Annotated in this window: 65 protein-coding genes; 18 read left to right on the top strand and 47 right to left on the bottom strand. The window is 50.8% G+C overall.

From position 1 onward, the window contains the following. Positions 1-187 precede the first annotated feature (187 nt). Positions 188-1,285: a tyrosine-type recombinase/integrase gene (locus AC3RPL_RS15730; protein WP_490738814.1), complete on the top strand. Its 1,098-nt coding sequence runs from the start codon at positions 188-190 to the stop codon at positions 1,283-1,285. A gap of 6 nt (positions 1,286-1,291) precedes the next feature. On the opposite strand, the gene AC3RPL_RS15725 is transcribed toward AC3RPL_RS15730, so the two are convergent. From AC3RPL_RS15725 to AC3RPL_RS15700, 6 genes are all read right to left on the bottom strand, one after another. Then, a complete protein-coding gene (locus AC3RPL_RS15725; protein WP_490738815.1) occupies positions 1,292-1,735 on the bottom strand; it encodes a tail fiber assembly protein in 444 nt (147 codons plus the stop codon). Position 1,736: 1 nt separating this feature from the next. Next, positions 1,737-2,579, bottom strand: a complete 843-nt coding sequence (locus tag AC3RPL_RS15720; RefSeq protein WP_490740775.1) for a hypothetical protein — start codon at positions 2,577-2,579, stop codon at positions 1,737-1,739. A 62-nt stretch (positions 2,580-2,641) separates the two neighbouring features. Next, positions 2,642-2,923, bottom strand: a complete 282-nt coding sequence (locus tag AC3RPL_RS15715; RefSeq protein ID WP_490740774.1) for a TonB family protein — start codon at positions 2,921-2,923, stop codon at positions 2,642-2,644. An 89-nt stretch (positions 2,924-3,012) separates the two neighbouring features. Beyond that, entirely contained in the window at positions 3,013-3,690 is a 678-nt protein-coding gene (locus AC3RPL_RS15710) for a hypothetical protein (RefSeq protein WP_490740773.1), read from the bottom strand. Further along, positions 3,687-3,998, bottom strand: coding sequence for a hypothetical protein (locus tag AC3RPL_RS15705; RefSeq protein WP_490740772.1), 312 nt, complete (start codon positions 3,996-3,998; stop codon positions 3,687-3,689). Before AC3RPL_RS15705 ends, AC3RPL_RS15710 begins: the two co-directional genes overlap by 4 nt. Then, positions 3,998-7,222, bottom strand: a complete 3,225-nt coding sequence (locus AC3RPL_RS15700) for a TipJ family phage tail tip protein (RefSeq protein ID WP_490740771.1) — start codon at positions 7,220-7,222, stop codon at positions 3,998-4,000. Before AC3RPL_RS15700 ends, AC3RPL_RS15705 begins: the two co-directional genes overlap by 1 nt. Positions 7,223-7,394: 172 nt before the next feature. Between AC3RPL_RS15700 and AC3RPL_RS15695 the strand changes: the two genes are divergently transcribed. Next, positions 7,395-8,027 carry a hypothetical protein gene (locus tag AC3RPL_RS15695; RefSeq protein WP_490740770.1) on the top strand — a complete coding sequence of 211 codons (633 nt, stop codon included), beginning with the start codon at positions 7,395-7,397 and terminating at the stop codon, positions 8,025-8,027. 108 nt (positions 8,028-8,135) lie between these two features. Here the strand turns inward: AC3RPL_RS15695 and AC3RPL_RS15690 are convergent, their stop codons facing one another. The 27 genes from AC3RPL_RS15690 to AC3RPL_RS15560 all read right to left on the bottom strand — a co-directional run bounded on the left by AC3RPL_RS15690 (position 8,136) and on the right by AC3RPL_RS15560 (position 28,293). Further along, on the bottom strand, positions 8,136-8,753 hold the full coding sequence (locus AC3RPL_RS15690; protein WP_490740769.1) for a tail assembly protein: 618 nt from the start codon (positions 8,751-8,753) through the stop codon (positions 8,136-8,138). Then, complete coding sequence (locus AC3RPL_RS15685) at positions 8,746-9,465, bottom strand: C40 family peptidase (RefSeq protein ID WP_490738926.1); 720 nt, start codon at positions 9,463-9,465, stop codon at positions 8,746-8,748. Before AC3RPL_RS15685 ends, AC3RPL_RS15690 begins: the two co-directional genes overlap by 8 nt. Then, the gene (locus AC3RPL_RS15680; RefSeq protein ID WP_490740768.1) at positions 9,458-10,099 is read right to left on the bottom strand and encodes a hypothetical protein; all 642 of its coding nucleotides are present in this window, start codon (positions 10,097-10,099) and stop codon (positions 9,458-9,460) included. Before AC3RPL_RS15680 ends, AC3RPL_RS15685 begins: the two co-directional genes overlap by 8 nt. 9 nt (positions 10,100-10,108) lie before the next feature. Further along, positions 10,109-10,846: a phage minor tail protein L gene (locus AC3RPL_RS15675; RefSeq protein ID WP_490740767.1), complete on the bottom strand. Its 738-nt coding sequence runs from the start codon at positions 10,844-10,846 to the stop codon at positions 10,109-10,111. Positions 10,847-10,900: 54 nt separating this feature from the next. After that, complete coding sequence (locus tag AC3RPL_RS15670; protein ID WP_490740766.1) at positions 10,901-11,242, bottom strand: phage tail protein; 342 nt, start codon at positions 11,240-11,242, stop codon at positions 10,901-10,903. A gap of 2 nt (positions 11,243-11,244) precedes the next feature. Continuing rightward, entirely contained in the window at positions 11,245-14,523 is a 3,279-nt protein-coding gene (locus AC3RPL_RS15665; protein WP_490740765.1) for a phage tail tape measure protein, read from the bottom strand. A gap of 33 nt (positions 14,524-14,556) precedes the next feature. After that, the gene (locus AC3RPL_RS15660; protein ID WP_490738922.1) at positions 14,557-14,820 is read right to left on the bottom strand and encodes a phage tail assembly protein T; all 264 of its coding nucleotides are present in this window, start codon (positions 14,818-14,820) and stop codon (positions 14,557-14,559) included. A 23-nt stretch (positions 14,821-14,843) separates the two neighbouring features. Next, a complete protein-coding gene (locus AC3RPL_RS15655) occupies positions 14,844-15,242 on the bottom strand; it encodes a phage tail assembly chaperone (protein WP_490740764.1) in 399 nt (132 codons plus the stop codon). A gap of 51 nt (positions 15,243-15,293) precedes the next feature. After that, positions 15,294-15,749 (bottom strand): phage tail tube protein, encoded by a 456-nt coding sequence (locus AC3RPL_RS15650; protein WP_490740763.1) that lies wholly within the window; start codon positions 15,747-15,749, stop codon positions 15,294-15,296. A 57-nt stretch (positions 15,750-15,806) separates the two neighbouring features. Then, positions 15,807-16,154, bottom strand: coding sequence for a tail completion protein gp17 (gp17, locus tag AC3RPL_RS15645; protein WP_490738919.1), 348 nt, complete (start codon positions 16,152-16,154; stop codon positions 15,807-15,809). Then, on the bottom strand, positions 16,151-16,597 hold the full coding sequence (locus tag AC3RPL_RS15640) for an HK97-gp10 family putative phage morphogenesis protein (protein ID WP_490740762.1): 447 nt from the start codon (positions 16,595-16,597) through the stop codon (positions 16,151-16,153). Before AC3RPL_RS15640 ends, gp17 begins: the two co-directional genes overlap by 4 nt. Further along, positions 16,594-16,932 carry a phage head closure protein gene (locus tag AC3RPL_RS15635; RefSeq protein WP_490740761.1) on the bottom strand — a complete coding sequence of 113 codons (339 nt, stop codon included), beginning with the start codon at positions 16,930-16,932 and terminating at the stop codon, positions 16,594-16,596. Before AC3RPL_RS15635 ends, AC3RPL_RS15640 begins: the two co-directional genes overlap by 4 nt. Before the next feature lie 8 nt (positions 16,933-16,940). Further along, positions 16,941-17,270: a head-tail connector protein gene (locus tag AC3RPL_RS15630; protein ID WP_490740760.1), complete on the bottom strand. Its 330-nt coding sequence runs from the start codon at positions 17,268-17,270 to the stop codon at positions 16,941-16,943. Between the two features lie 45 nt (positions 17,271-17,315). Beyond that, positions 17,316-18,527, bottom strand: coding sequence for a phage major capsid protein (locus AC3RPL_RS15625; protein WP_490740759.1), 1,212 nt, complete (start codon positions 18,525-18,527; stop codon positions 17,316-17,318). Positions 18,528-18,536: 9 nt separating this feature from the next. Then, positions 18,537-19,385 carry a head maturation protease, ClpP-related gene (locus AC3RPL_RS15620; protein WP_490740758.1) on the bottom strand — a complete coding sequence of 283 codons (849 nt, stop codon included), beginning with the start codon at positions 19,383-19,385 and terminating at the stop codon, positions 18,537-18,539. Positions 19,386-19,395: 10 nt separating this feature from the next. Then, positions 19,396-20,700 (bottom strand): phage portal protein, encoded by a 1,305-nt coding sequence (locus AC3RPL_RS15615; RefSeq protein WP_490740757.1) that lies wholly within the window; start codon positions 20,698-20,700, stop codon positions 19,396-19,398. After that, positions 20,700-22,430 (bottom strand): terminase large subunit, encoded by a 1,731-nt coding sequence (locus AC3RPL_RS15610; RefSeq protein WP_490740756.1) that lies wholly within the window; start codon positions 22,428-22,430, stop codon positions 20,700-20,702. Before AC3RPL_RS15610 ends, AC3RPL_RS15615 begins: the two co-directional genes overlap by 1 nt. Next, positions 22,430-22,903 carry a phage terminase small subunit P27 family gene (locus AC3RPL_RS15605; RefSeq protein WP_490740755.1) on the bottom strand — a complete coding sequence of 158 codons (474 nt, stop codon included), beginning with the start codon at positions 22,901-22,903 and terminating at the stop codon, positions 22,430-22,432. Before AC3RPL_RS15605 ends, AC3RPL_RS15610 begins: the two co-directional genes overlap by 1 nt. A 199-nt stretch (positions 22,904-23,102) precedes the next feature. Next, positions 23,103-23,453 carry an HNH endonuclease gene (locus AC3RPL_RS15600; RefSeq protein WP_490740754.1) on the bottom strand — a complete coding sequence of 117 codons (351 nt, stop codon included), beginning with the start codon at positions 23,451-23,453 and terminating at the stop codon, positions 23,103-23,105. After that, entirely contained in the window at positions 23,395-24,039 is a 645-nt protein-coding gene (locus AC3RPL_RS15595) for a hypothetical protein (RefSeq protein ID WP_490740753.1), read from the bottom strand. Before AC3RPL_RS15595 ends, AC3RPL_RS15600 begins: the two co-directional genes overlap by 59 nt. After that, positions 24,021-25,478, bottom strand: coding sequence for a glycosyltransferase family 2 protein (locus AC3RPL_RS15590; protein WP_490740752.1), 1,458 nt, complete (start codon positions 25,476-25,478; stop codon positions 24,021-24,023). Before AC3RPL_RS15590 ends, AC3RPL_RS15595 begins: the two co-directional genes overlap by 19 nt. A 38-nt stretch (positions 25,479-25,516) precedes the next feature. Beyond that, complete coding sequence (locus tag AC3RPL_RS15585; protein ID WP_490740751.1) at positions 25,517-25,807, bottom strand: hypothetical protein; 291 nt, start codon at positions 25,805-25,807, stop codon at positions 25,517-25,519. Positions 25,808-25,917: 110 nt separating this feature from the next. Then, complete coding sequence (locus AC3RPL_RS15580; RefSeq protein WP_490740750.1) at positions 25,918-26,484, bottom strand: phage antirepressor N-terminal domain-containing protein; 567 nt, start codon at positions 26,482-26,484, stop codon at positions 25,918-25,920. A gap of 192 nt (positions 26,485-26,676) precedes the next feature. Then, positions 26,677-26,946, bottom strand: a complete 270-nt coding sequence (locus AC3RPL_RS15575) for a hypothetical protein (protein WP_490740749.1) — start codon at positions 26,944-26,946, stop codon at positions 26,677-26,679. After that, positions 26,943-27,233, bottom strand: a complete 291-nt coding sequence (gene lysC, locus AC3RPL_RS15570; protein WP_490740748.1) for an Rz1-like lysis system protein LysC — start codon at positions 27,231-27,233, stop codon at positions 26,943-26,945. Before lysC ends, AC3RPL_RS15575 begins: the two co-directional genes overlap by 4 nt. Before the next feature lie 306 nt (positions 27,234-27,539). Next, positions 27,540-27,956 carry a structural protein gene (locus AC3RPL_RS15565; RefSeq protein WP_490740747.1) on the bottom strand — a complete coding sequence of 139 codons (417 nt, stop codon included), beginning with the start codon at positions 27,954-27,956 and terminating at the stop codon, positions 27,540-27,542. Then, the gene (locus AC3RPL_RS15560) at positions 27,943-28,293 is read right to left on the bottom strand and encodes a phage holin, lambda family (protein ID WP_261666908.1); all 351 of its coding nucleotides are present in this window, start codon (positions 28,291-28,293) and stop codon (positions 27,943-27,945) included. The genes AC3RPL_RS15565 and AC3RPL_RS15560 overlap by 14 nt, the downstream gene beginning before the upstream one ends. 194 nt (positions 28,294-28,487) lie before the next feature. On the opposite strand from AC3RPL_RS15560, the gene AC3RPL_RS15555 reads away from it, so the two are divergent. The 4 genes from AC3RPL_RS15555 to AC3RPL_RS15540 all read left to right on the top strand — a co-directional run bounded on the left by AC3RPL_RS15555 (position 28,488) and on the right by AC3RPL_RS15540 (position 31,079). Then, the gene (locus tag AC3RPL_RS15555; protein WP_490740746.1) at positions 28,488-28,940 is read left to right on the top strand and encodes an AcrIF11 family anti-CRISPR ADP-ribosyltransferase; all 453 of its coding nucleotides are present in this window, start codon (positions 28,488-28,490) and stop codon (positions 28,938-28,940) included. 4 nt (positions 28,941-28,944) lie between these two features. Next, a complete protein-coding gene (locus AC3RPL_RS15550; protein WP_490740745.1) occupies positions 28,945-29,103 on the top strand; it encodes a hypothetical protein in 159 nt (52 codons plus the stop codon). A gap of 586 nt (positions 29,104-29,689) precedes the next feature. Continuing rightward, on the top strand, positions 29,690-30,700 hold the full coding sequence (locus tag AC3RPL_RS15545) for a hypothetical protein (protein ID WP_490740744.1): 1,011 nt from the start codon (positions 29,690-29,692) through the stop codon (positions 30,698-30,700). Further along, positions 30,690-31,079 (top strand): hypothetical protein, encoded by a 390-nt coding sequence (locus tag AC3RPL_RS15540; RefSeq protein WP_490740743.1) that lies wholly within the window; start codon positions 30,690-30,692, stop codon positions 31,077-31,079. Before AC3RPL_RS15545 ends, AC3RPL_RS15540 begins: the two co-directional genes overlap by 11 nt. A 32-nt stretch (positions 31,080-31,111) precedes the next feature. Here AC3RPL_RS15540 and AC3RPL_RS15535 read toward each other — a convergent pair whose 3' ends face one another. From AC3RPL_RS15535 to AC3RPL_RS15470, 14 genes are all read right to left on the bottom strand, one after another. After that, a complete protein-coding gene (locus tag AC3RPL_RS15535; protein ID WP_490740742.1) occupies positions 31,112-31,483 on the bottom strand; it encodes an antiterminator Q family protein in 372 nt (123 codons plus the stop codon). Further along, complete coding sequence (locus tag AC3RPL_RS15530) at positions 31,476-32,501, bottom strand: DUF968 domain-containing protein (protein ID WP_490740741.1); 1,026 nt, start codon at positions 32,499-32,501, stop codon at positions 31,476-31,478. The genes AC3RPL_RS15535 and AC3RPL_RS15530 overlap by 8 nt, the downstream gene beginning before the upstream one ends. Positions 32,502-32,510: 9 nt before the next feature. Then, positions 32,511-33,314, bottom strand: a complete 804-nt coding sequence (locus AC3RPL_RS15525) for a KilA-N domain-containing protein (RefSeq protein WP_490740740.1) — start codon at positions 33,312-33,314, stop codon at positions 32,511-32,513. Between the two features lie 80 nt (positions 33,315-33,394). After that, the gene (locus AC3RPL_RS15520; RefSeq protein WP_490740739.1) at positions 33,395-33,775 is read right to left on the bottom strand and encodes a RusA family crossover junction endodeoxyribonuclease; all 381 of its coding nucleotides are present in this window, start codon (positions 33,773-33,775) and stop codon (positions 33,395-33,397) included. After that, positions 33,772-34,398: an MT-A70 family methyltransferase gene (locus tag AC3RPL_RS15515; RefSeq protein WP_490740738.1), complete on the bottom strand. Its 627-nt coding sequence runs from the start codon at positions 34,396-34,398 to the stop codon at positions 33,772-33,774. The genes AC3RPL_RS15520 and AC3RPL_RS15515 overlap by 4 nt, the downstream gene beginning before the upstream one ends. After that, complete coding sequence (locus AC3RPL_RS15510; RefSeq protein ID WP_490740737.1) at positions 34,395-35,222, bottom strand: ParB/RepB/Spo0J family partition protein; 828 nt, start codon at positions 35,220-35,222, stop codon at positions 34,395-34,397. The genes AC3RPL_RS15515 and AC3RPL_RS15510 overlap by 4 nt, the downstream gene beginning before the upstream one ends. Beyond that, a complete protein-coding gene (locus AC3RPL_RS15505; protein WP_490740736.1) occupies positions 35,219-35,341 on the bottom strand; it encodes a hypothetical protein in 123 nt (40 codons plus the stop codon). The genes AC3RPL_RS15510 and AC3RPL_RS15505 overlap by 4 nt, the downstream gene beginning before the upstream one ends. Further along, positions 35,341-35,784 carry a PerC family transcriptional regulator gene (locus AC3RPL_RS15500; RefSeq protein WP_490740735.1) on the bottom strand — a complete coding sequence of 148 codons (444 nt, stop codon included), beginning with the start codon at positions 35,782-35,784 and terminating at the stop codon, positions 35,341-35,343. Before AC3RPL_RS15500 ends, AC3RPL_RS15505 begins: the two co-directional genes overlap by 1 nt. Next, positions 35,781-36,842, bottom strand: coding sequence for a conserved phage C-terminal domain-containing protein (locus AC3RPL_RS15495; RefSeq protein ID WP_490740734.1), 1,062 nt, complete (start codon positions 36,840-36,842; stop codon positions 35,781-35,783). Before AC3RPL_RS15495 ends, AC3RPL_RS15500 begins: the two co-directional genes overlap by 4 nt. After that, positions 36,839-37,021, bottom strand: coding sequence for a DUF4222 domain-containing protein (locus AC3RPL_RS15490; protein ID WP_490740733.1), 183 nt, complete (start codon positions 37,019-37,021; stop codon positions 36,839-36,841). The genes AC3RPL_RS15495 and AC3RPL_RS15490 overlap by 4 nt, the downstream gene beginning before the upstream one ends. Continuing rightward, positions 37,014-37,283 carry a hypothetical protein gene (locus AC3RPL_RS15485; protein ID WP_490740732.1) on the bottom strand — a complete coding sequence of 90 codons (270 nt, stop codon included), beginning with the start codon at positions 37,281-37,283 and terminating at the stop codon, positions 37,014-37,016. The genes AC3RPL_RS15490 and AC3RPL_RS15485 overlap by 8 nt, the downstream gene beginning before the upstream one ends. Next, positions 37,280-37,465, bottom strand: a complete 186-nt coding sequence (locus tag AC3RPL_RS15480) for a hypothetical protein (RefSeq protein WP_490740731.1) — start codon at positions 37,463-37,465, stop codon at positions 37,280-37,282. The genes AC3RPL_RS15485 and AC3RPL_RS15480 overlap by 4 nt, the downstream gene beginning before the upstream one ends. A 23-nt stretch (positions 37,466-37,488) precedes the next feature. Next, complete coding sequence (locus tag AC3RPL_RS15475; RefSeq protein ID WP_490740730.1) at positions 37,489-38,013, bottom strand: YmfL family putative regulatory protein; 525 nt, start codon at positions 38,011-38,013, stop codon at positions 37,489-37,491. Between the two features lie 22 nt (positions 38,014-38,035). Next, on the bottom strand, positions 38,036-38,239 hold the full coding sequence (locus tag AC3RPL_RS15470) for a Cro/CI family transcriptional regulator (RefSeq protein WP_490740729.1): 204 nt from the start codon (positions 38,237-38,239) through the stop codon (positions 38,036-38,038). Between the two features lie 92 nt (positions 38,240-38,331). Between AC3RPL_RS15470 and AC3RPL_RS15465 the strand changes: the two genes are divergently transcribed. From AC3RPL_RS15465 to AC3RPL_RS15410, 12 genes are all read left to right on the top strand, one after another. Then, positions 38,332-38,991 carry a LexA family protein gene (locus AC3RPL_RS15465; RefSeq protein ID WP_490740776.1) on the top strand — a complete coding sequence of 220 codons (660 nt, stop codon included), beginning with the start codon at positions 38,332-38,334 and terminating at the stop codon, positions 38,989-38,991. 479 nt (positions 38,992-39,470) lie between these two features. Next, positions 39,471-40,058 (top strand): 3'-5' exonuclease, encoded by a 588-nt coding sequence (locus tag AC3RPL_RS15460; RefSeq protein ID WP_490740728.1) that lies wholly within the window; start codon positions 39,471-39,473, stop codon positions 40,056-40,058. Next, entirely contained in the window at positions 40,055-40,486 is a 432-nt protein-coding gene (locus AC3RPL_RS15455; protein ID WP_490740727.1) for a LysR family transcriptional regulator, read from the top strand. The genes AC3RPL_RS15460 and AC3RPL_RS15455 overlap by 4 nt, the downstream gene beginning before the upstream one ends. Positions 40,487-40,746: 260 nt before the next feature. Continuing rightward, positions 40,747-41,184, top strand: coding sequence for a hypothetical protein (locus AC3RPL_RS15450; protein ID WP_490740726.1), 438 nt, complete (start codon positions 40,747-40,749; stop codon positions 41,182-41,184). After that, the gene (locus tag AC3RPL_RS15445; RefSeq protein ID WP_490740725.1) at positions 41,177-41,833 is read left to right on the top strand and encodes a hypothetical protein; all 657 of its coding nucleotides are present in this window, start codon (positions 41,177-41,179) and stop codon (positions 41,831-41,833) included. Before AC3RPL_RS15450 ends, AC3RPL_RS15445 begins: the two co-directional genes overlap by 8 nt. Beyond that, entirely contained in the window at positions 41,830-42,021 is a 192-nt protein-coding gene (locus AC3RPL_RS15440; RefSeq protein WP_490740724.1) for a diguanylate phosphodiesterase, read from the top strand. The genes AC3RPL_RS15445 and AC3RPL_RS15440 overlap by 4 nt, the downstream gene beginning before the upstream one ends. Further along, positions 42,018-42,500 carry a class I SAM-dependent methyltransferase gene (locus tag AC3RPL_RS15435; RefSeq protein WP_490740723.1) on the top strand — a complete coding sequence of 161 codons (483 nt, stop codon included), beginning with the start codon at positions 42,018-42,020 and terminating at the stop codon, positions 42,498-42,500. The genes AC3RPL_RS15440 and AC3RPL_RS15435 overlap by 4 nt, the downstream gene beginning before the upstream one ends. Before the next feature lie 76 nt (positions 42,501-42,576). Next, entirely contained in the window at positions 42,577-43,125 is a 549-nt protein-coding gene (locus AC3RPL_RS15430) for a YfdS family phage-associated protein (RefSeq protein ID WP_490740722.1), read from the top strand. Further along, complete coding sequence (locus AC3RPL_RS15425; protein ID WP_490740721.1) at positions 43,115-43,525, top strand: hypothetical protein; 411 nt, start codon at positions 43,115-43,117, stop codon at positions 43,523-43,525. Before AC3RPL_RS15430 ends, AC3RPL_RS15425 begins: the two co-directional genes overlap by 11 nt. Beyond that, on the top strand, positions 43,518-43,934 hold the full coding sequence (locus AC3RPL_RS15420) for a hypothetical protein (RefSeq protein ID WP_490740720.1): 417 nt from the start codon (positions 43,518-43,520) through the stop codon (positions 43,932-43,934). Before AC3RPL_RS15425 ends, AC3RPL_RS15420 begins: the two co-directional genes overlap by 8 nt. Further along, positions 43,927-44,265, top strand: coding sequence for a hypothetical protein (locus AC3RPL_RS15415; RefSeq protein WP_490740719.1), 339 nt, complete (start codon positions 43,927-43,929; stop codon positions 44,263-44,265). The genes AC3RPL_RS15420 and AC3RPL_RS15415 overlap by 8 nt, the downstream gene beginning before the upstream one ends. A gap of 50 nt (positions 44,266-44,315) precedes the next feature. Beyond that, on the top strand, positions 44,316-44,567 hold the full coding sequence (locus AC3RPL_RS15410; RefSeq protein WP_490740718.1) for a pyocin activator PrtN family protein: 252 nt from the start codon (positions 44,316-44,318) through the stop codon (positions 44,565-44,567). Positions 44,568-44,647 lie beyond the last annotated feature (80 nt).

Below are 44,647 nucleotides of genomic sequence, written 5' to 3'. Positions count from 1 at the left end.
ATCGGGGCGACGCTGAAGCGGTGAGGGCCGTATTTTGGCGCTAAGCCGCTATTTACACTGGATTGGTGGGGATTACGATACTCTTTATTTTCGTGCATTTTTTATCTTTATGTCGTATTTTTTCTTTATCAGCACCCCCAGCAGCACCCCTTATTTATGGGGTGCTGAATGAAGGTAAAGGAAAATCATGGCCTACTATAGCATAGAAAAACGGCAACGCGCCGATGGTACTTTACGCTACCGCTGTACGGTGGGAGTTAAAGAAGGTGGGAAATACATCTGGAGGGAAAACCGGACATTCAGTAAACAGGCACATGCAAAAACGTGGGGTGCTGGCAGGGTTGCTGAACTGGAAACAAATGGGGTGCCGACTGCCAATGACATAAATAAAATGACTGTTGGTGACCTGTTAAAACGCTACATCAATGATCCCAATCTGGGTGGCAAAGCCGGACGCACAAAACGCTATGTACTGGATATGTTGCTGGACTGTGACATATCCGAAATGCCCCTTGCAGACCTGTCAACAAGCCACGTTATTGAGCACTGTCGCCAGCGTAACGGTGCTGGTGCCGGCCCTTCCACCATAAACCACGATGTGAGTTATCTGTCTTCCGTTCTTGCGTCCGCTAAACCTGTCTGGGGTATCGAATACACAACTAATCCTGCAACCGATGCAAGACCGCTACTGCTCCAGATGGGGCTGATCGGCAAATCCAGACGCCGCAGCCGCCGCCCGGTTAGCAACGAATTAGACAGATTGCTTGCAGGGCTGGAGGCCAGAAGCGATCACGTCGCGGCAAAAATACCCTTCGTTGATATTCTTAACTTTTCAATCCTGAGCTGTATGAGGGTAGGCGAAGTATGCAAAATTCGCTGGGATGATGTGGAAGAAAAACAAAAGGCGGTGCTGGTCAGAGACAGAAAAGATCCACGCAAAAAGTCTGGCAACCATATGCTGGTTCCGCTGCTCGGAGAAGCCTGGAATATCGTGCAGCGACAACCCAGAAACAGCGAATTGATTTTTCCCTATAATTCCCGCTCTGTCACCGCTGGTTTTCAGCGCGTCAGAAAAGCGCTGGGTATAGAAGACTTGCGATATCATGACCTGCGCCGCGAAGGAGCCAGCCGACTTTTCGAAGCAGGGTTCAGCATAGAAGAAGTGGCCCAGGTAACCGGTCATAGATCGCTTAACGTACTGTGGCAGGTTTACACAGAGCTGTATCCGAAGTCACTTCATGAAAAATTCAACATCCTGAGCACAAATGGAATTAAACAGACTTGAAGTCGTTTATGATCCTTCCTCAATCGGCGCTGTTGGTAATTCCTTCGTTCCATCCCCCGCAGCAATGTAAGCACGTAGCGCTTTGCGGTAAGTCGTCCAGGTTGCTTTTTCGGCTTTCACATATTCTTCAGTGTTCGTGTCGTTGTAATCGTCATCATCAATGCGTTGTTGCAGTGCTGTGATGTGCTCAGACGCGGAATCGTACTCTGTCTGAGCCTTCTGTAAATTTTCAATCGCGGGATCAGGCTCTGGGTTTTTCTCAAGGTGCGGGCCTGTCTCATCAAACAAGCCATAGTAGCCATCAGGGGGATTGAAGAAGGCTGTGTAATCTTCATCGCTGATGGGTTTTAGGTCGTCAGGCAGCGATCCCGCTTCAACGTATGGCTTCTGCCCTTCCTCATCTGCCGGATAAAATCCCAGAGTTTTTAAGCTGTACATATTTTTCGACATGTCAGAATCCTATTGCGATGTAGTTGATGCGCACTGTGCTGTTTGTCTGCCTGTTAGTCCCGTTAAAAACGGCATAATCAAATCCCGTTATTCGGTTGCTGTTATAGTTGATTACCATAATGCTGATGCCTGATTGATAGGCTATAACGGGAATACAGGCAATGCAGACGTTTGCGAATGTGTTCGGGTAATTGACAGTACCTTCACCTGACGCATTTGTTGTGGTAACAACAGAATCAACGACCACACGCATGTTCCTGTCGGTAAAAGGCAGTGTGAAACTGTTGTAGGTACTGATCATTCCGGCGTTAGTCAGAAATGCCTGGGCGCTTTTTTGTCCCGTGCCGCCCTGCGCTACAGACAACGCTGTAGTCAGACCGGATAGAGATGTGATGTCGCTGTTAGCGCCGCTGGCCGCTTTGCCGTTGATGCCATTGTTGATTGTTTGCTGCATTGCAGGCCAGCTGGGGCCGGTCACATTCGTGTTATCCGGCAAATTAACGGTTATGTTGCCTGATGCAGTGTAGAACTGCTGCCAGTTGGCCTTATCCAGAATCATTCCCCGCGTCATCCGGGCAACGTCATCCAGCACTTTTTGAGTGATGGCAACCTGAAGCGTAGCGGGAACAGCGTACCAGGCTACGCCGCTGGCATCCGGGCCGGTGTACGCCGTGCCAATGGTGAGAGATGTATCTGACGCGATTGCGGAAACCACCAGAGTATAAGGAGCGCCACCGATGATAACGCCGATGAAATCACCGGTTTTCAGATCAGTGGTAAACGCTGTTCCGGTTCCGTTAACCGCTGCTGAATTATTAGTTACTGCGAGTGTGCCTGCTGACATGCATTTCTCCGGGCAATAAAAAACCCGGCACGGTGGCCGGGTTGCAATAAGTTCTCAGTATTTCACCGTTTAAATTCGACGGTCGTCTCTCTGTTTATTTCAGGTCTGTTAATTTCGAAATGCATTTCTTTAACAGCCTCAATAGCGCTTCTTTCGAAAAAGCCTTCAGGCTCAGACTTTATAATTTTAAAGTTCTCTGCCCTGCCGTATTTATTAACGTCATAGCGTACAGTAACTGCTCCAGACTTATTCAAGCCCCAGGCTTTTTGAGGATATGAGGCAGCATGAGAAAAACCCGTCACAAACATTATGCAGATAAAAGCTGAAATGATAATAGTTTTCATTACAACCACCATTTAATGTAATTAGTTCTATTATCGGCCAGATATAAAAATATCTTTATTCAATAATTCGATCATAACGATCTTTTTATTTAATCGTACAAATTACAGTCTATGTAAGGTGGGGCATAACCGCTGCCTTTTGTCGAGCTTACAGCTATGGAAGCAGAACTTCGCCCCATCTGATTGGATTTAATGATGGTGTTGGTGCCATCATAGTAACAGCCGGTAGAGCGCGTAATGATTTGAGTGACCATATTGCCGCCGATTGTTTGAGAGTAAACAACGGCACCGCACCGCGCCGGAATAATGGCTTTCTTACCCGCCACAGTCTCATTCAGGTAATCTGCCGTACCTGCACTGCCAGTCGGGTTGACGATATTGATCCCCCTAAGCACCCGCGTTTCATTGGTCAGAATGCATTTACCGGTACTGTCATTTATCTGAATACCCCATGAGGGCACAGTTTGCACTACTGCGCCAAAAACATAGATGGTCCCGCTCACCGTTCCGCTACTGAATGCCCCGACTACCAGACCATGTGTTCCTGATACGGCCTGCTGATAGGCCCAGCCATCAGACTGGTCGAACCTGACAAAGTACAGGTAAGGTGTTCCGGTTGACGCATCAAGAGATATTCTCTGACCGTTGCCTGAATTCACCGTTGCATCGACTGAGAATGTTTGTTTGCGGACCAGCGCTATCGGTATCGTGTCCTGAATATAAAACGGCGTTCCATCCTCCCGCGTCAACATCGCACCAAAACTCATGCTGCATACCCCAATATATACATCGCGTTGAGTGGAAACCGATCAGTACCGGAGACATTATTAGCCGCAGGCTCGACAATAACATTGCTACCTGAGACATAAATCCGTCTCCGGTTATCGCCAGTTCCGTCCGTGGAACTGTCAGGCATAACCAGAAAATGAAGGGTATACCCAGCCGGAACGGTAAAACCGTAATTTGCATTCAGGGTGTTTTCATCAATGCGATAGTAGCCAAGAATATTAACCACCAGCAATCCGGTATTATTATAATTACCGCCTGAGTCCCAAGTACCAAATCCAAATGCCATCAGCTGAGTTTCCCCATTCGCACACGCAATACGCCGTTTGCATCGTAAACACTTATTGTCGTGTTGGTCATTGTCATTCGCCCGGTGCTGTCAGAGCCATTATTTTCAAAGTTGCCCGCCTTGTCCCAGCGCCAGCCCACGGAACCGGCAACATAGTTATTGGACTGGATATAACTCCCGATCATCGCATTTGTGATCCAGCCATCCCCGATAAAGCCCTGGCTGATAAATACCTGTCCGTCCTTTACGGTGAACGGAGAATAAATATTGCCGCCCGTCCCGCTGACGATAACAAACTGGTTAGCGTTGATCGCCACGCGGGTATCGACTGACGAACCGTTGATAGTGACCGCCACTGACAGACCGGCATCGTAGTTCGTGCCTGCGTATTTAATCCCCGCTTTCAGGGTATAAATCGCTGAGCCGCCAGAGGCGTCAGCATAGGCGGTCATTTTCTGCTGTATTGCCGCCTCGTTTGCCGATACGGCGGCATTGGTGGCAGTAAAACTTGCGGTGACATCCGTCTCCAGCTGTGCGACAGAACTTTCTGCATCAGCGGCCACCTTTTGCGCCTGGATAATCCCCGCCCGATTCTCTCCGTACTGCGACCATGTCTGTGTAACGCTGTCATAGTTTGCCATCACGTTTTGCAGAATGGATTCCGGGTTGGTTTCCAGCGTGGCCACCAGCGCTTTACCATCCTCTGCGGTGAGGAATTTTTCGGTAATATCGCCCAGCAGCGCGGTTGCATCGGCTGATGACATGCCCGCGACAAACGCCGTCCAGTCACCGGTATTGCCAATTTTGTCAACCAGCCGGGCGCGATACCAGCGGCGAACGCCAGCTGGCATCGGCCCGTGCTGATAGCTGACACCGGGGTAAGGCACATAGGCCAGAAACTGAGGGCTTTGACCGTCCGCCGTTGTCGCTACCTGAATTTCTGTGTACGCGGTATCACCGGAGCCGTCAGGGAATGCCCAGGTCAGGTCGATATTCCACACCACATTATCGGTGGCGCTCAGGCTGACCGGTGTTCCAGGCTTGCCAGCTTTGCCCGTCAGCGTTGTGGATTCCGCATAACCCCACGGCGATGACACCTCCGCCGCATTCTCAGCACGTACCCGAACGTCATAAACACCGGTATAAATTCCCTGAATGCTGAAACCCTGGGCGCTGGTCTGGCTGACGTTTATCCAGTCGCCGCTGTCCTTGCGCCACTGTGCCACATAGCGAATTGCTCCTTCCACCCTATCCCACGTAACCTGCATGGACGCGACTGACAGCCCCTGCTCAACAAAGCTGACCTCACTAATCACGATATTGGTCGGTGCTTTCAGAACGCTGACAGGCGTCACAGTGATCGGCGCTGCTTCAATCCGCACCCCGTCATCGATATAACGGTATTTGTTCGGATCGTGCTGCACTCCGGCCACGGTGAATGTGCCATCGTCGTTCTGGCTGATTGACGTCACACGGAAATACTGAATCGCCAGATTGTCACTGTCGATGGCCCATACCGCACCAGTTACCGGCGTCTGACTGAATGCGGTATTCACCGTCACCGTTTTTTTATCGTCGCTGATGCTGGCAATAGTGCGGGTTTGTGCGGTGCCGTCCGGCAGGTTCAGCACCAGGCGATCTCCTGCGGCATAGTCAACGGCACGGTCCAGCGTGATATTCAGGTTATTTACCGCGCTGATGCGCCCGCCGTTGGTTTTGCCAGCCCTGAACGGATCGGCAACACCAATGATTTCAGCAGGTAACGGGATATAACCATCAAGGCCCACGCCAAAGGATATCGTGCCGTCTTTTGCATTCGAAAGTATGGCCCAGCGCCCGCGCCGGTGTGCTTCACTCTGCGACGTACAGCCAATAGCGGTCAGGGATGTTTCGTTAACGCCGTAGCGGTTAACCAGTTCAGAATCGTAAACGCTCTCAATCGTGTCACTGTAATTGTTTTGCGGGTCGGACCAGCTGACCTGGCACGAGGTGTAACGGTTTTTGTAACTTCCCCCGGCATAAGTCGGAAATCCATCGATCATGTTGGATGAGTGATAAACGAAATCCACGGACACATTGCCGTTACTGTCCACCTGCGGAACATCGGCCTTCACATAAATCTGGTCGTTGCCCCAGAAAGTGATCCCCCTGAATACGGCGGCTAAATCTTTCAGTACGGTATACGCATCCTGCTGTGACTGAATATAAACGTTGCAGGTGAAGCGCGGTTCTGTTCCTCCAGCCCCGTCAGACACCATTTCATCGCAGTACTGCGCGATACTGTACAGCTCCCATTTATCAATCATCGTCGCATCGACGCGGTTGCCCATGCCGAAAATTTTATCCAGCACCATATCGTAAAAAATCCACGCCGGATTGTTCGTATAGGCCCACTTAAAATCCCCCTGCCAGGTGCCGCTGTAGGTGCGGGTGTTGGGGTCATAGGTGGTCGGTACGCGAATAATTTTCCCCTTGGGCTTACAGGTAATTTTCGGTGCGCTGCCGTTGAACTGGCTGGCGTCCACTTCGATGTACAGCAGTGCAGTAAGCGGGTAGCGTAATTTGCTGTCGATTACCTCAGCGTAAGAGAACACTTTGAAAGCGTTGACCAGCTTTGAGGATGTGGAATCGGCTGTAATGCGGCGCACACGAATGGCCCAGCCGGTTGTGGCCGTGGGTAAATCAATACGGTGATCACGCTGGTATTCCGATGTAGTTTTACCGTTAAAAGTCGCATCGACCACCGTCTGCCATGCGCCGCCGTCAGTTGAAAGGTCAATAGCGTATTGCGTCGATGTTCCGACCATATCCCCGTTATCTTTATAGAGGTACTGAACTGGCAAGCTTAACTTGATACGCACGGCATCCAGCGACAGGTTGGTATACTGCCGCGTCCAGGGCGCTGACTGCGTGACCGCCACACCTACAGAAATCTCGTTATCAACCTCCGGCATACCCTGGATATACGTCTGATCCTGGGTGCCTTTGCGGTAATCCCATACCACGCCGGTAAAATTGTAGGTTCCGTCATCATTCGCCAGCTGGGTATCGTTCAGGTAAATCTGCTGGGCAGTTAAATCGCCCTGAATTTCACCCTCAGAGATTGCCAGCAGCATTTTCAGTTTTGCCACCGACAGCAGATCGTCAGCCTGCTCAACCGGCGTATGCGCACTGCTACTGCCGCCTTTACTGCCGTGGATGGTCACACCGTCGAGAAGTCGCATATTGCACCCATAAAAAAGGCCGCAATGAGCGGCCAAGGTTAATTACTGATCGAATATCAGGATGTTACAGAAAGATACTTAAGGATATGTTGAGTATTCAGCCCGTCTGCGTTTGGGGCGCAGGCGCACACAATGATGAGGAATGGCTGATTACCTCTGGTAAGGTAAAGTTATGCTGGTAAACTTTGATCCACTACGTAATCTGGAAAATGATAGAAGAACACACCCATGGAACATAACCGCTTATACAGAACGCGGCGGGATGTATTACGATTTTATTTCAAACCCATCACTGATAAACCAGTCTCTTGAAGACTTTAAACCTCATGACGAACAGGAAGCTGTTCAGACATTTTATTCATTCCTGAAATGGATTAATGGAAATGGAAGCCACCTCGAAACCAACGATTGCGCACTCAGGGATTCCATAATTCCCAATAATGATAAACTATTTAAATTCTCTCATAAGATCGATGGGCGTCTAGAATTCTTTTTTCGCGAGCACAATCATAATTGTGATGTTAATCTCAGCACCTGGTTAATGAGAATGCTTTCTCTTTATTTGCAGGTAGAAAGGTCCGACTTCTTCGATGCTCTCATTGACATCCAGCTTGCGCCTACAGAGTTCATCTCGCTTCCGGTTCACGAGTGTGAAGGACACAGAATCAGAATCACCTTCAGTGCATATGGTCACGGAGATACTGACGTCTGGAAGTGCCTTAATACTGTATTCCATAGCCTCTGGGAAGCCACCAAAAGGCTGAATCACGCCATTGAAGAAGGGGATAGCCCCACTTTCCCGTAAGGTAAGTTGCTGAATAAAATATTCTAGGTTCAAATTTGACTCCGGGGGTGAACCAACCCCTTCTTCAACACCAAACTTTAATTCTTCCATTTTTTATCTCTCTGGTTATTACTGTTGATCGCTGGTAAAACTGCCCGCGCTGATAATGGCCCCGCCGATTTCACGCTGGCCGTAAAGTACCGGAACGGGATATCCCATTGCCACGGTGTTGACCGGGGAACCAAAGGCATAGTTCGGTTTATTGTCTGTGCTGGATGATGCGCCCACGTTGTAGCTGGACTGTGGCGTAAGCATCTGCACCACTCCCCCCAGCAGCATGGACAGGCCCAGACCGGTGAGCGCGGATGTTGCACTCAGCGTGGCGGCTGACATGGCAGCGCCCCATGCAGCGAGTGAGGCACCAGCAGTAAAAAATGCCGCGACCAGAGCCACTGCGCCGATCACTATCTGTAGCGTACCGCCTCGCTTTGCACCTTCAGCGATGGGCATCATCTGAAACTCTGTGGCAGAGCCGGACATTTCAAATTCAGCCAGGCCGATATTTTCTTTCCCGCTGAAGAACGCAAATCGCACACCATTTAGATGCGCATTCGACACGTAATGTTTGAAGCCCGGAACCTGTGAGCACATCGCCCGCAGCATTTCCCGCAGGTCGGCAACGTGAAAGCGGTGAACCTTACCGAATTTACGCGCCATTGCGCCCTTAAGCATCAGTGTTTTAAGCATCCATTAACTCCTTTCTGCGCACCACACGCACGGTGCGGTTTCGCCAGTAATCGCCATACGGAACGCGGGTAGAGAGGTTGCCGAAGTTATGGTGAAGAATGATATTGTCACCCAGGTAAATCGCCGCATGGTTTGTGACCGGTGCGCCGATCTGCATCATGATCATATCGCCCCCGCGCATCTCTGCCTGGCTGACCTCAATGAATCCTTCAGCCTGCCAGTTATCGTCGTAACGATTTTCCTGACCGTTCAGCCACCACTCGTAATCCACCGACCAGTTATTCAACGTTATGCCATGCGTCTGCCGATAGTAATCCATAATCAGCGTCCAGCAGTCGGCATGGCCCAGCACCCACTGACGCCCGGTAAAATCACGATCCCCACGCGGTGATATCGTGCAGAAATCGCCGTCAGGCCACGACATAATTCCCCACTCCACCCCGCTGTGGTCGCACTGAATGCGGTCCATTTCAGAGGGGATAAGCTGCGTCACATCCGGGTGGGAGTGGATAATCATTAATATTTCGCCCTGCGTTTCAGCAGAAAGATAATCCTCCGGAGCCAGAGTAAAATGCTCCGTGGGTTTCTCGCTGGTATTACGGCAGGGAATATAAATCTGACCACTGTTTGCCTGCACAACCACCCCGCAGGCTTCCTTGGGATAGTCGGCAGCCACATGCTCACGTATCGCCGCCAGCAGTTTTTCACGCACGATTACGCCCCCTTCGCCTCACTGGAATGGACAATGCTTCTGTAATGCTCATCCCTTTTTTAAGCCGATTGAACAAAGTGGACTCTGCCATAGAATTTCGCTGGCATATTTCAGAAAAAGTTAACGTCTCCCCATTAATTTTAAATAATCGATTGCAACGGCGATTACGCTGCTGAATAACAGGAGTTGCCCAACGACAATTCTCAGGCTTGTAATTTCCATTGACCTCAATCCTGTCCAGACTGGTCCCTTCCGGACGGATACCAACGTCATTTTCAAAATTCACGAACTCATGCCATCGCCGACACACTGTTATCCCGCGCCCGCCGTATTTTGGATAATCCTTGTCAGTAAGCCGGTAACAGCGGGACATCATGCCTCTCCAGACACTATAAAGATTCCCCCAGCATGCCGGTTTGCCATCAGATGATTTATGCCTGGTTTGAATGTCTCTTTTCAGGCAGCCGCATGACTTAGTGTCACCCCGCATGAGGCAGGTTTTCCTGACAATCACCTCCCGTCCACAATCACACAGACATAAAAAATGGGCACCACATCGGTGCCCATCTTCATCTTTTGTTGCAAGCCTTATGGCATGCAACCGACCAAAAGTGACGCCATCAACTTTATCCATCTAATAATCCTACTTATTTTGGAGGTTAGCCGCTGGATAGCCGCCAAAAGGCAGAGGCTGATCGTCGCCAAACCGTGCCTTACAGTCGGCCAGCCTGCCGCCGCAGATGTCTTTTGACGGATCGGATGTTGCTGAGCCGTCTTTGGCAAAATACTTTGTGCCGTTGTAATCACAGCCGGTGCCGGTGCGATACCAGCCGCGCATACACCAGGTACAGACCGGCGTTATCTGCCGGGATGGCAGTTGCAACCCCTGAATATCAAACGGGGAGCACAGCTCAAAATCCACCTGTACCCGCGTCTCCGCCGTTTTTGCGTTGACGTAAAAAAGCTGCACCCTTTCTTCCTGCGGGTTGGCGTTTGGATTGCCCGCCGTCCAGTTTGCCGCGTCGAGATATTTCGCCAGTGTGGTATGAATTTTTACCTTCGCTTTCACCATGTCGTCATATTGCAGGCACAGCGCGGTAACGTAGTTACCCACGTTACCGACCGACAGCTTTGGTGTTGGCTGTGATCCGGTGCTGGTCATTTCCACGCCAGTGAGTTCGTAGGGGTGCGGATCGTATTCATTGCCCTGCCAGATTATTGAGGGCAGGTTTTCTGCGGCAAACGAGGCCCAGCCGTCAGTAGGCAGGTTGTAGGCGTGGAAGCGGAGCACGGTGTCCAGACCAAAATCCGTCCCGTCAATCTCTATCAGCTGCACCAGCTGGCCCGGCTCCAGCGCCTGAATGTCCTGGTTAAAGCTCATGGTTCACCCATAAAAAAAGGACGCCGGAGCGTCCTGTTATCTGTTCGTGACATGTCACGGCGCAAATGCCTGTTCAAAGGTAAAAGTGATTTCCACAAAGTTTCCGTTAACGAACTTTGGATTGATGGAATCCGACTTTACCCGGTACAACTTTTTCTCCCCCCAGGGGTTGGTCCACCAGCAGGAGGTGATGACGTGAGCCTTCAGAAAGGCCCGCACCTTTGCCATTTCAGTTAGCCTCCCATTAACCGCAAGCGTCCATGATTCATCCGCATCGTTGATACCCTTGCTGGCGACCTGTTTATAGCCATCGCCAAACTGCGCCTGAATCGTTGATACCGTCAGCTGTTCGCTGGCTTCCGTTCTGGCACACCAGGTAAATGTGTCAATTGCCATAGTTAACCCTTGTAAAGCGCTCCACCCGGAGACATTTCCCTGCGCAGGCGGCTGGTGATCTCAGTCTGCACAATGTTTTTAAGCTGGTTTGCCACGTCAGACGTACCGGATGCGCTGGTTTGTGAGCCAGTCTCACCCTGCTGAATGGTGACCGGAGCATAAACGCTGATATTTGTGTTTCCCGTACCGCTGTAGCTGTTCACGCCGGAAGAAACCCCGCCAGAGGTATCACCCACCGCACCACCAGAGGCGTAACCTTTCATGAGGCTGTACAGGTTGGATATGCCGATCCGCTCGGTGGCCTCTTTGGTGAAAACAAACTCACCCTTATGAACCACGCCAGCCGGATCGTATTTCCCGCCAGAACCGGTATAACCACCACCGTCATAAGCGCTGAAACTGGTACTCAGTCCCATTGCACCCGTTGATACGCCAGCAGAAACGCTGCTCCCTGCGGCAGAACCGGTCAGGCCGCTGGCAACGCTGCCCAGAATGCCGCCCAGCGATGAGCTGGAACTGCCCAACGCATTCACAACAGCCATCTGCAACGCCACTTTTGAAATCATCTGGAGCACGGACAGCCCCCAGCTTTTCCAGTCAGCCTTACTTCCCACCAACATGGCTGACATATTGTCGAGCGCACTGTCCATTGAGCTGGTTATTCCCTGCGATACCGTGCCGGATATGTTGCTGACACTTTCGATCCAGTTGTCATACCCCTTACTGATACCTGACCGCCAGTCAGCCTGCGACGCCGCCAGCGCCTGATATTTTTTGTCCAGTGCATCAAGCGCGGCGGTTTGTGCAGCCACCGCCTGTGTGCCTTTGTCGGTTTTATCAAACACCCGGTTAATCTGCTGGGTTTCATCAAAACGGGTGCGCTGGCGGTCGCTCAGGCCGCTGGTCTGCGTGGTGAGTGCCGCATCATCCTGATATTTCCGCGCCGCATCGGTTAAATCCTTGAGCGCCTCTGCCTGTTCGCGCTGCTTTTTGATATTGGCTTCTGCCCGCTGCGTCCACGTCTCCAGTTCCGTTGAGGCTGACCGGATCGCTTTGCGCTGCTCATCGGTCCATTTTGTTCCGGCCTGATGCGCGGCAGCGTAGAGTTCTGCCGCCTTCTCACCCTGGCTTGCACGGACGCGCTGAACCTCAAGCGCCACGCTGAGATCGGCCATTTTCCGGCTGTACTGTTCAGCCTGTGCGGCGGCTTCACGTTCGGCTTTGTTCTGGGCATTCGTTGCGGCGGTGCTGTCCTTCTTCGCCTGTGCGGCTTCCGCATCCTTTTTTGCCGCCTGGTCTTTGTCATACACGTACTTCGTATACAACGCGCCAGTCAGTTGCAAATCGTCTGCCTCATACTGGTACTGACGATGCAACTTTTCCAACCCTGACAGGCTGGACAGTTCATTATCACGGCGGGCTTTCTCCAGCGCGGTTGACTGCTGCGGCGTGGCTTTTGCCGTTGATACAACCGGACCTGCATACTGAGGTGGCGTTGCCCCCCCGGTGGCGGTCATGGACCGGTTAAGCAGATCGTATGCCCCTTTCAGAATGGACACCGCGCCAGCCTGCTCAATGGCCTTTTTAGTTGCCAGGTCGCTGGCGTCGTTGACCAGCTTCTGCGTGGCTTCAACTTTCGCTGCCACCTGTTCACGCTGGTAATCCAGCTTGTTGAGCTGATCGGTGGCATCCTGCTGGCGCTTTGTCAGTTCCTCAACCGACATCAGATTATTAATCCGCGCCAGCCAGGGGTGTTCGTCATACTGTTTTTCCATCACCTGCATGGCGCTGAGGCTGTCCCGCGTCTGGCGTATCTGATCGTCCAGAGAGGCAAGGTCTTTTTTCTGCGCCACCAGCGATCCACTGGCATCAACGGCTGTTGATTTCAGTCCTGCTACAGAGAGCTGCCCCAGCTTGCTGTTAATAGCGTCCAGATTATCAGCAAACGAAACCGCTTCTTTATGCGCCTGCTGAGTATGCTGATAAACGCCATACATCGCCGTACCGGCAGCAATAATAACGCCCGGCCATCCCCCAAGAATGCCCAGAACGCTGCCGCCCAGGCGCGACATCACCGACGCTGTTTCTGTCAGCCTGGTTGCTGCCGAAGATCGTGCTCCGATGGATGAATTCAGGGTTGCCTGTGCTGCCGCCAGCTGTCGCTCTGCGGCGATTTGCGCTTCTATGCCGCTTGCAGCAACACGCGCCTGTTGCGCCCGGTAAACAGCCTGCCGTGCAGCCGCCACGCTGGTTTGTGTGGCTCTGAGCTGGGCGCTGGCAAGCGCCACTTCAGCGGCAGTATTGGAGACAACCGACGCAGTAGCCGTGGTAACACTGGAAACCATATTGCCGAAATACCGCGCCACGCCCAGTCCAATCAGCAGGCCGGTAACGTCAGCAACGGTATCAATGTTTTTTGCCAGGCCGTCGAGCACACCGGATAGCGTGGATGACGCGCCAACCGCATTGTTTGCGCCACCTACCCAGGCCATAAAGGCGTTCTCAACCTTCTGAGTGGAACCGCTGATCGAAGCAGGCAGCGAATCAAACTCTTTACGCAGCTGATCGACGTTGGTCAGGATTGGCACAATCTTGTCGGTGGTCAGCTGACCATTGTTCGCCATGTTGCGCAGACCGCCCACCGTGGTATTCAGACCGGTAGCAAGCAACTTCGCCAGCCTGCCGCCGTTCTCCATGATGGCGTTAAATTCCTCACCACGCAGAACACCCGATCCCAGCGCCTGACTGAGCTGGGTTATTACAGAGCTGGCTTCTTCAGTGCTGGCCCCGGAGAGCTTCAGCGAGGTGGCAACGGTTTCAGTCACTTTAGCCACGTCTGACGACGCATAGCCCGCATCGCGCAGGGAGGACGCAATACGGCTGTACAGATTGGCGTTGGCTTCAAACGATGTACCGGTCCGCTGGCTGACCGCCATCAGAGTACTTTGCGCGGTGGCAAAGTCGTCTGCTGAGGTTGACGCCAGTTTTAGCCGTCCGTTCAGCTGATTCCAGGTGTCAGCAAAGTGGATCAGCTGCCCGGTGGCAAAAGCACCGGCAAATGCGCCCGCCATGCCTGTAGCGGTGGATTTTACCGATGTCAGTTGATCGTTAAGTTCTGACAGGGAGCGCTGCGTTTCCCGCGTGGCCGCTGCCGCCTTGCGTCCGCCCTGCTCCATCGTTTTATAATAATCCGCACCCATGCGTGAGGCGCGGGAAATCTCCGACTGAAATGACGCGGAATTTGCAGAAATCTTGATAATCAGTTCGCGCAGCGTTGCCATAATTAACCCTTTCAGCCCGCCTGCGCGGGATTGTTAAGCCAGTTCACTGAGAAAACCTTCCAGCCCGGACACGTCTTCTTTTTCTTCTTCACCCCACCGCAGGATCACATCGTCCATGCTGATTTTACCGCCCTGCGAATTCAGTACCGCCGTGGCAATCTGCGCCGCCTGAATATCGCCGCGCCGGTCACTGATCGGGCTGATGCGGTCATATTCAATCCACATCTTCAGTTCGCTGGCGGTAATGGTTGAGGTCAGTTCGTGCAGGGTTCGCCCAAGACGAAGGGCCAGCGTCATAAGAAAGAAGGTGCCGGGCGATTTTACTTTGCGTCGGCGTCAGCCTGTGTTTTGCTCAGGTCCAGTGCCTGCTTAAGAAGGCGGGCATGTACCGGTCCATAAATCGCCTGCACCTGATCCCTGTCTTCTGTCAGAAATACCGGCATGGACTCTTCATCAAGCACGACATCAATGAACAGCACCACGTCTGCTCGAAGATTACGGTGGGCGACCTGCGCGGGAGTAAGCCTGATTTCTTCGCTACCCTCAGTTGGGCGCGGGGCAATAATTTCATTCCACTCAAGCCAGGCCTGTGCAGAGGGTTCGCGTAAATTCACCTCAACACCGCCCCACTCAGGCACGGTAACGGTTTTGCTGCGAAAGCCAGACAGGGGCGCAAGTGCAAGACTGCGCAGGGATAACGCTGATTTTTTTGCTGTCATTGTTTTTATCCAGTAGCGAGTAAAACAGCGCCCGCAAGCGCCGGTGGAAAATTAAGAGCCGGATTCGCTGGCAACGATGGGAACAGGCTTACCCTTCACGCGAAGGGAATAGGTCGCACTGACCACGGCAGATGTGCCAGCGGTCCAGGAGCTTTGACGCACTTCAACCAGGATGTAAAAACCGTTGCCGGAAGGAAACAGGATGCGGAGGGCGCGGAGTTCATCATTTTCATATGCGGTCTGCAATGACTGCTGCGCGGCTTCATCGCCCACCCAATTGCGGGTGATCGACATTTCAGCCGGTGCCGCGAGTCCGTTGGTCTGCTCCTGTTCGGTTGAGCACAGCGTGGTAACATCAATATCCGACTTCTGCCCCCCCGTGTAGGTGATCTCCTTGCTGGCACAGGCCGCATCCAGCCATTGCGCACTGGTTGGGTTTGCTTCTGTGACGGCAGCAGCGGTAACGCTGAATGACATCCCCTTCGTTAATTCATATTTACTGGTCATGTTTTCTCCGGGCATAAAAAAACCACCTTTCGGTGGCGTGTCAGGTTTTAATGGATGTCAGGTCATGATCTGGACTTCAAGCATGGCCCGGTAAAGCGACGTATCCGTTTCGTAGCTGTTGGTGTCATTCATCTGTGTGAACGCCAGCGGGACCAGTGCAGCGCGAACGCTTTCGCGTAGCTGTCTGGCCTCATCAATACTGTTTGAATACACATCAATTTGTAAAGTAGCCGTCATTTCTGCCGGTCCACATAATGTGTCGGCTGAGACTTCGGAATTCAGTGAGTAAACCACCCACGGCGGTGAAACAGCGGGTTCACCCTGGGCATTCAGCGGCACCACGTAGGGGTAAACCTGTCCGGATGCCAGAGACGACAGCAAAGGGTAAATATCAGCTTCGGTCATTTCAACAGCACCTTATCAATCGCCGCGTTGGCTTTTTCAAACGCCGCCTGCGCAGCCTGTTCCTGTCTGGCATCATAAGCCGGGCGCAGAAACGGCACCGGGGCCATGTTTGATGTGCCCAACTCCAGAAAGCGCCAGTAAAAGGCGTTCCGTTTGTCACTCGTTTTCAGTTTGTTATCACTGTTGCCGGTGCGTGGGTTGGTGCCACGGACGTGAACCCCGGAGACAATCCCGCCGTCACGGTCACGCTGCGTCATCACCACAATGTTTTTCTTCAGCCTGCCGGAGCGTACCGGGGCACGTTTGACCGCCTCATCTTTAAACACCGTGGCCGCTGCGCGGGTAGCGTCACGCAATACCTTGCGGTTTTCGGCTTTGCTCAGTGCATTGAGATCGTCGGACAGGTCAAGCAGGCCGGAAAAGTCGAGTTTTGTATCGATCACGTTTTCACCCCCTGCTTACAGAGAATTTCAAGGCGCGACCCTTTTGCATCCGGTATCGGTGGGCCTGATACCTCAAGCGTCAGACCTTTGAACGGACCGGAGAGACAAATCAGGCGCGTGGAGGCTGATATATCATCGCGGTAACGCATCCAGACACGGATTGTCGCCTCCGCTTTTTCCGCATCTGATGCCATCATTTCACGACCGCTGATGCCTTTGATTTCAGCGCGAACAGTCACCCCTTCTTTCCAGACTTTTTCGGGCTGGCCTGACGGGGTGCGTTGAGTGGAAAAATTCTGAATAATAACCCGATCTCGTAATCTTCCTGCCTGCATAACCTCTCCTACAGACCGTAAATACGGTAAGGCTGAAGCAATGATTCCACGGCCAGAGGCAAAGTGGATACGGTGACACCTGACACGCTGGCTTCGCGGTTTTCATACCAGTGGCCTACCAGCAGGAGTATGACCAGCCGGATATCATCATCCAGTAACAGGCTGTTCTCATCATCAGCGAATCCGGGATCGGCGTTGGTTTCATAAATCTTGCGGCGCGTCCATTTCTCAATGTGGCGCGTGGCTGCACCGGTATAGATTGTGAGAATCGAATCCTCTGTGCTGTCATCAGGATCAATCCGACAATGTTCTCTTACCGTTTCAGGCGAAATGATCATGGCATTAGTCCATCAAATAAAGCGGCCCGAAAGCCGCTGTTATTATTAGCTACCGGAACCACTCAGATTGCCGTGAACAAAGGCTTCAGGACGGTATACCGCCAGCGCCAGACGTTCTTCACAGCGAATTGAGATCATGTTCTTTTCAAAGTCGTCGGCGTTTTCACTCGACACCACAACGTTTGCGTCCTCACGGTCAAAAATCTGTGCGCCGGAATTAAAGGCACCGGTCAGGAATTTACCCAGGAACTGAGCCGCCTCCGTCGCTACAACCGGCAACCCCCACAGGGTAGGCGTGGTCAGCTGAGCCGGATTTGCCAGGATATAACGGCCCAGCGTGTCCTTGCTCAGTTCGATTTTTGCCCAGTCGGTAAAGTGCAGAACGTGACCGGAGGCAGGGAAGCGGGCAAGTTGCGCCTGCAACATTGCCAGGCGAAGCACATCAATGCCGGTTTCATTATCCACCGCAAACGCAGCGCTGAAAGCTTTTGCCTGGGGAATGATGCCCTGAAGGTGTGCGCCTGTGCCGTCACCAAACAGAATTTCCTGTTCTTCGACATAGGACAATCCGTAGCGCATTTCTGCATCAACGGTTGACTGCAACTGCGCGAAATCGTCCAGGATTTGTTTGGACGCTTTGAACATGTGCGCAATGGTGCGAACAGGCGTGGTTTTTTCACCAAACTGAATATCACTGTAAGGTTTGGTGGTGTTTTCCGGAACAACCGCTGCGTTGTTGGTAAAACCGGTCTGCTGCACGTAGTAAATCGTGTTGGACTGGGTGCGGCCCGGTGCAATAAGGTCGCGGATAAACAGTCGCTGCTTTGGTGCAGTATCAATGCCCGGCAGGCGCTGCGGTGCCACAATCTGGCCCGGAATATCCACCGTGGTCAGTGCAGCTTTAACCGGTACGGAAATACGCTTGTTGCCCTCAAGGCTTGATCGGATATCTTTCATTACTTCAGCCGAGACAAACTGCTGACCCACAGACTGGATCACGTCTCTGGCGGCGTTAAGCGGAATTTGTGCGGCTACATGCTGCTCAAGATCGCCCAGCGAAGTTTTGATAGTTTTCATCGCTTCATTGAGGGCGTTATGCTCCGTAGCGATTTTATCCACGGCGTTTTTGGTTTCAGCCGAGAGCTGACCAGAGTTTTTGGCTTCGTTCAGTGCTTTTTCAGCTTTTTCGCTGAACTCAGCCGAAACTTTTTCCAGCTTTGCGGAGACTTTCGTCAACAGTTCATTTACTTCAGACATGCGTTATCCTTATTCGCCGAGCAGTGCCAGCGCATTTTTGAGTGAATTTATTGCTTCAGGGTTAATTTCATCGACAGCGCCCGGCTTGTCGTTTTTTTGAGGGGTAGCGCACGGCATACCACCTAAAGCCTTGAGGTGCTTCCGGCGTTCGGCGCGTGGCATACCGCCCTTTGCCAGAAAAGCATCAATCTTTCTCAGTGCAGCGGCGGGGCTTTCGTCGTCACTGGTTATTTCGTCAGCAGAAAGCAGGGAGTCTGCAAAACCCTGGTCTACAGCGTCACTGCCACCGATAAACGTTTCGTTATCCATCAGCGTCTGAACCTTACTCAATTCAAGACCGGTTCGGGCTGCATAAATGTCGGCCATTGCGCTATCAAAAGGCTCCAGAGAGTCGGCGTATTGCCTGAAATCGTTGCGATTGCCAGCCATAATGCTCCAGCAGTTGTGGATCATCAGGAACGCACCGCGCCCCATCTGAATTTCATCACCGGCCATTGCGATAATGGATGCTGCTGAGGCCGCAATTCCCAGCACTTTGACGGTAACTTTTCCTTCATAGGCCAGCAGGATGTTATAGATTGCCAGTCCCTCCCACATATCTCCGCCCGGTGAGTTGATGTTTACCGTAACGTCCGATCCACCCATGCTCCTGAGCGCTCCGGCTATACGGCTGGCGGTGACGCCATCGCCATACCAGTCCTCACCAATGGTGTCCAGAATGGAAATGGCGTTATCGCCCGTCTGCCCCGCCGCTCGAATCCCCCCATCCCAGCGCTCGTATGCCGCAGACGGCATTTCGCTGTTTTGACGCGCAAAAGGACGCCCCTCCGGCGCTGCCGGAAGCGTTTTAATGGTCATCAGGTGTCTCCTAAGCCGCTTTTTTTAGCGGTGAGTGTTCCGGTGGTATATCCGGGAATAGAAAAGCGTGTAGCTTCATGATATTGCTGGCCTGAACACCTGCGTTGGTTTCACGAAGCTGATCCAGCGGCGTAAGATTTAGCTGCACGGTATAGATATCGCCACCATCAATCGGCGGCAGGTTTTCCAGCCTGCGCACGTCATTGCGTGACATCCAGCCGTTCTGAAGCGCCGTGGTGTAATAGGCTGAACGCCCGGCAGTATCTGCACGTAGCAGCCCCTCAACAGAAAACTCCGCAAACACATCATCACTGCCATCAAGCAGGCAGCGGGCTATCTCCTGCTCAATATTGACCAGCAGAGGACGTAAGGTGTTGGTCAGGAAAAGAAGGTTCATTCCTTCAACACTTGATGCCCAACTGCTCTGTTTGGTTGTGTGACCGACCATAAAAGGTGGAACCCGAAACCAGCGACATATTTCTTCAATACTGAATGCGCGGGACTCCAGCATCTGTGCGGCTTCCGGGTTTATGGTCACACCCTGATATTTCATACCCCCCTCAAGCACCATGATTTTTCCGGCGTTTTTGGAGCTGGTAAAATTGATCATGTATTTTCTTAGCCTTTCACGCTGCTCATCGTTCAGCGGCGTCTCAGCAGAGAGAAAACCAGAGCTTTGCAGGCCATTTTCAAATATTTTTGCGGCTGATTCCTCAACTGACATCGCCGCGCCAATTACGTCCCGGCCTGTCATCATGGGCATCATGCCGCAGACGCCATCAAGGCCAAATCCACGGATGTGCATGATGTTCTGCACAGGTATCTCACGCTTTGCTTTTACTTCGGTGTAGGTGTACTGGAGATTGCCGTTGTCCAGGCGCTTCACCACCATGTTTTGCGGTAGCAGTGGAACGAGGGAAACCAGCTTTTTGCCGATAATCTTTTTTTCAATGAACGCATTCCCCCGCAGGCAAATAGAGGCCACCACCGAAAGCATAAAGCGTGATGGCGTCATTTCAATGTTCGGGCGACGGCACAGCAACTGATAGACGGGATGATCCATCGCCAGCTTACGGGAGCCATCCCCCTGACGCTCGTAAACTTTCAGCGGCAGCGTGGAAACGGACTCACTTAACAGTCGGGTGCAGGCCCATACAGCAGAAAGGCGCATCGCTTTATCGGCTGAAACCGTCTTGCCGCTGCTGCTCTTTCCCCACCATTCCTCCCAGAATGTGCCGGTTGTCAGGCTGATGGGGACACCCAGCCAGTTCAGCAGGGCTGATTTAACTTTGCCTGGCTGTTTTTGTTTTTTCATCAGAAACCTACCATGATGGGGTTTTCAAAGAAGCCGGTCAGGTCGGGTTTGTCATCGCCACCATTCAGGATCAGGCGACTTAACCCGGTAAACATGGCAACCGGCCCGTCAATCTTGGCTTCAGGCGTGGATTTATTGGGAAAAACGTTGTCGTTTTTATCCATTTTTGCGGTGACGTTACTCATCATCCAGTTCATCACGGGATGATTATCGTGATGGATTTTCCCGGCAAACGTCAGCGCTTCAGTTTCCTTCATCGCCTCTGAAAGGTTTCTGACCGTTTGCGCCACTTCCACCATCGGTATGCCCTCTTCAATCATCGACAGACTGAACTGAACCGCCCCCCAGGGATCGAAGCCTACTTCGCGCAGATTCTCACCACTGAGCCAGGCGATCAGGTCTTCTTTGATAACGGCATGATCGACCACATCACCATCGGTCAGCGTCAGTGCCCCGGTTTCACTCCAGTTGCGGTAAAGCTCTGCCATCTGGCGAGAGCAGCGGTCAAGCCTTCCTTCAGGAAGCCAGAATTTGAAATCAGCGTGTACGTGTGAATCCGGTGCCCGCCATATTTTTACAGCGGCACATATATCGATTTTGTTGGCAAGGTCCACACCCACCCACATCGGGTACGTTTTCAGTTCATGCTCTGGAGCCAGAGGCGGGCAGGCTTCCCATTTCAGCATATCCATCCATGCTGATTCAGCCGTTACCCATATATTCAGATGTTTAGTGAGAAAGTTATTCCTGGCTGATACCTGCTCTCTGGCCTTTTTTGCCAGGCGGCGCATATCGTCCCACCGCTTACAAATCCCCAGTCCGGGATTGGCTTTCTGCCATACTGCTTCATCAAAAGGATCGTCGTCCTCATCCAGGGTGTAGATAATGGCAAAAAATGAGTCATCATCGACCAGCCCACTCAGCACTTTTGTTGCATACTCCCGCACCTCATAGCAGATACCCTCTTTATTGAAGCCTGCCGTTGTGATGCCGAAAAGTAACGGCTGAGAACGTGCGCCTGTGGCCGTTTCCAGTACGTCCCACACTGCGCGGGTACGGTGTGCATGGAGTTCATCAACGATAGCGCAATGGATGTTAAGTCCGTCGAGGTTATTGGCGTCGCTGGAAAGTGGCTCAAACTTTGAGGCTGTGCGCTCCTGAAAGATTGCCATTTTATTGAAATTCATCAGCCTTCCGAGCGCCGCTCTCGACTGCTTTATCATGTTAACCGCATCGTTAAACACAATACGCGCCTGATCGCGCGTTGTGGCCGCTGAGTAAACCTCTGCGCCGCCCTCACCGTCCGCGCCAGCCATATAAAGGCCGATACCGGATGATACTGTTGATTTGGCATTCTTACGCGCGACCTCGTTATAGGCTGTGCGGTAGCGCCTGACCATAACCGGGCGGTTCTTTTCATTCATGACCGGCTGGCCCGTCTGCTCGTTGATGAGCGGGATCACGAAGCCAAAAATATTTATCAGAATAAAAGTGTGCCAGTCCATCAGGTCAATCGGCTTTCCGGCCAGATCGCCTTTGACGTGCGGCACAAATTTATAAAAGTTGAGAATGTGCTGTGCCCGGCTCTCGCTGAAAAAGATGTTGCGTTGCTCTCCGTATTTCAGGTCACTGAGGAACCGGGCGCAGGCCTGCTTAACGTATTTTCCGGCAACAATTTCCCCCGCCACAACCCTTTCGGCGTAGCGTATTCCGTCAGTAACTTGTGCCATTATTCTCTCGCTTTAAGAAATTCGTCGAACGGGTCAGCGTCTCCGGCACTGCCCGTGTTCACTTTGCTGCGTGAAGCCGGCGTCAGACCGAATTGTTGCATCATGTTATTCAGGAATTTTCTGGCGTTGTCCATGAACCCAACACGCGGGTTAGCCTTGATCATCTTGTCGCCGGTTTGTGATGTTGTGGTGTAAACCCAGCCCTCTACTTCTAAAAGATCGCGATGGGTTCGCCACTCAATGTATGCGGCGATCATTTGCTCAAGAGCCAAACCATCAAGCTTGGTGATTACTCCAACAAGGTCGAGCTCATCACCCATCCGCTTAAACCAGTACTTTTCCTGCTTACTGAAATGCTTCGGAGTTGGGGGTACCCCTGAAGGGGGTTTCGGCTCGTTCTTATTAACAGCCCTCTTGGAAGGGTTACCCCTCACCAGTTGCAGATGGGTAGGGGTTTTCGGCGGTCCTGGCATAATCGAAAACTCCTATCAATCGATGCTTGGGGGAACCCATAAAAAAGTTTTCTAACCTGCGGCGATGCAAAAAAAGGTTAGGCGGCGGTCCTTTGAGCTTAAAGCCCTGAACTCTCGACCCGCCCTCTCCCTTTGATGATATTCATTCTCATTTGGATCGATATAGTTACATTTGAAACTATCTTATTGAGAATGGCTATCATTTGAGGCGTTCGCGAGCTGTTTTGACCTTATGGCAGGGCCAGCACAAGGCTTCAAGGTTACTGTCATCATCGGTGCCCCCATGTGCTTTAGGTATGATGTGGTCAACGGTCTTTCCTGCTGTTGGCCTTCCATTTCTAAGGCAGTTCTGGCAGAGGTGACGATCACGCTTCATTACCCGGGCGCGTCTGATATCCCACTCGCTACCGTATCCGCGCTGATGCCTGCTTTTCCCGCGCTGGTGCTGCTGCCATCCCTCGTTGAGGTGATCCGGGCAATAGCCTGAACGGTCAGTGGTGGTCTTTGCGCAGCCATGTTTGCGGCATGCTCTGGGGATAAGTGCTGGCATCAAGTCTCCACGCCCTGCGGCGTTCTGTGCGGGGTGCGTTGTCGGGATGACGTTCAACCGCTGGCAGGTCGGCGTGGTCGACGAGTGAATAGCAGGGATAGATGACCCGTCCGCCATACGCATCGCCTACCGCATAATCCGCTGGCTTGCTGCTGTCCCACTTGTTAAGCACTGTGCTGATGCGCTGTAATGGAATACTGTAGCAAACCCCGTGCATCAACCGATTCATGATGATGTAGTCATCCTGCCGCTTGTCAGCCTCTATCAGGCTGGCAGCTATCTGCATCTGGTATTGAGGCGGCCTGCCGGTGCCCAGATAGAAAGACAGGAGATCGTCAGGGAATCGGTAAAGCCAGGCTGCAACCTTATCAGCGAACCCATTAACCAGCAGTGCATCATCTTCCAGTATCACCACCCGGCAATACTGCTGGCTGGCCCACTCAATGGCGCGGCGGTGATTGGCGTTCGCGCCAGCGTCTTTATCATCAAGGAAGACGTGTGCATTAAAGGGCATAGCAAGTTTGATGGCTGCTTTATATCGTGAGTGATGCGCCACCACAGCAAACTTTATTTGTGAAGCCACCATGCATACTCCCGGCCTGTGCCGTTGGTCTTGAATATCGTGTTGATACGGGGACCGGTAACCAGTTTATCGCGTTGCTGGTAGCCCACCATGCCGAATGCGATCATATCGCCCACGCACGGCTTGCCCTTCTCTTTCCCCCAGAACCGGTTCGACTCAGTGCGATACCAGATGCGCACAATGGCGTGGGCGTATGCCATGATATCCTCACGACAACCACCCAACAGGCCAGCGTTAAGCATCAGCTCGTTGCGGTGTTCAGTGAGGAAATGCTGATAGCAGGCTTCCGGGTGATTATCTCTGGCCCATGCATCAGCGTAAGTCTTTGGCTCAGAGCCAACATAGATTTTGCCTGGCTCCATCTCCTGCCACGGTTCCCGCAACATCTCAACGTCAGTACCATCGGTACACCAGATGAAACGGTATTCAGGATGCTCACGCAGGTATTGCCAGATATGCAGCCAGCGACGGAAATAAACATTCATTGCCACATCAGGAACGCGGTGAAATTTTGTGCCTGCAATTCCCGTTTCCAGTTCATCCACCAGCACAACCGCTTCAGCACCACGAATAGATGCCGCCCATCGACTCAACATGCCAGCTGCTGGCGTCATTCTGTTGCCGCGCTGAGGGTCTGGCTGGCTGGTCAGCAATGAAGTAATAACCAGATTCTTTTGCTGCCGGAATTCCGCATAACCGGTATAGCCACCGTCACGCCGCTGGTTATGGATAGTCACATTGCGCTTAACCTGAGCGTCACGGTCTGGCTTTGGGACTGAGCGCTCAACCGCCTGATGCTCATCCAGCGAGTAAATCAGCTTTTCTGAGCCAGCCACGTCAGCAAATGCCCAGGACGTCAGGCCAGTATTGTGAATCCGCAGGGCTAAATCGCTGTGCTCATACATCCCGCGACCATAGACCGTATCGAACCCGCCAACCTTTTCAATCACGCTGCGGTGGTAATAAAGCATCACGCCGCGCTGGCCGGTATAAGCAACGTGCTTATCATCACGGTAAAGCACCGCGATATCGTTAAGTTTTTGCCCGGTGGCGAAGTCCTTGAACTGGTAAGCCAGATGCGGTTCAGGTGAGGCGATATAGGGCTGTTCCCATCCACCCGCAACAGGCCAGGCGTCATCGTCCCACAAGAAGCAATGTTCGCACCCTGCATCAATCAGGGCTTCAAGACTGGCATTCTTTGACGCCACGATACCGCGTGACGCTTCACTGCGGATTAATTTCACGCCATCCGGCACCGTGACAGGTTTTGTTGAGCCATCATCAATGACAACCACCAGCGCACCGGCTGGCAGATGTTTAATTTGATGTTCCAGGGCGCGGGATAAAATATCGTGGCGATTGTGAGAGGTAATTGCCAGCCCGATATTTGATGTGCGGTTTGTCACTGGCGAGTATCGAACGCCATCAATCATAACGTCCATTTTCACTCCAATAAAAAACCGCCCGGAGGCGGCTTATGCTATTCATCAAGCTCTTTGTAGCTATCTCGGACTTTACCCAGCTTTGTTGAACCATGAGCAACAGTTCCGTCCGCCCAAAGAACATCACAATCAAATCCCGGGTATATTTTCTTGAAGTGCCCATCCCTCCATTCTTTAACTGTCATATCATTCTTGGAGGCGTTCTTTTTTGTGTACTGAGGCATATCCTTTTTGTCACCGCGGACACTTGAACCATCGGGATGCTTAAAATCCACACAAAAGTCTTGTACATCCCAGATTTTTTTCTCAACGCTTTTTACTTGTACCATTTCTTGTCCTATAAATTGCTTATTCTTTAACGCAATTTATATATCGGATGTTTCAAAATTATCTTTAAAACATCATCAGGCGAACTCACAACGCGCCTTGTGGTGGTCACTCATGTGCGGGTTAACTTACCTTTACCAGTTTGAGCAAGCGTGTACCCCAGCAACATATTCGCTTCATCTATCAGCGCCTTAATTTTGCTGTGATGCCCAGCCTTTACCCCTTTCCATTCGTTCAGACCCGTCCCGAATAAACTGGCAATCGCGGAATCATGCTTAAGGTCCGCGCAGGCCTGATTGAGATCCTGCATTACAGTATTGCGGCGAGGATTAACAGCATGTCCTTTTGTCCAGTAATCATAGAGAACATCGTCGCATTCATCCTGGTACTGAATGACCTTCTCGCGTATCTCAGGCTTAACCTTGTTGGGGCTTATGGTCTGAAGCCAACCGGCCAGCTTGCGCAAAGGAAGGCAGACCATTTTCCTTATCCTTCCATCTTCAGCAACTATAGGGATTTCCTCTACAGTTGAACTGAAGCGTTTTTTCAATTTGGTTAGCTGCCCCATCCAGTCCATGCCCATGCCTTTAACTATTGGTTTCATGGGTGTATATGGCTCTCCATTATGGTTGACTACATAGAGAGCACTGCCGTGGAACGGCACGGTGATGGTATTCATAGCGTTTGCCTTTTAGAGATGAAGCCTGCCGAACAGGAAGCCAGCCCGAAGAGACTCGCCAGTCATACCGGCTTCCTCAGGCTTCATTCCTAAACAGGTTCTTCGGTGGGGTGTTGCGCTTTCGGTGCGCGGTGAAATGCATATAAAAAAGCCCCGGACATTTGCCGAGGCTCTTGTGATATGGACTTCTGCTTACAGGTATTTCTTCGCCAGCGCTTTCAGCTCTGATTCAGCCGCTTCACCCAGCTTTTCAACACCAGCCTTCACGAAGTCCCATGCTTTCTCGAAATCGTCAACGCCTGCTTTGAGTTGATCCTGTGCGGTCGCCGTGCTTTCCGATACTGTCTGGACTTCTGCCGGGGCCGTCTGCACTTCAGCCTGAGTGTCCGTATTTTCTACACCATCCATAATTTTCCTCGCTCTGTTAATTAGGCTTTTCAGCCAGGTGATTAATGCTTTCATTGGCGTGACGCCTCAATTTTGCGTATCCCTGCCCTGTCAATATTGCACTGGCCCACCAGCGCGATCAGGTCAGCATTCAGTGCAACGCTGTCGCCGTATGTCAGGACGGGCGCAATCTCCGGTAAATCAATTGGGCTTGTCAGCTGGGCTGGCAGGCTGAGATGCGGCTGCTTTATTGTCCTGTACTCCACCTGCGGCTTTTGCTGCGTCCCGCAACCTGTCAACAGCATCAGCGGGAACAGGAGCAACAGCGCACTTGTCAGCCGCGAGATAACGCTTGATTTCATTCTGGAGCTTCCTGTTCTGCTGTGCTGTGACAGCCCGTTGTTCTGCAACCTGAGACATAACCCCGTTTTGCTGCTGCACTGCTTTGGCGAGGTCGTTGACGCTGTCGGCCAAACCGTCATTCTTTGAGCGCAGATCGTTTATCTGGTTGTCTTTACTGTCCGTCAGTTGTTCAAGCCTGTGATTTGTTGCCTCAAGCTGGAGATTTCTGGCATTCAGCATCCAGAGCGCTCCGCAGATAAGCGCTATAACAATGAGGTGTGAATAGTTTCTGAAGAAGTTGATAACAGCCATGACGCCTCCTGTTTTCAGACGAGGTCGAGCGCCCGCACAAATACGTCAAATGCGTAGGGCTGACTGCCGTTCTCGTGTTTGATAATCGCCTGTAAAAGCGGAAAGAGTTTTCGTGAGTCGGTCAGGTCGATTGGTTTATCAGCATCAGTGCCTGTCGCCGTAGCCACGCTTTTGATATAAGCCGGAGTGTCATTCTCATTCGGTGGTGCCCAGCGCGTAATGATGCCAGTGATAGTTTTCAGACCGTATTTGCTCTGGTAATTTCGCAAAATGATAATCATCGCCCTGATACCGTACTCAGGCTTTGTAAACTGGCAGAACGACTTATCTGTGCGCTGAGCCTGTGGGACTAAACCTTTCCAGTCATCGCCCCAGCGAATATTTCCTGGATTGTTGTTGCGGATCCCGCGAGTTTTATCACTGCCCGTCATTAGCATCTCCTGATTTGCGGCTGATCCAGCCACGCAATTTTTCACTGATATAGTCATTACCCACGTAGCCGATATACACAGCGAAAACCTGTGCGGCAGCGTCGGGAATTGTCCAGTTCATGAGAGCACCGATAACCTGAAGTGTTGGCGCTGCGAAAAAGGCAAGTGCGCTGCATGACACAGCGTCGAGAACTCGTTTTGACCAGGGGCTTTTTGCATAGGCACTGCGCAGTAATGAAAACATACCGGCTACTCCCGCATATCCCCATTCTGTTTTATGGGCATAGAGCCACAACACCACGCTGGCCCAAAAGCCCGGATCGTTATCTGAAGACATGCTGTTACCCCGCCACCGGGATGATGGCGGCTTGCTGTTGGAAAGAAATTGCGCCGTCCCGAAAAATGACAGGAGATATCTGAGTGTGATTCGGGGGCGCAAAAGAAAAAAATAAAGAATATATAGTAAAATGCTTTACACTAAGCATAAAGCGTTTTACTATACATACATCGACGACAAACTGGATAATCAACATGAAACTCTTTCACGGCTCACACAGCAAAGCAGCACCGGTTATCAAAGTTGGCGCTTTCGCAATGACTGGCGATAATGTTTTTGACGGCGTGTTTGCATCACAGGATAGTGAAATTGCTGGCTCTCACGGAGAGCATGTGCATTCTTATGATGTTTCGAGCATTGCTGACAACTCATCTCTCAACGAGCGAATTAATGATGTTGTTGAATTCCTGCGCACTGAATTAGAAATTGATGAGGTTGAAGATCTGGCTGAAGCCATCGTTGACGATAAATGCGACGATTCTTTTGCTGATATCCTTTCCCCTCGCTCTTGCACAAATGATGCAAGCTGGGAAATGCAGCGCTTACGCGGTCGTGTAGCTGCTCATCTCGGATTTGATGCGGTCGAAATGGAAGACGAACACGGCAGTTCATATCTGATCGTAAACCCAAAAATTATTGCGGAGTAATCCCATGCCGTTACTGCAATACATTGAAGAGAAGTTTGACGGCAATCAAGCCGAATTTGCCCGGCATGCAGGCGTAATGAGCCAGCAAGTTACGCAGTGGATCAAGAAAGGATTCATCGTCGTAAACGGTACGCTGTATAGCCCCCGTAGGGATATAAGCTAATAAAACACCCCGCGCCTTAAGCTAATTTCCGCATTTGTCGATGCCGGGGTGAATTAGATGTCCGCAACGTGACAACCACGTACAGACGAGTTGACAGTTATGGTTGCGGCTCAATCATGGTGCTCAGTACGAGGAATCGAACCCCGGTCTATCCTGCTTACCGAGCTGATTAATGTGTGGCGGCCAGTGCTGATCTCCGGCTTTGTGCGGAACTCCTGAGGGTCGCATAATCCCGCATCTCATCGTAGTAAATCAGTGACCCATCTGGTTTGAAATACGCCCTTCACGACAAACGCATCAGTCTACGCATTCACCACAACGAAAAGCCGCCTTTTTCACAACACGAGTACATCGCACCGCGATACCACGTCAGGCAGCTTATCTGTTGTGCAGAAAGCAAAAACCCCGCCGATTGGCGAGGTTTCAATGTTAAGCGGTGTGTCAAAGTAACCACTCTTAGCAGGTTACAACACTTTTTGCGTAACGCAGTAGAATTATTTATATTTATCGCGGTTTTTTGACAAATCTGGTACTGCCCCTTGTGGCAATCATCATGTCCAGTTAACAACGAACGGAGAATGGAATCATGGCGCGTAATATAGCCCCCGGATATTGTGTGGTGGAAAGGCCCGGTACGCTGGATTACCAGGCGCGGGAACTGTTCAGGGATATTCGCTCCCCTGCTACCCAGCTTTTTATGAAACTCAATGCGGATACACAGTATCTGAAGCCCGGACAAATACTGATTGTGGCTGATCCTGATACACCTACTCAGCTCACAATGCATATGCTCAACACGCTTCGGCAGGCAAAGAATCAAACCAATTCCGCATTTATTGGTGTGGACACAGAGGCCGCCAGTTTTATGCATAAACATTATGGGATGATTGCCGCGCTGACCGGTGCCGGAGACAAGATTTTCAGCACCGCAGGTGATGCGGGTGAACGCTATTTCAGGGCCATTGAGCAGACACTGAAAAAAATTGAGGTCAGCTATCAGAATCAGTTCCGCACTCAGGGGACGCTTATCAGCCAGCAGTTTTTTGTCGAGCGCAATCAGCTGTTGAATCAGCTAAAGGAGCTGGTCAACAAGCCGCTGTTAAAATCGCTGGCCCGCTATACAGTTAAATTCCGCCAGTATGAAAATCTGAAGCGGGCGTTAAACCTGTCGAGTAAATCCATTGTGCATGAGTGGTCAACGTCAGGGCTGAGTGGTATTCCCGGTTATTCCTATTATGTGGGTAATGCGGCCAGAGCAGCGCGTTACATGAAAAATGGAGGGCTAATTGGGATTGGATTCGGTTTCGCCGGAACGACAAATGATATAGCAGAAGCCTGCGCGAAAGGGCGTGAAGGCGATTGTGGTAAAATCGCAGTGAGAGACTATTCAAAATTTGCTCTTACTACAGGCGGCGGAATGCTGGGTGGTGCATGGGGTAGCTCTGCCGCGTTAGCTGGTTGTGCTGCTATTGGAATAGTGACAGCAGGCACCGGGGGTGTCGCATGTGCTGTTGTGGGGTCAGTTGCAGGGGGATATGCTGGTAGCTCAGGCGTAGAGACAATAGTTAACAAAGTAATTGAATATTATGATAACTAACAAATTATTGGCTGGTACATCGTTATTTTTCGGGGGGATGGGCTGCTGTCTTCTTATTGTGTCACTTATAATTTATGCATTAAAACGATACGATTATTACGAATTAGTATCTGCCTATAGAGAAAAATACGATTTTCCCGGCCCCTGCATCTTTTTTTATACGACTGGATTCTTTGGGGTATTTCCGGTCTTAAGGTTCTTCATAAAATTAAGTCACAGAAAAAAAATAAGCTTCATGGCAAACAACGATCCCGGATATGCTTTCTTTGATGATAAGAACATAAAAATACATAACTGGATGAAGGTTTATTCTTTCCTGTGGTTTGCTGCTACAGCATGCTATCTCTTATTTGCTTTTTTCGGTCTGCTTTTACCATAATTATTAGAGTGGCCCTTATGTGGGCCACATTTTCAGAACGAGTGATCCATCTCCAGCTCAACATCCAGCATTGACAGACACCCGTCGATAAATCCCTCAGCCATCTGAAACTTTATGCGGATCATGCCCTCTGACAGCTTCAGCTTTCTGCCCAACGCCCGCTTTGAAATATCCCTTATGTAATGGTCCACCAGCAACGCATATTCATCAGGGCGCTTTTGTTTCAGTCTGCCCACACAGGTATCAACAATCATCGCATCATTGTCTGTGCAACTAATGCTGCTGGCATTCTCAGGCAGCAATCCTTTGAATCCACCCGCTATCGCTGAGTACCCAACCTCGCTCTCAATCCGATGTTTTGACCAGTTTCCCCAGCGCTCAAGCACAAGCTGAATATTACGCATCCTTACCTCCTGAATTCTTTCTACCCGTAGCGATAACCCCGATAGCCAGCGCTCTGTCGAGAATGCGCAGCAGCAATTCTGGCTGAGTACCATAACGCCGTTCGAATGCGTTAGTATCAGCATGCAATTCATCGTGGTGTTTTCTGCACAGCGGCAGTGTGAAAAGGTCATGGGTTTTGGTTGCCATTCCGCCCTGCCCGTATCCGATCAGGTGATGAGGATCGTCAGCCTGCTTCCCGCAACATAAACAGGGCTGAGCCTTAACCCAACGGGTGTACGGCTCATTTACCCATCGCCTGCGTTTGGGACGCAACATGAACGATTCAGGTGTTTCCGGGTCAATGGCTAATTCAACAACCTGTTTAGCCACTTCCTGCAAAATATCGCTGGCAGGTCTGTATGGTGCTATTGCAGACTCTTTCAAAACACCCACTAACGGTGCAGGCTTCGGCAGTTTCAGCACCCGCCGTGCCGGGGATTCTGGCATCAAATCAATAACGTTGTTGAGCGTTGCCCACCAGCAGAGTTCGGGCAGCGATAACTGATGACCTTCCGGCAATGACAGAGCCAGTCGTACTGTATGCATCACCCACTCAGCAGCATTCTTCCTGGAAAGCTTTACCACGCCATCAGCAGAAACCATCTCGCGGAGCTGGTTATCATGATGGAAACACAAACGCACAACGCCATGTTGTGTAATCAGGGAGGTATCATCTTTGCTGTGATAATCATCTTTCCACTGACAACCCCGCTGAGTCATCAACCAGAATTCCATAGCTGATTTACTACCCGCAGCCAGTATCACTTTTTCATTGCACAGAAATTCGAAAATCGCGGGATCATCCATCAGCGGCTGGTCAGCATCAGAAACAGCACCTACCGGCAGGTCCGCCATAAATTCTGGTACGGAACTGACCAGAATGCGACGATGGCTGAACACCGGCCACAAATCCCGGCCAGGCTTCAGCAGAACCATCCCCAATTCATTCACACGAAACGGGGTTAATATTGCTCTCATGCCTACCCCTTAAACAGCTGTCGAAGTAAGCATCAGACGGATAAGTTCATCCGATTTCGATGTGTAAAAATGCGGCTGTGTTTCACGCGGGCTTTTCGGATTGGTCACGTTCTTCGCGTAAAGCAAACCTCTGGCAGTGACACACCAGAAACTTTTTTGCCCGTTGCTGGCGTTGCGAGAATTGCTTGGCCGCGTCAGACGTTCTACCAGTCCAAGACGTTCGAGCCGCCGATACGCTTCACTGGTGGTTACATCCAGGCGCTTATCACGAAGGAGAGTGGTTAACGAGGTTGTTGGCCTGCTGGAGCCATCCTGTGATCCTGCTGGTGCATCGATGGCGTACACAGGCATCATATCTGGCAGACCGGCAAAATCCTGAAGTTTCTGGTATGCGCCAAGTTTGGAAGAGTTTGAGAAGTTAAGCATGCGGGCTGCTGATTCGAGCAGAATGACGCCAGCCTGAACCTGGTCTGTTTTTTGACTGATAGCCTGACCAGATGCAACAGCGTCAAATGTCCGGATGACTTTCAGATTGAATGATGGGCTGATCCACATAGCGTAGGCAAAGACCAGTTCTTTACATACGTATGTACCCTGACCTGCCCCACCACGAATTGACTCTACCGAAGCGATGCTCATATCTGAGCAACGGTCAATTTCTGCACAAAGCTCTTTAATATTGTCCTGGCGAAAGAAGTTTCCGGGCTTATGCCGTTCCTCTCCTCCTGAAGCGCGGTGTAAATCATTCAGGCAATAGCGACCTGATTTATCCAGACGGACAGAAACGCCGTCAATTACGAGTAACTGATGCATTGTTTTCTCCCTTGTTTTCAGACTGCCACCGTCTGCAAACGAGTGGCAATTCACTGATCAAATGTACATGTTGTGTTCTGTCAGAGCAACCCTGGCGACTCCTGTTGTTGATGAAATTCGTTGATCGTTACTTCCACCTTGCCGTGACATGTCACGCTGCCCCACTCCACCAGCATCCGCTTGATTTGACTGTCGTCAGCCCACACGCCAGCGTGGGTCAGACCATCAAACAGCGCCTTCTGAAAATTATCTAAATCACGTTTAGCGCGGGTCGGCGGGTACAGGATGACATGAACATCAATATCGTGGGTTATTGGCTGTGGACGACGCTTTAGCTGTGCATACACTGATGCTATCGCATTCGTTCGGTATGTGCGCCCTCTTGCGCTGATTAGCGTTCCCTTCCCTGTGGAACGCCAGTAACCATTTACGCTGGGCGGGAATGGTAAAGTCAGCTTCAAACCACTCTCCCAGGCACCAGTTGAATGCTGTTATCACACTCATTACCCCATATGTGCCAGCCATCAGCAGGACGGCGGGCGAACAGTTCAATGCGTGGAACATCCCCGTAAAGCTGCTCAAGCCTGAATCTGGCCTCTGCCGGTTTAGTGCTGTGTTCACCCTGGCAGGAATAGATCACCTGCTTTACCGATTTGCTGGCACGTTCCAGACCATTTCCGCAGACGGCCACCAGCGCAGATTCCTGATTTCCCCGCGTATAATTTCCGGGATTCATGCGGGTTTCTGCGTTGAGCATATCAAGCAGTTCTGTGAAGTCGTAAACCGTTTGCTCATTCAACGCTTTGTTGAAACGCTCCTCTGCCCTTGCGTTAAACTTTACCCAGGTGAAAAGGAACATCTGACGGACGTCAAACCCCCATGCCTCGGCAAGTTCTCTTGCCTCCTCATCATGTGTGCCGGTATACCACATAACCAGCACTGCGTTTTCTGCTGACAGCTCCCACACAGGGAGCCGCTTCAGTTCAGTCAGTGTCATCGTGCTGTAATGGTTATCTGCCGCGCCACGGCTTACCGTGTTGCCATACTGCCAGGGAGGATCGGCGTATATCACGCTGTATTTCATGATTCAGCCCCTTCCGCTTTTTCCGACTTCCCCTGAAAATCACGGAATTCGGCAATAATCCCCATAGCCTCCAGATAAATATCATCAGCCGCAGTGTAACCATCATCATCAAATTCGAATGCAGCCATCAGCTCCACCAGTCGCCTCGCCTTAATGGCGTTAAACTGAGGAATAGCAGAAGCTCTGGTGAGCCTCTTTTTCCCTGCGGCTTTAGCTTTTGCCAGTTCGTGTGTGGCGACCGTTCCCGCCTTAACCCCAAACTCTCGCGACATTGATACCGCTGTGGTTGCGGCCACCTCTCCTGTCCTGACCATGCTGATTAGTTCGTCACCACATTCCAGCAGCTGCAAATGATGCTCAACATCAGCTACAGACCGCTTGACCTTTTTCGCCACTTCCCCTTCAGTAAAGCCCTGATTCATCAGGCGCTGATAAGCCGCTGCGCGTTCCAGTGGGGACAAGGCCTTCCCTTGTGAACTTGTCACCATCAGTGCAATGCGATCAGCCTCCGTGCCTTTCGCATCTTTACACTCAAGCCTCGCCACTTCATGGCCCCTTTCGGTTGCCATAACTGCACCGTAGTAACGGTGGTGACCATCAATGATTTTCAGTCCCTTTTCCGTTACCTGGACAACCAGCGCAGGAATTTCTTCACCCGCAATAAATGCCTCGCAAAACTCCTGAACGTGCTGTTGGTCAATCTCTCGGACGTTGTAACCCGGCTCCACATAAAATTCTTTCAACCCGGCAAAATAAGTTTTACGTGGAACAATATCGGTATTTGAGTCATCGCGATTTTTATGAACTATTGACAGTGAACTCATGCGATTACCATCTCCATAGCCAGGGTAAATACCACCAGCGCGATCAGCACTATTGAAGTGCGAATGCTGTGATAAAAAATTTCGTTTCTGAGGAAATGCGCTTTCAGTTTCTGTTGCATCAGTCCCTCCACATATCTGTTACCGGGGCGCTGTAAACACGCACCCCTGACGTCTCATAGCTGACGCCATAGTGACCACGCATGATGCAGTGTTCACGGCGGGCTGTTGCCTTGTCCCTCGCTGCCTCATCCTTCGTCGCGTCCATCGCCATCAGCCACTCACGCGCAGCACGACGCCACAGATTCCTCTTTTCCAGGTCTTCAGCGATACAGCGATGCTGCCGGTATTTCTCGCCCAGGGTCGCGCGGTCAGATTCTTCAGCCAGCCGGTAGAAAAACGGATGCGTTTTAAAAACGCTACGAACCACAACTTCCTCAACGGATAATTCACTCATCAGCGGCTGAACCAGACGACGCGGCACACCCGATCCATCAGCAATTTGTGCAGAGGTACAACCAGGGTTTAAACGAATAAATTCGATAACCTTCTCACGAATATTCACGCGGCATTCCCTCCATTCAGGCGCTGGGAGCAGTCTTTCCATATGCTGTTCCAGCGGCTTACCGCGAAACTGGTATTCATGCTGCGTACACCGGCCTTGCTGGCCTCAGCTTTGACGGTCTGCTCCAGATTGCTGGGATTTCTCAATGGCTTTGCGCTACCGATGAAACGACGCCAGGCGGCATCACGTTCTGTGTGATCCTCGCGTCTGCCACTGATGCTTTCACCATTTCCCCGCACCCATTCCCCGTTTACGCAGGCTGGGCGACCGGCTGATTGCCAGTTTTTTGCCCCGGTCAGATATCCCTGAAATTTTGTCGGCTGGAACATTGTCACCGGCCTGAGATACTCAGCCATTTGCAGATCGCCGCGCCACTTCGCGTTGAGATAATCTGTCGTCAGGATCAGTTCATCAGCGGTAAAACCTTCTGCCAGCCTGGCCCGCATATTTTCCAGCGATGTCCTGCTGACCTGATAACGCTGACCTGTTACCTGATTCAGATGGGCCAGAACCTGTTTAGCCATGTCAGTCAAAATCACTTCAGGGTCGGACTGCGCAGCAGGCTGACAAATAGTTTTTTTATCTGATGGATCATGTTTTGAATTTACTGACGGATCGTATCCAGATTCTGGAGGGTCAAAACGGGTTTTATCTGCGTTTTCTGACGGGTCAAAATTTGATGCATCAGATTTTGATGCTTCGGAATCTGAATAGTCAGAATTTGATACGTCAGATTTTGATGCTTCAGAATCTGGAGTGTGAGATAAAGCCGCATCTCTCAACTTTTTGACGTTCAGCTGATACATGTTTGATGCATTACGGTTGCCCTTTCTTCGTGCCGTTCGGATCAACCATCCATCCTGCTCAAGACCTGCAATAGCCTTGCTGACAGTGCTGGAACCAGCGCCAATCTGACGCGCAATTGTGGCTACAGACGGCCAGCACAGCCCCTCATCACTGGAAAAATCAGCAAGCCGCGCCATAATCGCCACGCTGGTGATCTTCATCCCTGATGACGCGCAGCCATCCCATACGTAAGCAGATAACTTAACGCTCATAGCACCCTCTCAAATTTCTTCTTCCAGTCCCTGCGAGGGCATACACATTCATACTCATAACCTTTCCGGCGATAGATAACGCGCTGGTTAACCGTATCAATGCCAATAGTTTCAACGATGGTGCCGTGATAGCGCTCACGATAGGTTGCCTGCCAGGGTTCGATGTGTTCCTCATCCAATCAAGCCCCCTGCCTGCTTTTTGCGGCTGCGAGTTGTCTTCACTGGCTTGCTGACCTGATCACGTTTAACTGTGTGCATATAGGCATATTGTCGGGCCATATACAGACAATCGTCATACATCGCGCCCTTTCTTGACGCCTGCGAACAGGTACGGTAATGATCGACGCCTTTTCTGGCTCCGATGACGGCTAAATCCTTTGGATAACCATCATTGATAAGCTGCTTTTCGATGTTTTGATGAATAAATTCAGTGGGGTTCATTGCTGCCCCCCCAGCTTGTTAAATTCGCTCCAACGGGACTCGACATCTACCCTGGGCAGATCGCGCTGGTAGTTGTTAGGCAGCGGCGAACCGGGTATATTTTCTACATAGACAAACGCGCCGCCAGGCAACACAAAGACGCGCAATTGCGGAATACCAGCTTTTACGAGTAAACTGTTCAAGTGTTGATTCTCCCTAAGTTTCATCACAACCCACGAGGGCCAGAGGCTGCAACCTGCTGGCCCTCAACTTTTCTGTTAGCTACCAAATCAATCGCATCTGCCTGAACGCCATGTAATGCAGCCCACGCCAGAAAACCCTTTATCGTGTAGCGGACAGAATTCATTACCTGCTGACTGATGTGCTTCAGCTCCTGCTTATCAATAACGCCATCTTCCTCCGCATCGATTTTTGCCTGTGCAACCTTCCCTTGTGCAGCGTCAGCTCTTAACTGAATGCTAAACAGTTCAACGTTGTCGATTTCTTCAGGTATCGGATTGTTGACCACCAGCATTCCAAATTGCCCTGCAAAATAATCCGCCAGGAACGGATAGCCAACGATAAGCTGCAAAGCGGACATATGCTGAATATCAAAAAACCTGGTGCCATTTTTCATGTGCAGACGGTTATTGAACTCCGAGAAAGTCATTCCCAACTGATCTGCAATTTGCGTATTCGTGAATTGACTATCTCTGCACACACGGATAACTAATTTTTTTAGATCCACCATTTTAATCACCAGCTGGTAGTTATCAGGCTTTAACTGATCGTTTATGGTGTTCAGCGTAAAGCTTAGGCTCATAACGCAACACACCCTTTGTAATGCGCTCAAGACGCATCGCCTGCTTTTCTGGGATTACGACACCCCACCGAGAAATTGCGGGGTGCCTGATACCCAAAGCTTCGGCAGTTTTTACAACTCCACCGAAGTACTTAATGACAAGGTCTTTATACATTTATGGTTCCTCTTTTAGAATTGAATGAAGGTAACAAAAGTTACATCATTACGCAAACATCTTTTACTCTAGATTCGCGTAACATTGGTTACATGAAAACAGATATGAAAGACCGTATAAGACAACGGCGAATCCAAATGGAATACAGCCAACAAGCGCTAGCTAATCTGCTTAGTGTTAGCCGTGTATCTGTAACCAAATGGGAGAGCGGGGCTGTTAAACCGGCTGGTGAAAATCTGCACCATCTGGCTAAAGCCCTTTCATGTACTCCTGAGTGGCTGCTCTACGGTACAGGTGATCGTGTCCAGGATGACACAAAGCTAAAACCTATTACCCCCCCCATAATAACGGTTCCTGTCATATCGTCAGTTCAAGCTGGGGGGTGGACTGATTCATATGCCGCTGCAAGGCTAGTTGATGTAATAAGATGGTGCTCTACTACTGTGAAGGTTACTGAAGAAGCGTTTGCACTGGATGTAAGAGGCGAATCTATGACAAACCCAAACGGATACCCAAGTATCCCAGAAGGGTCAACCGTTATAGTTGAACCGAGTTATGGGTCTTTTGATGATTTAAACGGGAAAATAGTTGTGGCTGTCATTGATGGCAGTTCTGACGCCACTGTAAAAAAAATGGTCGTTGACGGTCCCTACCGTTATTTAATGCCTCTAAACCCTCAATTTAAGCCAATTCAGTGTGATAACACTTGCCGCATTCTTGGCAAAGTAGTACAGGTACTTCAAGAGCTTTAATCCCACCCCCCTTGTTCTAAGGGGTTATACCCCTAAATCCTTTCTGTAACTTTTGTTACCACGCCTATTGACACCAAAGGTAACTTTTATTACATTTCAATTGTGAGTTACAGATAAAAAAGTTTACACCTATAACCCACGAAACGAATGCTGTGTTGTCTTGACGGTTACAGGGTACGCCTCACCAGGGAGATCAATAGCCCTGCTAACCGTCCTTTTTCATATCAGGTAAGAGCGCTTGTCGGGTGTGTCTGGCGCACCAAAGAGGCGATGAACGCTCTTACCGATGTGAACGTATCCGGTGATAGTCAGGTCCGATCCCCCTGATGCAGGTTCGACTCCTGCCGCTCCTTCAGTCTGAAGGGAGAGTCTGGCTGTGGTGCGTTGCAGCGCCCACCAGCCAATTTAATACGCTTGAGCTGAACGAATTATTACCAATTCTGGTAAGGGATTCGTGCAGCCTGAAAACAGGAAATTATATGCACAACGTGATGATTGACTTAGAAACATTGGGCAATAAACCAACCGCCCCCATTGTAGCCATTGGAGCTGCTTTCTTTGACCCGGCAACCGGTAATGTCGGTGCAACTTTCTCAGTAATTGTTCTTCTCAATAGCGAAATGGCCCTCGGTGCCGTTCCTGATGCATCCACAATAATTTGGTGGATGATGCAGAGTACTGAAGCCCGCGCAGCTATATGTGACAGCGAAGCCAAAAGTATTCTGGTAGCCCTGCACGAATTGAATGCTTTCATTAAAGCTAACCGCGTGGGTAAGTCGGTCAAGGTATGGGGTAACGGAGCTTCATTCGATAACGTCATTCTCCGCGCTGCATATCATCGCGCCAATATCCAACCATTCTGGAATTTTTACGACGATTTAGACGTCAGAACCATTGTTGAAATCGGTCGCCGTTTAGGTATTGACCCTAAGCGAGAAATCCCCTTTACCGGTGAACGGCACAATGCCCTTGCAGATGCGCTTCATCAGGTCCAATACGTTTCCACGATTTTCCAACACATTGATGCTATGGAACTTTCTCAACTCAATGAAGGTGCTGCGAAATGAACATTGATACCAGTGTTTTGCGGGGGCTTCTGCTCATCCACAAAAGGGGAACTTTCCTTGCTGCTGCAACTGAACTCAATCGCACACAGTCCGCACTGTCACAGCAGATGGCGCTATTTGAAGAACAGCTTGGTAAGCCTCTCTTTATCAGAAAAGGACGGAATAAGGTTCTGAATGATGAAGGGCTGCGGGTATACAAAATTGCGGAAGCGATTATTGACCTGGCAGACGAAATTAAAAACCCCAGCACTGACTCAATGCAACGACAGTGGATGGCTGAAGGTGCCCGCAATGTAGTGGTGGCGCTTAAGGCTTGCGAAGATGAATTCCCTCAAGAGTCAATTGATATCGTTCACGAATGCGAACTTATTGCAGAAGGTGTAGCCGCCCAACTCCGCGCCGGTGAGCAGGGAGGCGACCATGCATAAGTGTCAACAATGCGGTAAATACGCCGGAGAGCCGAAGCCTGTCGCTATCGGTGATAAATGTAACTTCACAATCACAACAACCAATGGGCGCAGTACACGCCACCGTGTGGCAACAGGACGATTATTGCAAACAGGTGATTGGGGTTATTCAGTTAGCTACCGTAAAAATGTTTATCGGTGTGATGTGATCGCCCATCCAGATGACCCCAGCCCGATTAGCCTGGCGATGTGCGGTCTGTGCGAGTGCGTGGGAGGCGACCATGCGTGATTCAATAGCCATCCCAACAGAGTTTTACCAGATAGCCAAACACCTGCGTGAGCAGGATAACCGCTGTACTGAACAGCCAATGTTTGTCGTCTTCCAAAAACAGGAAATCATCGGCAGTGATGAGCATTCGCCTAGCCGCATTGCATGGGTCTGGGAAGGCGAAGAGGTTGCCCCCCTCAAAGCCCTTAGACTGGAACTGCTTTATCAAGATGGGCGGGATACTCGCGGATATGACCGGTACGCAATGCAGGAAATCGACGTGTTTGTCACGGCATGTTTTACAGAGTCAGGGTGCAAGGAATATCTGCGACGCAATGGGCACAACCTGAGACTTCCGTTCATCTATGCCGATGGTTCGTATCGTAATGATGAATATCGCGTTATCCGAAACTGGTTAATGTCATTGATCGCGGGAGGCGACCATGCGTGAGCGCCCTATTATCTTCAACGCTGAAATGGTCCGTGCAGTTCTTGACGGTCGAAAGACGCAGACGCGCCGGATCGTCAAAGGTGTCCCATCAGCCCATGATTTCCAAGGCTGGGTTTTAAGTAGCACCTGCCCGAAAGATGAAAGTAAGGCCTGCTGGGCCATTGGTAAATCACCGATCCTGAATAAGCCAATCCGTGTTCGTTGCCCGTTCGGTGCAGTAGGTGATCGCCTATGGGTGCGTGAGACTTTCCGTGTGCACAGCCGGGCAACTGACGTGGCCACACTGGTTTATAAAGCCAGTGAGCAGCAAAGTTGGACCCAGCAGACGCACCGTGTGCCAATTGAGAAATGCCATAAACCAGCTGTGGTCGATAAGTGGACGCCATCAATCCACATGCCGCGCTGGGCATCCCGTATAAAGCTGGAGATTACTGGTGTTCGTGTGGAGCGGCTAAACAGCATGACGGAGCGAGATGCTATTGCCGAGGGCTGCATTGGAGGCCACAACTCGATACCCGGATATCATTACAGCGCCACGCCACATGAGCACTTTCATCATGTCTGGCAATCCATCTATGGGGCTGACAGCTGGGTGGCTAACCCGTGGGTATGGGTGGTTGAATTCCGGCGCACGGAAGGTGATTCATGAATATGGGTGAGCAAATGCAACCTGTTGTCGATGAGGTTAACCATATCACGGGCGGTAATCCAGACGAGTCGATCAAACTCCTGGCACTGGTTATTGCTGAATATATGCTCGGCATTGAGTGCACAGAAGGCCAGATTTCGACACCCGATTTCAACATATCTATTCAAATAAGTGGCGGTGCCTCATGAACCAGCGCCCTATTCTCGACATGTGCTGCGGTAGTCGAATGTTTTGGCTTAATAAAACGGATCCTCGCACCGTTTTTGCTGACATTCGCAGTGAGTCACACACTCTTTGCGACGGACGTCCGCTACATATTACGCCGGACGTTATTGCTGATTTTCGCGCTCTGCCATTCCCTGACGATTCATTCTCTCAGGTTGTTTTTGACCCTCCTCATCTCGTTCGAGTCGGTGAAAACGCCTGGATGGGTAAAAAATATGGACGCCTGAACCGCTCGACATGGCAGGAAGATATCAGACAAGGATTTGTTGAGGCGTTTCGTGTACTGCGGCCACAAGGAACTCTCATCTTTAAGTGGAACGAAACGCAGATACCAGCCAGCCAGATAATTGCCCTGACGGACCAAGAGCCGACAGTCTGGCAACGTACCGGCAAGGCCGACAAAACTCACTGGATTCTATTTCTGAAGGGGTCAGATTCATGAACCAGCGCCCATACGACAAAACACTACCGCTCAGCCAGCAGCCGTGGCTGTTCAGTAACCCGGGGAGGAAGCCAGCATGACAATTACAGCTAATGAAATGCGCGGGATTTTGAAGGGTAAATGCCTGCCGGGTGACCTGCGTGTGAATGAGGAAATACCAGATTATCTGGCCCGTAAGTTTGCTATACAGGCGGCGCGAATTGCTGAGCAGCAGGCGGTTATCGACCAACGCAATGGAGAGTGCGCCAGACTTATAACGGAACTAAGTGTCGCAACTGAGCGTGTCGGGATCAATTTTGACAGGGCCATAACAGCAGAGAACGAGCTGGCGGCGCTGCGGGAACAGGAGGCAGTTTTTCAAATAGAGGTCTCAGGCAATCACTGGCTAAACGCTGGTCCAGTTGACGACGCTGATTTCACAGGTCTTCCAGATGGAGTTAATAAACTATATGCCAACCCCATGCCCGCCCGGGTTGCTGTGCCGGGTAGTGTCGCTGACATTACTGAAGCAAATAAGCACACAGCAGGAAATGCCTATGAACTCCATGCATGGATGCGAGGCGCTAACTGGATGCGCGCTGAAGTGCTGCGCCTCAACAGCGGGAGTAAGAGCGATGACGAATGAAGAACGGCTGGCGCTGATCGGACTTTGCCGCATTGAGATTGAACGCTGGAAGGTTGCCTCTGAATCTGTGCCAGAGAAGGTATACATGGTTGAGCTAATGGAGATAGCTCTCGCCTCGCTGCAGGCTGAGCCAGTTGATCGCATTGTTGATGATGGATGCCAACAGCAAATAGGTGATGTCCAGGTCAGCGACCATGTTAATTGCGTTTGGCCGATCGGCTTGCAATTCTACACCACCCCGCCCACGCCAGCAGATAGCGATCTGATATGTGCCATAAACAGGCTGCTTGATAGCGATGGCTCTTGCGGTACTTTCAGCGCGATTGAATGTTCAGATGCGCGGCAAGAAGTTGAGCGGTTGCTGGCAGCAGCGCCGGAGCCGGGAGGTGATGATGAGTGATGTTGATGCACCAGATGATTCAGAAAACGTACTGGCGTTTACAAAGAGGTTCGATAGCAATTCAGATATCAGGGAAATGCGTAATTTTGTCAGAGAACCCAATCCAGCAAACTTGCCACGCCATTGTAGCCACATGAATATTTTAGTTGATGATCCCCATCGAATGCTGACTTGCCGCAGGTGTGGTGCAGTGGTAGATGCCTTTGACTGGATTAGCAAGGTTACGGATGGTGAGGATAAGGTTGATTGGGAGCTGAAAAGTCTTAGGCAAGAAATTAAGGACCACAGGGAAGGCCTGGAAAAACTAAAAAGGGAAGATATTAATTGTCGTGCACGTATAAAAAACGCTCAGTTCAAGCTAAATGATATCAACACTGCAATCTACCGTGCGGAGAAAGACAATGACTAAATCACCCGCAGAAAGAAAAGCCGCACAACGGGCCAGACAAACCGCTGCCGGTGAATATAAGTTAGAGGTCATGCTCGACTCTCAGGAACTGGCAATGCTTGATTATGACTGTGTGGCCAGACGCCCTGGACGTGAACCTTATGACAGGACGGAATTAATCGCATTAATGATCCGTAAATATCATGCCGAATTACTGAATTCTCATGAGGAACTAAGCAAACGGAAATGCAAAAAATGTAATGAATCATTACCCGTTCAGGATTGTTGCTTTAAAAAAGAGTCAGAATGCTGGGTAACTCTGGGTTGGCACGAAACCAAATTATCTGTGTGACACGTCACGATATAAATACCGTTGCAGCGGTGAAACTTAGGGTAAAACGAATGAATACAATCTTTCTTCTCATGGCCGAATTCGAAACATCAACCATTCCGCTTGCAGTTGTGGCTGAGCGCTATCTTGGAATGAAACCTGCGACAGCAGATAAAAAGGCCGGATGCGGTGATTTGCCACTTCCAACTTTCCGCATAGGTGATAGCCAAAAATCCCCACGCATGGTTCACGTCAGTGATCTGGCAGATTTCATTGATATAAAGAGGAAAGAGGCAAAGCAAGAACTTAAAAGGATGCAATAAGTTTAGCTGCCCGGCACCCCAATAGCACCCCTAAAAAATATAACTTATTGATTTTTATTTGTAGTATGCCCCATCGAGCA

This window comes from Erwinia papayae (assembly GCF_058241465.1).
The sequence above is the reverse complement of the archived record's forward strand: the minus strand, read 5'-3'. Positions and strand labels throughout refer to the sequence as shown.

Excerpts from the sequence above, each read along its gene's own strand:
- AC3RPL_RS15730 (WP_490738814.1), top strand. The coding sequence starts at position 188 with ATGGCCTACTATAGCATAGAAAAACGGCAACGCGCCGATGGTACTTTA.
- AC3RPL_RS15725 (WP_490738815.1), bottom strand. The coding sequence starts at position 1,735 with ATGTCGAAAAATATGTACAGCTTAAAAACTCTGGGATTTTATCCGGCA.
- AC3RPL_RS15720 (WP_490740775.1), bottom strand. The coding sequence starts at position 2,579 with ATGTCAGCAGGCACACTCGCAGTAACTAATAATTCAGCAGCGGTTAAC.
- AC3RPL_RS15715 (WP_490740774.1), bottom strand. The coding sequence starts at position 2,923 with ATGAAAACTATTATCATTTCAGCTTTTATCTGCATAATGTTTGTGACG.
- AC3RPL_RS15710 (WP_490740773.1), bottom strand. The coding sequence starts at position 3,690 with ATGAGTTTTGGTGCGATGTTGACGCGGGAGGATGGAACGCCGTTTTAT.
- AC3RPL_RS15705 (WP_490740772.1), bottom strand. The coding sequence starts at position 3,998 with ATGGCATTTGGATTTGGTACTTGGGACTCAGGCGGTAATTATAATAAT.
- AC3RPL_RS15700 (WP_490740771.1), bottom strand. The coding sequence starts at position 7,222 with ATGCGACTTCTCGACGGTGTGACCATCCACGGCAGTAAAGGCGGCAGT.
- AC3RPL_RS15695 (WP_490740770.1), top strand. The coding sequence starts at position 7,395 with ATGCTGGTAAACTTTGATCCACTACGTAATCTGGAAAATGATAGAAGA.
- AC3RPL_RS15690 (WP_490740769.1), bottom strand. The coding sequence starts at position 8,753 with ATGCTTAAAACACTGATGCTTAAGGGCGCAATGGCGCGTAAATTCGGT.
- AC3RPL_RS15680 (WP_490740768.1), bottom strand. The coding sequence starts at position 10,099 with ATGGATAAAGTTGATGGCGTCACTTTTGGTCGGTTGCATGCCATAAGG.
- AC3RPL_RS15675 (WP_490740767.1), bottom strand. The coding sequence starts at position 10,846 with ATGAGCTTTAACCAGGACATTCAGGCGCTGGAGCCGGGCCAGCTGGTG.
- AC3RPL_RS15670 (WP_490740766.1), bottom strand. The coding sequence starts at position 11,242 with ATGGCAATTGACACATTTACCTGGTGTGCCAGAACGGAAGCCAGCGAA.
- AC3RPL_RS15665 (WP_490740765.1), bottom strand. The coding sequence starts at position 14,523 with ATGGCAACGCTGCGCGAACTGATTATCAAGATTTCTGCAAATTCCGCG.
- AC3RPL_RS15660 (WP_490738922.1), bottom strand. The coding sequence starts at position 14,820 with ATGACGCTGGCCCTTCGTCTTGGGCGAACCCTGCACGAACTGACCTCA.
- AC3RPL_RS15655 (WP_490740764.1), bottom strand. The coding sequence starts at position 15,242 with ATGACAGCAAAAAAATCAGCGTTATCCCTGCGCAGTCTTGCACTTGCG.
- AC3RPL_RS15650 (WP_490740763.1), bottom strand. The coding sequence starts at position 15,749 with ATGACCAGTAAATATGAATTAACGAAGGGGATGTCATTCAGCGTTACC.
- gp17 (WP_490738919.1), bottom strand. The coding sequence starts at position 16,154 with ATGACCGAAGCTGATATTTACCCTTTGCTGTCGTCTCTGGCATCCGGA.
- AC3RPL_RS15635 (WP_490740761.1), bottom strand. The coding sequence starts at position 16,932 with ATGCAGGCAGGAAGATTACGAGATCGGGTTATTATTCAGAATTTTTCC.
- AC3RPL_RS15630 (WP_490740760.1), bottom strand. The coding sequence starts at position 17,270 with ATGATCATTTCGCCTGAAACGGTAAGAGAACATTGTCGGATTGATCCT.
- AC3RPL_RS15625 (WP_490740759.1), bottom strand. The coding sequence starts at position 18,527 with ATGTCTGAAGTAAATGAACTGTTGACGAAAGTCTCCGCAAAGCTGGAA.
- AC3RPL_RS15620 (WP_490740758.1), bottom strand. The coding sequence starts at position 19,385 with ATGACCATTAAAACGCTTCCGGCAGCGCCGGAGGGGCGTCCTTTTGCG.
- AC3RPL_RS15615 (WP_490740757.1), bottom strand. The coding sequence starts at position 20,700 with ATGAAAAAACAAAAACAGCCAGGCAAAGTTAAATCAGCCCTGCTGAAC.
- AC3RPL_RS15610 (WP_490740756.1), bottom strand. The coding sequence starts at position 22,430 with ATGGCACAAGTTACTGACGGAATACGCTACGCCGAAAGGGTTGTGGCG.
- AC3RPL_RS15605 (WP_490740755.1), bottom strand. The coding sequence starts at position 22,903 with ATGCCAGGACCGCCGAAAACCCCTACCCATCTGCAACTGGTGAGGGGT.
- AC3RPL_RS15600 (WP_490740754.1), bottom strand. The coding sequence starts at position 23,453 with ATGCCAGCACTTATCCCCAGAGCATGCCGCAAACATGGCTGCGCAAAG.
- AC3RPL_RS15595 (WP_490740753.1), bottom strand. The coding sequence starts at position 24,039 with ATGGTGGCTTCACAAATAAAGTTTGCTGTGGTGGCGCATCACTCACGA.
- AC3RPL_RS15590 (WP_490740752.1), bottom strand. The coding sequence starts at position 25,478 with ATGGACGTTATGATTGATGGCGTTCGATACTCGCCAGTGACAAACCGC.
- AC3RPL_RS15585 (WP_490740751.1), bottom strand. The coding sequence starts at position 25,807 with ATGGTACAAGTAAAAAGCGTTGAGAAAAAAATCTGGGATGTACAAGAC.
- AC3RPL_RS15580 (WP_490740750.1), bottom strand. The coding sequence starts at position 26,484 with ATGAATACCATCACCGTGCCGTTCCACGGCAGTGCTCTCTATGTAGTC.
- AC3RPL_RS15575 (WP_490740749.1), bottom strand. The coding sequence starts at position 26,946 with ATGAAAGCATTAATCACCTGGCTGAAAAGCCTAATTAACAGAGCGAGG.
- lysC (WP_490740748.1), bottom strand. The coding sequence starts at position 27,233 with ATGAAATCAAGCGTTATCTCGCGGCTGACAAGTGCGCTGTTGCTCCTG.
- AC3RPL_RS15565 (WP_490740747.1), bottom strand. The coding sequence starts at position 27,956 with ATGACGGGCAGTGATAAAACTCGCGGGATCCGCAACAACAATCCAGGA.
- AC3RPL_RS15560 (WP_261666908.1), bottom strand. The coding sequence starts at position 28,293 with ATGTCTTCAGATAACGATCCGGGCTTTTGGGCCAGCGTGGTGTTGTGG.
- AC3RPL_RS15555 (WP_490740746.1), top strand. The coding sequence starts at position 28,488 with ATGAAACTCTTTCACGGCTCACACAGCAAAGCAGCACCGGTTATCAAA.
- AC3RPL_RS15550 (WP_490740745.1), top strand. The coding sequence starts at position 28,945 with ATGCCGTTACTGCAATACATTGAAGAGAAGTTTGACGGCAATCAAGCC.
- AC3RPL_RS15545 (WP_490740744.1), top strand. The coding sequence starts at position 29,690 with ATGGCGCGTAATATAGCCCCCGGATATTGTGTGGTGGAAAGGCCCGGT.
- AC3RPL_RS15540 (WP_490740743.1), top strand. The coding sequence starts at position 30,690 with ATGATAACTAACAAATTATTGGCTGGTACATCGTTATTTTTCGGGGGG.
- AC3RPL_RS15535 (WP_490740742.1), bottom strand. The coding sequence starts at position 31,483 with ATGCGTAATATTCAGCTTGTGCTTGAGCGCTGGGGAAACTGGTCAAAA.
- AC3RPL_RS15530 (WP_490740741.1), bottom strand. The coding sequence starts at position 32,501 with ATGAGAGCAATATTAACCCCGTTTCGTGTGAATGAATTGGGGATGGTT.
- AC3RPL_RS15525 (WP_490740740.1), bottom strand. The coding sequence starts at position 33,314 with ATGCATCAGTTACTCGTAATTGACGGCGTTTCTGTCCGTCTGGATAAA.
- AC3RPL_RS15515 (WP_490740738.1), bottom strand. The coding sequence starts at position 34,398 with ATGAAATACAGCGTGATATACGCCGATCCTCCCTGGCAGTATGGCAAC.
- AC3RPL_RS15510 (WP_490740737.1), bottom strand. The coding sequence starts at position 35,222 with ATGAGTTCACTGTCAATAGTTCATAAAAATCGCGATGACTCAAATACC.
- AC3RPL_RS15505 (WP_490740736.1), bottom strand. The coding sequence starts at position 35,341 with ATGCAACAGAAACTGAAAGCGCATTTCCTCAGAAACGAAATTTTTTAT.
- AC3RPL_RS15495 (WP_490740734.1), bottom strand. The coding sequence starts at position 36,842 with ATGAGCGTTAAGTTATCTGCTTACGTATGGGATGGCTGCGCGTCATCA.
- AC3RPL_RS15485 (WP_490740732.1), bottom strand. The coding sequence starts at position 37,283 with ATGAACCCCACTGAATTTATTCATCAAAACATCGAAAAGCAGCTTATC.
- AC3RPL_RS15475 (WP_490740730.1), bottom strand. The coding sequence starts at position 38,013 with ATGGTGGATCTAAAAAAATTAGTTATCCGTGTGTGCAGAGATAGTCAA.
- AC3RPL_RS15470 (WP_490740729.1), bottom strand. The coding sequence starts at position 38,239 with ATGTATAAAGACCTTGTCATTAAGTACTTCGGTGGAGTTGTAAAAACT.
- AC3RPL_RS15465 (WP_490740776.1), top strand. The coding sequence starts at position 38,332 with ATGAAAACAGATATGAAAGACCGTATAAGACAACGGCGAATCCAAATG.
- AC3RPL_RS15460 (WP_490740728.1), top strand. The coding sequence starts at position 39,471 with ATGCACAACGTGATGATTGACTTAGAAACATTGGGCAATAAACCAACC.
- AC3RPL_RS15455 (WP_490740727.1), top strand. The coding sequence starts at position 40,055 with ATGAACATTGATACCAGTGTTTTGCGGGGGCTTCTGCTCATCCACAAA.
- AC3RPL_RS15450 (WP_490740726.1), top strand. The coding sequence starts at position 40,747 with ATGCGTGATTCAATAGCCATCCCAACAGAGTTTTACCAGATAGCCAAA.
- AC3RPL_RS15445 (WP_490740725.1), top strand. The coding sequence starts at position 41,177 with ATGCGTGAGCGCCCTATTATCTTCAACGCTGAAATGGTCCGTGCAGTT.
- AC3RPL_RS15440 (WP_490740724.1), top strand. The coding sequence starts at position 41,830 with ATGAATATGGGTGAGCAAATGCAACCTGTTGTCGATGAGGTTAACCAT.
- AC3RPL_RS15435 (WP_490740723.1), top strand. The coding sequence starts at position 42,018 with ATGAACCAGCGCCCTATTCTCGACATGTGCTGCGGTAGTCGAATGTTT.
- AC3RPL_RS15430 (WP_490740722.1), top strand. The coding sequence starts at position 42,577 with ATGACAATTACAGCTAATGAAATGCGCGGGATTTTGAAGGGTAAATGC.
- AC3RPL_RS15425 (WP_490740721.1), top strand. The coding sequence starts at position 43,115 with ATGACGAATGAAGAACGGCTGGCGCTGATCGGACTTTGCCGCATTGAG.
- AC3RPL_RS15420 (WP_490740720.1), top strand. The coding sequence starts at position 43,518 with ATGAGTGATGTTGATGCACCAGATGATTCAGAAAACGTACTGGCGTTT.
- AC3RPL_RS15415 (WP_490740719.1), top strand. The coding sequence starts at position 43,927 with ATGACTAAATCACCCGCAGAAAGAAAAGCCGCACAACGGGCCAGACAA.
- AC3RPL_RS15410 (WP_490740718.1), top strand. The coding sequence starts at position 44,316 with ATGAATACAATCTTTCTTCTCATGGCCGAATTCGAAACATCAACCATT.